Annotated in this window: 60 protein-coding genes and 1 other RNA gene (2 of these 61 cut by a window edge); 59 read left to right on the forward strand and 2 right to left on the reverse strand. The window is 31.8% G+C overall.

All coding sequences use genetic code 11. The features are described from left to right. From C8269_RS01900 to C8269_RS01970, 17 genes are all read left to right on the forward strand, one after another. Positions 1–3,804, forward strand: partial view of a phage tail tape measure protein gene (locus C8269_RS01900; RefSeq protein WP_106460164.1) — the 3' portion only. It extends 846 nt beyond the left edge of the window; 3,804 of the gene's 4,650 nt are visible here — the last part of the coding sequence; the start codon falls outside the window, past its left edge; its stop codon occupies positions 3,802–3,804. Beyond that, positions 3,801–4,472, forward strand: coding sequence for a hypothetical protein (locus C8269_RS01905; RefSeq protein WP_106460165.1), 672 nt, complete (start codon positions 3,801–3,803; stop codon positions 4,470–4,472). Before C8269_RS01900 ends, C8269_RS01905 begins: the two co-directional genes overlap by 4 nt. Beyond that, positions 4,466–6,868, forward strand: coding sequence for a phage tail protein (locus tag C8269_RS01910; RefSeq protein ID WP_106460166.1), 2,403 nt, complete (start codon positions 4,466–4,468; stop codon positions 6,866–6,868). Before C8269_RS01905 ends, C8269_RS01910 begins: the two co-directional genes overlap by 7 nt. Before the next feature lie 8 nt (positions 6,869–6,876). Continuing rightward, positions 6,877–7,053 carry a hypothetical protein gene (locus tag C8269_RS10780; RefSeq protein WP_158698371.1) on the forward strand — a complete coding sequence of 59 codons (177 nt, stop codon included), beginning with the start codon at positions 6,877–6,879 and terminating at the stop codon, positions 7,051–7,053. Then, positions 7,028–7,195 carry a hypothetical protein gene (locus C8269_RS10785; RefSeq protein ID WP_158698372.1) on the forward strand — a complete coding sequence of 56 codons (168 nt, stop codon included), beginning with the start codon at positions 7,028–7,030 and terminating at the stop codon, positions 7,193–7,195. Before C8269_RS10780 ends, C8269_RS10785 begins: the two co-directional genes overlap by 26 nt. Before the next feature lies 1 nt (position 7,196). Continuing rightward, entirely contained in the window at positions 7,197–8,444 is a 1,248-nt protein-coding gene (locus C8269_RS01915) for a collagen-like protein (protein WP_106460167.1), read from the forward strand. Next, positions 8,441–8,941 (forward strand): hypothetical protein, encoded by a 501-nt coding sequence (locus C8269_RS01920; protein WP_106460168.1) that lies wholly within the window; start codon positions 8,441–8,443, stop codon positions 8,939–8,941. The genes C8269_RS01915 and C8269_RS01920 overlap by 4 nt, the downstream gene beginning before the upstream one ends. Continuing rightward, the gene (locus tag C8269_RS01925; protein ID WP_106460169.1) at positions 8,931–9,473 is read left to right on the forward strand and encodes a hypothetical protein; all 543 of its coding nucleotides are present in this window, start codon (positions 8,931–8,933) and stop codon (positions 9,471–9,473) included. The genes C8269_RS01920 and C8269_RS01925 overlap by 11 nt, the downstream gene beginning before the upstream one ends. Then, on the forward strand, positions 9,470–9,988 hold the full coding sequence (locus tag C8269_RS01930; protein ID WP_106460170.1) for a hypothetical protein: 519 nt from the start codon (positions 9,470–9,472) through the stop codon (positions 9,986–9,988). The genes C8269_RS01925 and C8269_RS01930 overlap by 4 nt, the downstream gene beginning before the upstream one ends. Further along, on the forward strand, positions 9,978–10,481 hold the full coding sequence (locus C8269_RS01935) for a hypothetical protein (RefSeq protein ID WP_106460171.1): 504 nt from the start codon (positions 9,978–9,980) through the stop codon (positions 10,479–10,481). The genes C8269_RS01930 and C8269_RS01935 overlap by 11 nt, the downstream gene beginning before the upstream one ends. Positions 10,482–10,522: 41 nt before the next feature. Further along, positions 10,523–10,825: a hypothetical protein gene (locus tag C8269_RS01940; protein ID WP_106460172.1), complete on the forward strand. Its 303-nt coding sequence runs from the start codon at positions 10,523–10,525 to the stop codon at positions 10,823–10,825. Next, positions 10,825–11,034: a hypothetical protein gene (locus C8269_RS01945; protein ID WP_106460173.1), complete on the forward strand. Its 210-nt coding sequence runs from the start codon at positions 10,825–10,827 to the stop codon at positions 11,032–11,034. The genes C8269_RS01940 and C8269_RS01945 overlap by 1 nt, the downstream gene beginning before the upstream one ends. Before the next feature lie 10 nt (positions 11,035–11,044). After that, complete coding sequence (locus tag C8269_RS01950) at positions 11,045–11,560, forward strand: DUF4094 domain-containing protein (RefSeq protein ID WP_106460174.1); 516 nt, start codon at positions 11,045–11,047, stop codon at positions 11,558–11,560. Positions 11,561–11,602: 42 nt separating this feature from the next. Then, entirely contained in the window at positions 11,603–12,379 is a 777-nt protein-coding gene (locus C8269_RS01955; RefSeq protein ID WP_106460175.1) for a peptidoglycan amidohydrolase family protein, read from the forward strand. Between the two features lie 63 nt (positions 12,380–12,442). Continuing rightward, complete coding sequence (locus tag C8269_RS01960; protein ID WP_106460176.1) at positions 12,443–12,637, forward strand: type II toxin-antitoxin system HicA family toxin; 195 nt, start codon at positions 12,443–12,445, stop codon at positions 12,635–12,637. Positions 12,638–12,669: 32 nt separating this feature from the next. Further along, positions 12,670–13,107 carry a type II toxin-antitoxin system HicB family antitoxin gene (locus tag C8269_RS01965; RefSeq protein WP_106460177.1) on the forward strand — a complete coding sequence of 146 codons (438 nt, stop codon included), beginning with the start codon at positions 12,670–12,672 and terminating at the stop codon, positions 13,105–13,107. 96 nt (positions 13,108–13,203) lie between these two features. After that, positions 13,204–13,626 carry a hypothetical protein gene (locus tag C8269_RS01970; RefSeq protein ID WP_106460178.1) on the forward strand — a complete coding sequence of 141 codons (423 nt, stop codon included), beginning with the start codon at positions 13,204–13,206 and terminating at the stop codon, positions 13,624–13,626. 431 nt (positions 13,627–14,057) lie between these two features. On the opposite strand, the gene ssrA is transcribed toward C8269_RS01970, so the two are convergent. Beyond that, positions 14,058–14,413: a transfer-messenger RNA gene (ssrA, locus tag C8269_RS01975) on the reverse strand. A 147-nt stretch (positions 14,414–14,560) separates the two neighbouring features. On the opposite strand from ssrA, the gene C8269_RS01980 reads away from it, so the two are divergent. The 9 genes from C8269_RS01980 to C8269_RS02020 all read left to right on the forward strand — a co-directional run bounded on the left by C8269_RS01980 (position 14,561) and on the right by C8269_RS02020 (position 27,467). Beyond that, entirely contained in the window at positions 14,561–15,694 is a 1,134-nt protein-coding gene (locus tag C8269_RS01980) for a glucose-1-phosphate adenylyltransferase (RefSeq protein WP_106460179.1), read from the forward strand. A 1-nt stretch (position 15,695) separates the two neighbouring features. Next, the gene (gene glgD / locus C8269_RS01985; protein ID WP_106460180.1) at positions 15,696–16,820 is read left to right on the forward strand and encodes a glucose-1-phosphate adenylyltransferase subunit GlgD; all 1,125 of its coding nucleotides are present in this window, start codon (positions 15,696–15,698) and stop codon (positions 16,818–16,820) included. Between the two features lie 2 nt (positions 16,821–16,822). Beyond that, entirely contained in the window at positions 16,823–18,253 is a 1,431-nt protein-coding gene (gene glgA / locus C8269_RS01990; RefSeq protein WP_106460181.1) for a glycogen synthase GlgA, read from the forward strand. Positions 18,254–18,261: 8 nt separating this feature from the next. Next, complete coding sequence (locus C8269_RS01995; protein ID WP_106460182.1) at positions 18,262–20,541, forward strand: glycogen/starch/alpha-glucan phosphorylase; 2,280 nt, start codon at positions 18,262–18,264, stop codon at positions 20,539–20,541. Next, complete coding sequence (gene pulA / locus C8269_RS02000; RefSeq protein WP_106460183.1) at positions 20,504–22,411, forward strand: type I pullulanase; 1,908 nt, start codon at positions 20,504–20,506, stop codon at positions 22,409–22,411. The genes C8269_RS01995 and pulA overlap by 38 nt, the downstream gene beginning before the upstream one ends. Further along, the gene (locus C8269_RS02005; RefSeq protein WP_106460184.1) at positions 22,401–24,095 is read left to right on the forward strand and encodes a phospho-sugar mutase; all 1,695 of its coding nucleotides are present in this window, start codon (positions 22,401–22,403) and stop codon (positions 24,093–24,095) included. The genes pulA and C8269_RS02005 overlap by 11 nt, the downstream gene beginning before the upstream one ends. Before the next feature lie 94 nt (positions 24,096–24,189). Next, entirely contained in the window at positions 24,190–24,693 is a 504-nt protein-coding gene (locus tag C8269_RS02010; RefSeq protein WP_106460185.1) for an FHA domain-containing protein, read from the forward strand. Continuing rightward, positions 24,686–25,954 (forward strand): FtsW/RodA/SpoVE family cell cycle protein, encoded by a 1,269-nt coding sequence (locus C8269_RS02015; protein ID WP_106460186.1) that lies wholly within the window; start codon positions 24,686–24,688, stop codon positions 25,952–25,954. Before C8269_RS02010 ends, C8269_RS02015 begins: the two co-directional genes overlap by 8 nt. After that, the gene (locus tag C8269_RS02020) at positions 25,944–27,467 is read left to right on the forward strand and encodes a peptidoglycan D,D-transpeptidase FtsI family protein (protein WP_106460187.1); all 1,524 of its coding nucleotides are present in this window, start codon (positions 25,944–25,946) and stop codon (positions 27,465–27,467) included. The genes C8269_RS02015 and C8269_RS02020 overlap by 11 nt, the downstream gene beginning before the upstream one ends. Here C8269_RS02020 and C8269_RS02025 read toward each other — a convergent pair whose 3' ends face one another. Continuing rightward, complete coding sequence (locus C8269_RS02025) at positions 27,468–28,253, reverse strand: NAD(+)/NADH kinase (protein ID WP_106460188.1); 786 nt, start codon at positions 28,251–28,253, stop codon at positions 27,468–27,470. A gap of 40 nt (positions 28,254–28,293) precedes the next feature. On the opposite strand from C8269_RS02025, the gene C8269_RS02030 reads away from it, so the two are divergent. The 33 genes from C8269_RS02030 to C8269_RS02190 form a co-directional block, all read left to right on the forward strand. Continuing rightward, on the forward strand, positions 28,294–29,136 hold the full coding sequence (locus C8269_RS02030; RefSeq protein WP_106460189.1) for an RluA family pseudouridine synthase: 843 nt from the start codon (positions 28,294–28,296) through the stop codon (positions 29,134–29,136). Between the two features lie 274 nt (positions 29,137–29,410). After that, entirely contained in the window at positions 29,411–30,016 is a 606-nt protein-coding gene (locus tag C8269_RS02035) for a YtxH domain-containing protein (RefSeq protein WP_106460190.1), read from the forward strand. A 19-nt stretch (positions 30,017–30,035) separates the two neighbouring features. After that, on the forward strand, positions 30,036–30,479 hold the full coding sequence (locus C8269_RS02040) for a DUF948 domain-containing protein (protein WP_106460191.1): 444 nt from the start codon (positions 30,036–30,038) through the stop codon (positions 30,477–30,479). 47 nt (positions 30,480–30,526) lie between these two features. Next, on the forward strand, positions 30,527–31,531 hold the full coding sequence (locus C8269_RS02045) for a LacI family DNA-binding transcriptional regulator (protein ID WP_106460192.1): 1,005 nt from the start codon (positions 30,527–30,529) through the stop codon (positions 31,529–31,531). A 64-nt stretch (positions 31,532–31,595) separates the two neighbouring features. Beyond that, the gene (locus C8269_RS02050) at positions 31,596–31,856 is read left to right on the forward strand and encodes an HPr family phosphocarrier protein (protein ID WP_106460193.1); all 261 of its coding nucleotides are present in this window, start codon (positions 31,596–31,598) and stop codon (positions 31,854–31,856) included. 68 nt (positions 31,857–31,924) lie between these two features. Then, complete coding sequence (ptsP, locus tag C8269_RS02055; RefSeq protein ID WP_106460194.1) at positions 31,925–33,631, forward strand: phosphoenolpyruvate--protein phosphotransferase; 1,707 nt, start codon at positions 31,925–31,927, stop codon at positions 33,629–33,631. A 26-nt stretch (positions 33,632–33,657) separates the two neighbouring features. Beyond that, the gene (locus C8269_RS02060; protein ID WP_106460195.1) at positions 33,658–34,551 is read left to right on the forward strand and encodes a kanamycin kinase; all 894 of its coding nucleotides are present in this window, start codon (positions 33,658–33,660) and stop codon (positions 34,549–34,551) included. A 206-nt stretch (positions 34,552–34,757) separates the two neighbouring features. Continuing rightward, the gene (locus tag C8269_RS02065; RefSeq protein ID WP_106460196.1) at positions 34,758–35,597 is read left to right on the forward strand and encodes a YitT family protein; all 840 of its coding nucleotides are present in this window, start codon (positions 34,758–34,760) and stop codon (positions 35,595–35,597) included. A gap of 9 nt (positions 35,598–35,606) precedes the next feature. After that, positions 35,607–36,404 carry a S1-like domain-containing RNA-binding protein gene (locus C8269_RS02070; RefSeq protein WP_106460197.1) on the forward strand — a complete coding sequence of 266 codons (798 nt, stop codon included), beginning with the start codon at positions 35,607–35,609 and terminating at the stop codon, positions 36,402–36,404. 2 nt (positions 36,405–36,406) lie between these two features. After that, entirely contained in the window at positions 36,407–37,153 is a 747-nt protein-coding gene (locus C8269_RS02075; RefSeq protein WP_106460198.1) for a peptidylprolyl isomerase, read from the forward strand. Between the two features lie 9 nt (positions 37,154–37,162). Further along, a complete protein-coding gene (locus C8269_RS02080) occupies positions 37,163–38,551 on the forward strand; it encodes a hypothetical protein (protein ID WP_106460199.1) in 1,389 nt (462 codons plus the stop codon). Further along, complete coding sequence (locus C8269_RS02085; RefSeq protein WP_106460200.1) at positions 38,548–38,901, forward strand: DUF1292 domain-containing protein; 354 nt, start codon at positions 38,548–38,550, stop codon at positions 38,899–38,901. The genes C8269_RS02080 and C8269_RS02085 overlap by 4 nt, the downstream gene beginning before the upstream one ends. Beyond that, entirely contained in the window at positions 38,901–39,887 is a 987-nt protein-coding gene (locus C8269_RS02090) for a TIGR01212 family radical SAM protein (RefSeq protein ID WP_106460201.1), read from the forward strand. Before C8269_RS02085 ends, C8269_RS02090 begins: the two co-directional genes overlap by 1 nt. Continuing rightward, the gene (locus C8269_RS02095) at positions 39,850–40,278 is read left to right on the forward strand and encodes a hypothetical protein (protein WP_106460202.1); all 429 of its coding nucleotides are present in this window, start codon (positions 39,850–39,852) and stop codon (positions 40,276–40,278) included. The genes C8269_RS02090 and C8269_RS02095 overlap by 38 nt, the downstream gene beginning before the upstream one ends. 32 nt (positions 40,279–40,310) lie before the next feature. Next, positions 40,311–40,856: a DUF6648 family protein gene (locus C8269_RS02100; RefSeq protein WP_106460203.1), complete on the forward strand. Its 546-nt coding sequence runs from the start codon at positions 40,311–40,313 to the stop codon at positions 40,854–40,856. Between the two features lies 1 nt (position 40,857). After that, positions 40,858–41,814 carry an RluA family pseudouridine synthase gene (locus C8269_RS02105; protein WP_106460204.1) on the forward strand — a complete coding sequence of 319 codons (957 nt, stop codon included), beginning with the start codon at positions 40,858–40,860 and terminating at the stop codon, positions 41,812–41,814. Between the two features lie 8 nt (positions 41,815–41,822). Then, a complete protein-coding gene (locus C8269_RS02110) occupies positions 41,823–42,722 on the forward strand; it encodes an ROK family protein (RefSeq protein ID WP_106460205.1) in 900 nt (299 codons plus the stop codon). Then, positions 42,715–43,410, forward strand: coding sequence for a response regulator transcription factor (locus tag C8269_RS02115; protein WP_106460206.1), 696 nt, complete (start codon positions 42,715–42,717; stop codon positions 43,408–43,410). Before C8269_RS02110 ends, C8269_RS02115 begins: the two co-directional genes overlap by 8 nt. Continuing rightward, entirely contained in the window at positions 43,401–44,867 is a 1,467-nt protein-coding gene (locus C8269_RS02120) for a sensor histidine kinase (protein WP_106460207.1), read from the forward strand. Before C8269_RS02115 ends, C8269_RS02120 begins: the two co-directional genes overlap by 10 nt. Then, a complete protein-coding gene (locus tag C8269_RS02125; protein WP_106460208.1) occupies positions 44,851–46,335 on the forward strand; it encodes a hypothetical protein in 1,485 nt (494 codons plus the stop codon). The genes C8269_RS02120 and C8269_RS02125 overlap by 17 nt, the downstream gene beginning before the upstream one ends. A 49-nt stretch (positions 46,336–46,384) precedes the next feature. Then, the gene (gene rdgB / locus C8269_RS02130; protein WP_106460209.1) at positions 46,385–46,981 is read left to right on the forward strand and encodes an RdgB/HAM1 family non-canonical purine NTP pyrophosphatase; all 597 of its coding nucleotides are present in this window, start codon (positions 46,385–46,387) and stop codon (positions 46,979–46,981) included. Beyond that, positions 46,962–47,435 carry a YfcE family phosphodiesterase gene (locus C8269_RS02135; protein WP_106460210.1) on the forward strand — a complete coding sequence of 158 codons (474 nt, stop codon included), beginning with the start codon at positions 46,962–46,964 and terminating at the stop codon, positions 47,433–47,435. Before rdgB ends, C8269_RS02135 begins: the two co-directional genes overlap by 20 nt. Before the next feature lie 9 nt (positions 47,436–47,444). After that, a complete protein-coding gene (locus tag C8269_RS02140; RefSeq protein WP_106460211.1) occupies positions 47,445–47,846 on the forward strand; it encodes a hypothetical protein in 402 nt (133 codons plus the stop codon). After that, positions 47,839–48,582: an HAD family hydrolase gene (locus C8269_RS02145; RefSeq protein WP_106460212.1), complete on the forward strand. Its 744-nt coding sequence runs from the start codon at positions 47,839–47,841 to the stop codon at positions 48,580–48,582. The genes C8269_RS02140 and C8269_RS02145 overlap by 8 nt, the downstream gene beginning before the upstream one ends. Before the next feature lie 183 nt (positions 48,583–48,765). Then, on the forward strand, positions 48,766–49,479 hold the full coding sequence (locus C8269_RS02150) for a hypothetical protein (RefSeq protein WP_106460213.1): 714 nt from the start codon (positions 48,766–48,768) through the stop codon (positions 49,477–49,479). 28 nt (positions 49,480–49,507) lie between these two features. Further along, positions 49,508–50,002 (forward strand): crossover junction endodeoxyribonuclease RuvC, encoded by a 495-nt coding sequence (ruvC, locus tag C8269_RS02155; RefSeq protein WP_106460214.1) that lies wholly within the window; start codon positions 49,508–49,510, stop codon positions 50,000–50,002. After that, the gene (ruvA, locus tag C8269_RS02160; RefSeq protein WP_106460215.1) at positions 50,002–50,589 is read left to right on the forward strand and encodes a Holliday junction branch migration protein RuvA; all 588 of its coding nucleotides are present in this window, start codon (positions 50,002–50,004) and stop codon (positions 50,587–50,589) included. The genes ruvC and ruvA overlap by 1 nt, the downstream gene beginning before the upstream one ends. Before the next feature lie 10 nt (positions 50,590–50,599). Next, a complete protein-coding gene (ruvB, locus tag C8269_RS02165; protein WP_106460216.1) occupies positions 50,600–51,607 on the forward strand; it encodes a Holliday junction branch migration DNA helicase RuvB in 1,008 nt (335 codons plus the stop codon). Then, a complete protein-coding gene (gene queA / locus C8269_RS02170; RefSeq protein WP_106460217.1) occupies positions 51,608–52,630 on the forward strand; it encodes a tRNA preQ1(34) S-adenosylmethionine ribosyltransferase-isomerase QueA in 1,023 nt (340 codons plus the stop codon). 8 nt (positions 52,631–52,638) lie between these two features. Further along, a complete protein-coding gene (tgt, locus tag C8269_RS02175) occupies positions 52,639–53,757 on the forward strand; it encodes a tRNA guanosine(34) transglycosylase Tgt (RefSeq protein ID WP_106460218.1) in 1,119 nt (372 codons plus the stop codon). After that, complete coding sequence (gene yajC, locus C8269_RS02180; protein WP_106460219.1) at positions 53,757–54,017, forward strand: preprotein translocase subunit YajC; 261 nt, start codon at positions 53,757–53,759, stop codon at positions 54,015–54,017. Before tgt ends, yajC begins: the two co-directional genes overlap by 1 nt. A 63-nt stretch (positions 54,018–54,080) precedes the next feature. Continuing rightward, positions 54,081–55,811, forward strand: a complete 1,731-nt coding sequence (gene recJ / locus C8269_RS02185) for a single-stranded-DNA-specific exonuclease RecJ (RefSeq protein WP_106460220.1) — start codon at positions 54,081–54,083, stop codon at positions 55,809–55,811. Between the two features lie 4 nt (positions 55,812–55,815). Beyond that, a protein-coding gene (locus tag C8269_RS02190) for a RelA/SpoT family protein (protein ID WP_106460221.1) crosses the window boundary here: on the forward strand, positions 55,816–57,671 show its 5' portion. 325 nt of this gene lie beyond the right edge of the window; the window shows 1,856 of its 2,181 coding nt (coding positions 1–1,856); its start codon is at positions 55,816–55,818; its stop codon lies beyond the right edge, outside the window.

Raw genomic sequence — 57,671 nt, forward strand, 5'->3', positions numbered from 1 at the left:
CAAAAGGTTCAAGCGGCAACAACTTTGTTTGGCAAAGAGGCTATGGCTGGAATGTTGGCCATAATAAATTCTAGCGACGCGGATTTTGAAAAGCTAACTAACAGTATTAACAATTCCACTGGAGCGGCCAAAGAGATGGCAAGGGTTATGAATGATAACCTAAAGGGTGATATAACCATCCTTCAATCAGCTTTAGAAGGTTTAGGAATATCACTTTTTGAGAATGTCGACACTCCCTTTAGAGATGTTGTTCAATCGGTCACTAAACAAGTTGATAGACTTAACGCTGTAGTTACTAGAGATATAAGTTACCTTCCTCAGGCTATAGGTGATATGATAGCCGAAGGGGCAGTTGCTATTGCTGAAAAAGCTCCAAAATTTATTGAGGCTGGTAAAACCATTATTTTAAGTCTCTTAGATGGCTTACAAAATAATTCTGATAGCTTAGCTTCGAGTGCGACAGAGATAATAACAAGCTTAGTTACCGCCTTTATGGAGGTTGGAGCAAGGTTATTTGAAGTCGGCGGAGAGATATTAATAAAACTAGCCGAAGGGCTAACCGCCAAAGCGCCTATTTTAGTACCAAAGGCCATTGAAATTATAGGCAAACTTGCTGAAAGCTTTAATAAAAATGCACCTAAACTTATAAAGGTTGGTATAGACCTTATAAAAGCAATAGCAAAAGGGATTGCTGAAAATCCTGATGTGGTAGCTAAAGCGGTTCCTCAGATACTAAAGGCTTTAGCAATAGCCTTTGCAGCCTTCAAGGGAGCAAGCATAGCTAAAAGCATGATGGGTTCTCTAGCTAAGGGAATCATGGGCGAAAAAACTTTGGTCAGCGAGTCGGCAAATGGGGTTATAAATTCACTAATACAAGCTTTTAACAGTAAAGGCTTAAAACTTAATGATACAGGCGGAAAACTTGTAGACCTCTTAGCAAAAGGAGTATCAAGCAAGGCCAGTATTTTAAAATCAGCTGGATCTAAAACTATAGGACCGCTGATGACTGGAATAAAAACAGGGTCTAGCAAGCTTGCTGGAATTGGAAGCAACATTGTTGGCGTCTTATCCAGCGGAATAAGTAAAGTTGGCGGAAGCAAGCTTTTAACAGTTGGTGGTGGCTTAATAAAGGCTATAGGCGGAGGCCTTATGAAGGGCCTAACATTGATAGGCGGTATAGGGGCTAAAATAATAACGGTTCTTGGTACTGTATTGTCAAATCCTGTTGGTCTTGCAGTAGCTGGAGCTGCCCTTATAGGCTTTATAATCAAAGGTTTTAATCTTGATTTACCAAAGATAGCAAACTCTGCCGGAAAAATTGTCGGCTCAATTGCAAACAAAATAAAGCAAGGAGCTTCGAAGTTAATCGACGCTGGTAAGTCGATGGTTAATAAAATCGGCGAGGGTATCAATGCAACTAAGAAATTCTTTGCTGAAGTCCAATCCAAAGGACTTATATCTGTGCTTCAAAGTAAGCTAAAAGCTGGAGTTAACAAGCTAAAAGACATCGGCAAAGGCTTTATAGATGGAATTAAAGAAGGCTGGGACTCAAACGAGAAGAAAGTAGCTGATAAAGCTAAAAAGCTTCCCGACCAAGTGAATAAATCTGTAAATAGTTCTGATACGGAACCAACTGGCGAAAATATGGTTATGGGCGTGGTTGAGGGTCTAAAAAGCGGAAGTACAGACATAGCCACAGCCTACAAAGACCTAATTCAAGGTGGAGTTTCAGACTCAGACGCCAGGGCAATTATAAGGCAAGAAGGAAAGGCAAGCGTTGAGGAATATGCCCAAGCAGTATATGAAGGCTCAGGAAATGTAAGGAGTGCTTACACTGCCCTTAGGACATCCGGGCTAGAAACTATGGAGGCGGCCGAACAATTCTTCGAGATAGCAGGCCTTAACTTAAACGGTTTTGTGAATGGAGTTGAAGAAGGCGGTCAGACCTACCGTGAAAAACTAAAAGAGATGATGGACTCAGGAATGAGTGAAATCGAAGCGGTAGAGAAATTGACAGAAATAGCTCTTAGAAATATGCAGGGCTTCAAAGATGGTACAAGCGAAGGGGCTGAAGGAATCATAGAAGAATTTACTACTATGATGAAAATGGGCCTTGATGAAGTTGAAGCCTTTGATGAAATGTATGCAAAGGGTCAGATAAATGTTGACGCCTTTGGCCAAGGTTCGGCTGCAGGAAAAGAAGCGGCTTTAGCAATTTATAGGCAATTAAGAGATTCTGGATTATCATCTGTAGAGGCTGTTCAAGCCATGCATGAAATGGGGCTTTTAAATGTGAATGGCTTTGCTGACGGAGCTAACGCTGGCAAAATCAATGTAGAAGCCGCTTACCAAGCCTTAAAGGCACTAGGTCTAAGCGAAGCTAATATTGCTGAAATATTAAAACGAATAGGAGCTGAAAATGTCGGTGCATTTGGTGAGGGTGTAAGTTCTGGCCAAGGAAGTGTAGCGGAGGCTTACAATAATACTTTTGCTAATCCATTAGAGGCACGTTCTTCTTTAATTTTTGACACTGCTAATCAACAAGGCCATGATACTGGTTCAAAATTCGCAGGTGGTATTGAATCTTCAACAATGGAAGTTACTTCTAAGTCACAAGCTTTAGGTCAAAGCGCCATAGAGAAACTTCAAGGTGGCGAAGGTGAAGCTACTCAAAAAGGCCAAGAATTAGGGGAGCAATATGCAAGCGGTATAGACGCTTCAAAGTCCGTTGTAGACGCTAGTGCAACAAACATAGGTAAAGACGTAGCCCAATCACTAAGTAATCAAGCCAGCGACTTTAACCAGGCGGGTAAAACTGCAATGGAAGGTTATAGTTCAGCGATAAGTAGCGAATCAAGTAAGGTTGTAGCAAGCATTGATAAGATGGGTTCATCTATACAAACAAGCCTTACAAATACCTCTAATGTCGTAGCACAAAATGCAACAAAGATGATGAACACTTTAGCTAGTAACGTAACTAGTGGATCAAGTAAAGTTCAAACATCTTTTACAAACATGCAGAATAAAATCAACTCTACTATTACAAGTATGAGTTCTAAAACTATTAGTCAAACTAAATCGATGATGGATAACGTCACTAATACTATTACTACCGGCACAAATAAGATTAATACACAATTTACCCAGATGGGTAGCAAGATTAATACAACCATCAATAATACTTCTAACCAAGTGAAAAATGCTGCGGACTCCATGATGAATGGATTTGTAGCTAAGGTTACAAACGGAAGCAATAAGGCTAAATCTACTGTGAAATCAACGTGTTCTCAAATGGTAAGTACGGTTAACGGCTACAAGGGGTCCTTTGCTAATGCTGGATATAACCTTATGGCGGGTCTTGCTAATGGTATATATAACGGCAGGTCAGGAGTAATCAACGCCTCAATAAATGTTATGAGGTCCGCTGTTAATGCTGCAAAAAGAGCCGCAGGAATTCACTCCCCTTCAAGAGTATTTAGAGATGAAGTCGGTAAGATGCTTACCCGTGGTATGGGAATAGGTATCGAGGATGAAAAAGGCTTTGTAGTAGACAAGGTAAAAGCCACTATGGAGGCTATAAGAAATAAGGCTAAGAATGCAGTTCTATTTGATAATAAAAGAATGGGTGCAGATCTGGCCTATAATTTAGCTGGAGGATCTATACAAAATAAACAACAAGTCGATGTACAAGTTACAAACGGAGCTGTCACAAGCGTAATAAACCTTGATTCAAGAGAGATTGGCAAGGCTGTAACTCCTATAGTAAGCCAAGAAATAAGCAAGGAAAGGAGGCGTAGAGGATGATTAAGACTATAAATTTAGTTAAGGATATAGGCTATTATGGTGCACACCTTTTAGCCTATCCGGACATAGGAAATACCAAAATAGAAAGAGACACCTTTGTTTCAGATACTGGCATAACCTTTTATGGAAATGAGAGGCCGTCCTTTACACCTCTTAGTTTCTCTATTGAATTTAAAGGCGAGAAGGAAACCATAAGAGAAAATAGGAACAAATTATCTAGGATATTAGAAAAGGTGAAAATAACTTTTGATGATGAAATATTCTACAAGGGAAGGTTCTTAGGAGAAAAAATCGACACTAAGCACTTTTTTGAAGTAGTAGAGTTTTCTGGCCAAGCTATAGCTAGCCTTGATACCCAAAGCACCCTGATACCTATTAATGAAACTGTAACCATATATAACAGAGGTAATCTTTTAACACCTTGTAGGATTATACTAGAGGGTAAGGGAGAAAATATTAAAATTACAGGTTTTGAAAGTGATATTAAAATAAATAAATTTACTGATACACTTGTTATAGACTCTGAAATGGGATTCTATAAGTTAGGAGCAGAAACAAGCATTGATATGCTAGAGTTCCCTTATATAAAAGAAGAACTAAATATTAAGCTTACTGGTCAAGGAAATTTCACTTGCAAGTTAGAATTTGAAGGCAGGGTTATATGTTAGTAGTCAATGGAAAAACCAAAGAAAGATTTCCCTATGCTGCCTTTAGAAACACTTGCATAGAGTATGAAATAAATGTGCTTGATAGGCTAATATTTGAGATACCAAAGCAATATAGAAATGTCTTTGATGTAGAACACCTTGTCGAGTTTAAGAAAGACAATACTTGCCAAGAATTTATAGTTAAAAATATCGAGCCTTTTTACGACGGCTACAAAATAGAAGGTTTTGCCAATAATTCTGACTGGCAGGAAAAATTTAATAAAAGCCTTAATTTCTCTTATAAAGGGATTAAAGATGTGCTTGATGTAATAACACCCGCAGGCTGGAAATATGTTGTCCTAGATGATATTAAGACAAAAAGAACCATAACCGGAGACCATAAAACTAGCTGGGAAATATTTGAAGAACTTATTAAGAAGTATGAAGTCGAATACAAATTAGATGCCCATTTAAAAACAGTAGTTATAGGGAAAGAATTATCTCAAAATAAAGACATATACTTAACCGCTTCCCTTAACCTAGAAAAACAAGATATTAGTGTAGAAAACTTCGAATTTGCCACTAGGATTATTCCAGAGGGAATGAACGGCCTTAAAATCAATCAAATTAATAACGGCCTAGACTATTTGGAGGATAAGAGTTTTTCTGATAAAACAATAACTTACTATTGGAAAGATGAAAGATACACCAATATAAAAAACTTAAAAGATGAGGCAGCAAGGAAGCTTAAAATTTTATCAAAACCTAAGACGGTTATAGAATTAAAAGCGAAGGACTTAAAAGAATCTATTGATCAATACGACCAAGACTTTAAAACAAATGATTTAAGATTTGGTATTGGTGACTATGTATATTTGATAGATAAAGATAGGAAAACCAAAGAGAAGTTCAGAATTTTAAAATTATTAAATTATCCTTTTAAGACTATGGATAATGAAATCACCTTGTCGAATAAGCCTCAAACCATTATTGATGATTTAGATGAAGCAATAGACCTCACTAATCAAATGTGGGAGGAAACAAGGGTAAGGTTTGAAACTACTGAGGATTCTATTGAAGCGAGTGTAGCCACAAGTAGGAGATACACAGATGATAGTTTCAAGACTTATAAAACTGAAAGAAAACAAACTGATAGTCAAATATATGAGTCTATAACAGAAGCGACCACCTATGTAGATCCAGTAACTGGGCAGACTAAGCCTATAATTGATAAGCAACTAGAGATAGACAAAACTATTGATGGAATAAATATATCGGTTAAAAATCAAATCGAAGACGTGGAAGGCATTATTGGTAAGCTAGATGAGAAATACCCTAGCATTGCTGATTTGCACCAGGTTTCAGATGATATCAATAAGAAAATTTTATCAGTAGAAAGTGATTTCAAAATTAAAAATGATGAAATTTCAAGCACTATTACAAGCATAAGTACTAGTACAAATAATAAAATAAAAAGTCTTCAAGATGACTTAAATTCTGGCGTGCCTCTAGGAACGAAGCAGTTTATAGAAAAAAACTATGCAACTATAAGTCAAACTAATGATAGCATAGTTAGTTCGGTAGGCAAGGTTAAGGCAGAGGTAGACTCTGAATTTAAAGAAGTTAGAGGTCTAATCAGTCAGACAAATTCTACAATTGCCCAAACAAACGACATGATAAAAACAGAAGTCAGCAAGCAGATTCCTGATATAAGCGGAGTAGAAGATAAGGCAGACCGTGCTATAAGGGCTGCTGCCGTAGCTCAAGGAGAGGTTGCTGGGAAGGTTACCTATACTGACTTTAACTCATACAAAAAACAAACAGCTGAAATGATAGAAAGCAAAGTAAGTGCAGGTGAGGCCTACTCTTTGATAAGGCAAGAGGTTAAAAATATCAAGATATCAGCCGACCAAATAGACCTTACTGGTAATGTAAGTGTGGTTGGTGATTTTAAAACATCATCTTATGGGAAACGAGTTCATATAGAAGGTTCGGAAATTAAGTTTTATGATGATTACAGTAGTTTTATAGGCAAAATGGGAATTGACAGAGATGGAGCTTTAAATCTAAACGGAGCATATGATCAAGAAGGTTCCATAAGTATAAATTCACCTTGGACGATAGATTATACTAATTTTAGTAATCAAACCGTTAAGTCATACTTATATGGTGATTGGGGAGCAACTAACTTTTACTCTTTTTCTTTATCGACTAGATATATATTTGTAGATAGAGACTTAACAGTTTATAACGACCAAGAAGTGGGTGGTGATTTAACAGTAAGAAAAAAAATTAACCTTGGTTATAGCGCTTATATAAAGTTAAACCCTGCGGGAACGCAGTTGTGGATAGGAAGAACTTATGATAGCTATGATTTTGTTATAGATTTCAATGAAAAAAAGACTTTCTGGGCCTAGGAGGATTAATGGAAGAAAAAAACTTAGATTTTAAAGACAGGATAATAGTAAGGTATATGAATTTGCTAACTCAGCAAACACACAATGTTCAAACACTTCTTACAAAGATTGAATTATTAGAAGAAGAATTAGCAAGCTTAAAAGCAAAGGAGGAAGAAGATGGAAGTGAAGAAGAAAGAAATTAGCCAAGAAATCATAGATGAATTTTTAGATTTAGCAGTTAAACACGAATTAACTATGGCGGACATTGATCAAATTTCTTATAAATTAAGAGAATATTTCTTAAGGAACGCAACACTAAAACAAGAAGCACTAGAAGGAAAGTAAAATGCTACAAACAACAGATGTAAAACAACTATTAGGGGGCAAGATTGTCAAGCAAACTGATAAATCAAGCCCTTTTTCTTTCCTGCTTTTAGATAGTCAGAAAAGGAAAGTTCCTTTAACTGGAGAATCGGCGGAAATAGTCTTATATACTTCTAAAGGCAAATACTGGGAAACCATCTCCGAAGTAACTGACGGCATAGTTAATTTCCAAATGCCAGGTAATTTATCAGTAGATAATTATAAGCTTGAAATATCTGTTGCGGGTTATGTCTTTCCAAGTAAAGAAGATTTTATTATTAAGGTAGTCCAAGGTTTTAAAGAACTACCAAACAAAGAGACCGCGGAAAATATTAAGAAATCCACGGAAGAATTTGTAAGAGAAGAAGCCGAAAAAGCAGTAAAAGAGCTTGGGAAAACCGAACTAAAAGGAAACAAGGGAGACAGAGGCCCTCAAGGAATCCAAGGCCCACCAGGTAAAGACGGCCAAAAAGGAGACCAAGGAACACCAGGCAAAACAGGTCCACAGGGTCTGCCTGGCAAAGATGGAAACACAGGTCCCCAAGGTCCACCAGGTAAGGATGGAGAAATAAACCTAGCTAGTATCACAAAGTTAAATACTGAAGAAAAAAAGGGAATCAGAGACCAATTAGGATCACCAAGCAAAGATGAAGTAGTCCTAAAAGAAGTAGGAAAGGGCTTATCTGACAATAACTTTTCTAATTTATACAAGAAAAAATTAGATAACCTAGACCAATCCTTTAAAGAAGTTAATGATTCCATAGATAAGGTGAAATCTAAGCAAGACAACCACCTAAGCGACCTAGCAAGTCTAGGAGCATACGAGGTTGGAGATAAACTAATAAAACTAAAACCAAGTATCACAGGTGATGAAGTAAAAATAGGATATGTAGAAATAGGAAAAATCCTAACAAATGACTTTTACGAATTCCCATTCACAGGTGAAACCTTAAAAATTAAATTTAAATCAGAAGCCGACGGCCATATACTTTTATATGGCAAACCAGACTATGACGACCCGGCCCACCCAGAGCTTAAGTATGTAGCCAACGAGACAGAAAAGGCCACAAGGTGTGTGGTAAAAGTCGATAAGAACTTAAATTCTTATACCATAGATTTTAGAGGAAAAGAAGATGGCTTGCCAGGTAAAAAGTTTACAGGGCAGTTGGTGATAACTAATGTTACTATGCCAGAGGATAAATTAAGTGTTATTAGAGAGGAGGGGTTATGATAATAAAGGAAAATTTATTGAAAGATTCAGCTAGAGAGCGTCACAAAAGTAATGAAGCTGGTAGCGCTTGGGGGGCAATTATTTTTTATATAAATAATTTAGGATTAGAGCATGGAAAAGAATACACTATATCGTTTGAAGTTAAGAATCTAAGCAAACAATCTAATGGATTAGTAGGTGTTTTTGTTACAAGTCTCGACGGTAAAAAGGATACATTCTCAACTTCATTACTTGTAAATGGACGTATTAGTGCAACTTTCACCTATGATAAAGATATTTCAGATAAAATAGGGCTTTCTCCTGGTCCTGTTGGTGATGCAGCACGATGTGAAGCTACCTTTTTAAAAGCTAAATTAGCAAAAGGAAAAATAGCAGATGAATATATTCCAAATAAAGAAGACGTAAAACCTGAAAATCAAGCCATTTTCCCTATCGGGGGGGTATCACGAAGTCTACCCTCTATAGAGGATATAAGGGGGTTAGTTTATGTTAATTAACCCTAATTTGTCAACCAGTTCAGAGTTTAAAAGAGGTGTCCTTAATATATACCAAGACAGCCTAGATGTAGCTTATTTAGATGATAATGTTTTAAAAATAAAAAAGAAAAAAGAAGCTGAACTAGGACTTATATATATGCCGTTGTTTGATAACATTGAAAATGATAAAATAATAGCTTTTTCTGGAAAATTAAATTTAATAAATGGTAGAGAAATTGAAATTTACTTTAATGGATTTAGTGGGGGGACATTGCATATTTCTAATAACGGTATCTATAAAATAGAAGCTATAGGACAAAAAGATTCATCTTATAATCAAGTGCAGTTAAGAGTATATCATAACTATGAAGTTATTTTTAGGTTTACAGAAATTAAACTAGAGAAAGACGAAGTAACACCATATATCCCAAACATAAACACCATAGAAACGGCTAAACGTCCGTATTTTATCGGGGGGGTACGTTCAAAGAGGTTTATCCAATTTAGTATCTACCCAAGGCAATCTTCTTTTAGGAAGGAGGTTGCAGCGTGAAAATTAATCCTAATTTATATATAGGTATAAATAGAAAACAGATATATCCTCAAAAAGCAAATAAATATAATTTTTATAAAATATTTTGTAAAGATATTGGTTGCGAGCTTGGCCAAGAATATACATTAAGTTTTGATTGTGAGCAAACATCTAATGGTAGTGGCAAAATAACAATTTTATCTCTTGATAAAAATAACGATGATATAAGACAGTATTCTTATAATATTGGAAAAAGACAATCAATAACTTTTATATATGGATTAAATAGCGTGGATAGAGTGAATATATATTCGGACATTATGGGACAAACCAATAATATAGGACTTAAGGTGTTTAATTTTAAGCTCGAAAAGGGGAAAGAAGAAACTATATATAATCCTAATATTAACAATCTAGAACCTAGCAAACAAGCCATTTTCGTGGCGGGGGGGGGTATTCAAGGAACTGTATCCACTCTAAGCTTAAAACTAGTCGAAATCGACCAGTTATATTTGGGGGTGGGTTATGTTAGTTAAGCATAATTTACTAGCTATAAACGCAACAGATGTTTTATCTAGTACATCACAAGCTGAATGTTATAATGTATATCGTAAACGTGATAGTATATCGTTTAAAGGAGTAAAAAGGCCAAAATCACAATATATATTCGGATATTATTACCAACATTATAAAGATAAATATTCTAAGTTGATAATAAAGAACACCGGTGAAAGTACAATTATAATCGAAGAATCTTATAAAAACAATGTTAAACAAAGTGATATAACTTTAGAACCTGGTGAATATACTGAAATATCTAGAAAAAACTTAGCTGATGGGTACTGTACGTGGATTAAGATACCAAATATTGATGATTATAATAAATCGTACGAAATAAAAATGATTAACTTCATAGTTACAGAGGGTGGTTTTGCAGAGATATACCTACCAAACATAAACACCCTATCAAAAGAAAAACAACCCCTCCTACCACCAGAGGGACAATACAAAGAAATAACACCACTATAGAGAGCCCTGACTCTTTTTTTAGTACAAGAAAGGAAGAAAATATGTACAAAATACAAAAACAATATTTTGAGGGAAAGAATGTAACAGATGTAAGATTAACCCAAGATGAACCATATAGGGACTTTGTCGTTAGCTTTGAAGGTAAAATCAAAGACCTATCAGATGAAGAAATCACCCAGAGATCCTTGGCCAAGCTTGCAGTAGAATTTGACCCAAGTTTAGCTTTTAAAGACCTCATGGGAAAATTTGAGGCGATGGATACAAGGCTTAAGTCAGTAGAGGATTCTATCTCCATGCTTATGCTTAAAGACATGGGGCTAGAAGAGATAGGAGGAGAGATATAATGCTACCAAAATATGCACTAGAAGTATTAACAAGAAGCCTAGCAAGAAAAATTATCTATCAAGGTGAAACCATGGACTCACTTTTTAAAAAGCTATCCAAACTAGATAAGGAGGTGAAGGAACAATTAAGAGAGAGTTTAGAAGTATACCTAGAAGACAATAAATATGAAATAGAAAAGATTAAGATGAAACTAGCCCTAGGCAAGTAAGGGGGGCCATATGCATGAACCAACCATAAAAGAAGTGAACCAAGTATTTATAGACCAAGGAACAGCAGTAGCTATACTGGTATTTCTAGTATTTTTACTAGTCATATACTTTGGTCTAAAAATTTGGTCAATTAAAAAGCAGGAAGAAGCTACTCAAAGACGCACCGACGAAGACAGGGCCTTTGATAGAAAGCAAAAGGAAGAAGATAGAAGACTGAGTCAAGAGAAAGATGATAAGTTTTTAGCTAGTCAGGAAAAGAGTAATGAAGTCCTACAGCAGCTACTAAGGGAGGTGATATCGGCAGTCGAAAGTAGCAGGATATACACAGAAAAATTTGAGGATCAGCTAAAAGAACACAGCGAAGACTCACATGTAAGCCTAGAAGCTTTAAACTCTTCCATACATGAACTAAAATCCATGATGGAGATGGCCTTAAATACCCAGGATGACCTGGTCAAAAAAGAAATGCTGAAAGACTTAGAAAAGAAAATTGATGACTTATATAAGGAAGTAAAAAAAGATTAAGGGGACTGGCCTAGGCTAGTCCTTTTGTAATGGAGGTAAATTATGGCAAGTATTGATAAAATGATGAATTATGCAAAGTCTAGATGGCACGAGCCTAAGTATAAGTTAGGTGGAGGCAGGATTGGAGCGGAGGCCTCTTATAGGTCGCCTTATGAAGATTGCTCTGGCTTTGTTTATAAGTGTGCTAAGGTCGGTGGATTTATACCAGAAAGTATGTGGAACGGAAGCACTGAGGACCTCTTTAGACTAGCCCGCCAAGGCAAGTATCTTAAAGAGATATCTTATAAGGATGTAAGGCGTGGCGATATCTTTGTAAAAGGCAAGGAGGGAGCTTCAGGAGGGGCTTATGGCCATACAGGTATTTTTACCCGTAAGGGCGAGATTATCCACTGTAACGCTGGCTCTAACTGGACTGTAACCACTAACAACGAAAATGAGGGTTACTGGTACTACTTAGATGATAGGTATTATCCTGTACGCTTTTTTAGGTGGATAGGTAGTGATGATGAAAAAGAAACACCTAAGAAAAAGGCAGAACCTAAGAAAACTACTCCAAGTCCAAGTGTGATTGCTGGGGCTAGGAAGGTGAAAAATGAAAAATGGCATGGATTAACTACTGCTTACTGCAATGTAAGGAGTGGCCCATCTACTGCAAGCCCTGTAGTTGCACAATACAGACCTGGTCAAGTCATCTACTATGATGAGGTCTGGGAAGGTAACGGCTATAGGTGGTTATCTTATATCGGCGGTTCAAATCAAAGAAGATGGGTTGCTTATAGGCGTACTAGTGGCAATACCAAGGCTTGGATTAAATTTTAATTTTAAAATCCTTGAATTGATACGCATTAGTGCGTATAGTAATAATGTAAGGAGGTAATCATTATGCCAATGACGTCTAAGCAGATGATTAAGTTCCTTGAAAAAAATGGCTTTACCTATATACCATCGGGTGATGGTTCTCATAGGAAGTACAAAAATTTCAAGAACGGTAGGGTAACAACCGTTCCGTACCACGGTAACAAAGATTTGCCAAAAGGTACGGAACAGAAAATCCTAAAACAAGCGGGGCTAAAATAGCCCCCCCTTACTAAAATAAAAGGAGTGTTTTTATGTTTGTATCTTATCCAGCAGTATTTTTAAAAGACTCAGAAAGCAATAGCTACACAATCTTATTCCCAGATTTACCAGGTTGTATATCCTGCGGAGATGACATTAAAGAAGCCTTATATATGGCTAATGATGCCTTGGGAACTTATTTATTTGATGATTATTCTAGATTAGAAGATTTTCCTAAATCTTCCACATTAGAAGAAATTGATATAAAGGATAGTATAGACGAGGACGAAGTAGAATACTTTTGTTTAGAGGGAAGTTTTAAATCTTATGTTGGTCTTGATATAACAGATTATGTAAAAAAACATGAAAACAGAACAGTTAAGAAAAATGTAACTATACCGTCGTATCTTAATGAGATGGGTAAAAGTAGTAAAATTAATTTTTCCAAACTATTAACAGAAGCTTTGGAAAGAGAGTTTGAAATAGAATAACTTATTTAAGCGATTACTTATGTAGTCGCTTTTTTAGTGTCTAAAATCAAATATAAATATTTGTGTTTGATCAGAGTTTTAAGAAAGGAAATAAAAATGAAAGATGGAATAATGGTTTTAGTTAGTGTGGCAATAATGCTTGCTTTACTTACTTATGTAACTGAAGCAATAAAACAAGGTAAGGCGGCGGCTGAAAAAGAACAAGACGAAAAAAAGAGATATGTATATAACAAAGTTTTAGACCTAGCGGATAAAATAGTGAAAAGCCTTAATCAAACGGTCGTTACACCTTTGAAAGAAAGCGAAACTCTTACCTTTGATACAGAGCAGCAAAAAGAGGTATTGGAGAAAGCAAAAGCTAAAATCAAAAAAAATTTAGATGATAAAAGCAAAGAGCTATTAGGTGATTACCTAAACTCAAACTATAACTTAGACGAGGATCAACTTGATGAGGACTTAGATGAGATTATTCATTCTAAGGTTTACGAAAACAAAAAACCAAAAAATAAAAAAGTTTGATTTAAGTTTAACCTTAATACAGTGCAAAAAAATTAAAAGGAGGAATCTCCGAAATTATACAGCAAAACCCGCCTGCACTGGGGCGGGTCTTTTTTAATTTCAGTATTAATATATAAATTCTGGGAATTAATATTTGATTTTAGATGGGTAAACATATGTCTAAAAAAATAAAACCGCTCATAGCTCAAAATATTGAGCATCCTCTAAAAATAGCTGTTTACAGACATATTTTTATAGAAGAGTTAGTCACAATTTTTAAAACAGATAATAAAAAAAGTAAGATGTGAATTGAAAAATAAAAACAGGAGGCTCCAACCTCCTGTTTTGTTACGTCTAATTGTTACGCTAGTTTGATGTTTTGTGACGTCTTTTGATTTTAGAGCTACCAAGAAACGGTTAATTTTACGCCTCCTGATGTCTCTTGATTTGTATGGTGGAGATGACGAGAATCGAACTCGTGTCCGTGATAGCCTCACTTAAGACATCTACAAGCTTATTAAGTTTTAAGATTTCGCATAAAAAATAAAAAACTTACAAAAAGCTTTTATGCTAGCTTCATAGTACTAAATATAACTCAAAGCTTTGTTATATCAGTTGTCGTTTAATTATGAAACGAATATTAAACCAACGACAAGCCTAATATTCATTGCTATCCTATTGACTAGGCAGCTAGTGCGAAGTTTGCTTCGCTATTGTTATTTGCGTTTATATTTAATTATCAATTTACGTTTTGATTTACGACTTGCAATCAAAAGCTCTTCAATCACGTCGAAACCAAGGCATCCCCATGTAATACAATTATACTAATAATATAAGTCTTGTCAAAAACAGGGATTTTATGTAAAATATAAGTAGAGAAAAGGTTTTCTAGTTATAATCTTAAAAATTGGGTATAAATAGAAAAAGAACTTAAATCATAAATCTAGGAGGTCTTATGAGAAACGCAAATAATACCGCAGCAATGCTTTTAGCTGGTGGTCAAGGTTCAAGGCTTAAAGCTTTGACAAGGGAAATGGCAAAACCTGTTGTACCTTTTGGTGGTAAATACAGAATTATTGACTTTGCACTTAGTAATTCAACCAATAGTGAGATTAAGGATATCGGTGTTTTAACCCAATATAAACCTCAACTACTTAACGAGCACCTAGGAATCGGTACAGCCTGGGATTATGATAGAAATTTCGGTGGTTTAAGAATCTTAACACCGTACTATACAGAAGAAGGCGGTAGATGGTTTGAAGGAACTGCTTCAGCTATTTATGAAAATATAAATTATCTTGATCAAGTAAATCCGGAATATGTACTTATTTTATCAGGTGACCATATTTATAAGATGGACTATAGAAAACTTCTTGATGTTCACAAAAAGAAGGGTGCAGATGCAACTATAGCTGTAATGGAAGTTGATTGGGATGAGGCTAGTAGATTTGGTATTATGAATACCGATGAAAATGATAAAATTGTTGAATTTGAAGAAAAACCAGAAAATCCAAAATCTAACTTGGCTTCAATGGGTATTTATATTTTCAATTGGAAAGTGTTAAGAAAAGAATTAATTGAAGATTATGAAAATAAAGAATCTACAAATGACTTCGGCCATGATATTATACCTAAAATGTTAAACCAAGGATCTCCTCTATATGTTTATAAATTTGACGGATACTGGAAAGATGTTGGTACTGTAAGAAGTTACTGGCAAGCAAACCTAGATCTTATTGACCCAAACAATGAGCTAGATATATATGATGATAATTGGAGAATTTATACAAAATCACAAAACCTACCACCACATAGAGTTGGGTTAAAGGCAGATCTTAAGGATACACTAGTAAATGAAGCATGTATTATAGATGGAAAGGTTAATCACTCTGTATTATTCTCAGATGTTGTGATAGAAGAAGGTGCAGAAGTTTATAATTCAGTTTTACTTAACGGTGTAAAGGTAAAATCTGGAGTTAAAATATATAATTCTGTAGTAGCAGAAGATATGGAAATCTCTGAAGATATAGGTAAAGAAAATGATGATAAAGTTTACCTAGTCAGCAGCGAAGGCATAGAGGAGGAATAATATGGAAAGCGTTGTAGCATTAGTATATAGTTCAGATTTTAATGAACAAAATTATGGACAGTTGTGTAAATATAGACCTGATTATATGCTACCATTTGGTGGTAGATATAGAATAATTGACTTTGCTTTATCAAACTTAGCAAACTATGATATAAATAGGGTTGTTCTTTATGCTGGAAGTAAAATAAGAAGTCCTCTAGACCATATAGGCAATGGTAAAAGCTGGGAATTAAATAGGAGAAATGGCGGTTTGATGCTAAATCCAGTAAATCCTGATGCTAAACATCCTTGCAGTGAAGTTGAGACATATTATGACACTATTAAATATTTCCAAGACCATGAGTTTGATTATGTATACATTAAAAATCCTATGTATATATCAAAACCAGATATAAATGATGCAAAGGAAAAGATGGAAGAAGAGAATTTGGATTGTTTAATCTTTTCAAACAAGACAATAGATAAAAATGGTGAGTATTTAAATCAAGCTATTATAAATTCTGACACCGAAGGAAAACCTGAAAATGTGGGTGTGAATTTAGGAATAACCGACGAAATAGATTTATTTTTAGGCTCTATAATGATGAAAAAAGATAGCTTCTTAAGAGTATTAAGACATTCTATGCAAAATAACAGTACAAATTCAATGCTTGCAGCTATCTTTGATTATCCAGGAAAATTAAATATTGATTTCTATAGACAAGAAAAAGAATTTGAAATAATAAAAGATATAAATTCATTCTACGAAGCGAATATGAAATTGCTAAATAAAGAAATTTTTGATAAACTATTCTATGAAGACGGTCTAGTATACACCAAGTCTAAGGATGAGCCATCAACATCTTACACTAAAAATTGCGAAGTTAAAAATTCGTTAGTAGCAAATGGAGCTATAATTGAAGGTGAAGTTGAAAACTCCATCATCTTTAGAGGGGCCAAGGTTGGTAAAGGAGCGATAATTAGAAATTCTATTATTTTCCAAGATACAACTATAGAAGATGGTGCTATCCTAAACTTTGTAATAACTGATAAGGGAACAGAAATTGGACACGATGTAAGGTTATTTGGTAATAGATCAAATCCTTACCTAACAAATAAAAACGAATCACTTGAACTAAGGAGCTAAAAATGAATATACTTTTTCTTACTAGTGAATCAGTACCATTCATAAAAACAGGGGGCCTAGCAGATGTTGCTGGTGCCCTTCCTAAAGAACTTAAGAAAAAAGGCGTAGATATTAGAGTGGTTTTACCTCTCTATAAGAAAATCTCTGAAAGCTACAGAGAAAAGATGGAAAAAATAACTGAATTTTATGTGGATCTAGATTGGAAACACCAGTATGCAGGTGTTTATCAACTTGAATGGGATGGTGTAACATACTACTTTATAGATAATCTTGAATATTTTGATAGGGATGGTCTCTATGGTTTTGGAGATGATGCTGAAAGATTTATATTCTTCTCAAAAGCATGTACCCTATTGCCTAAAGAAATAAACTTCAAACCAGATATTATTCATTCAAATGATTGGCACACAGCCATGGTGAATGTATTTGTAAACGATTATAGAATTGGTGATCCTTATTACGATGATATAAGAACCCTATTTACAATCCACAACCTTAAATACCAAGGTGTATTTGATTCTGAAAACCTAAGATTAGCAGGTCTTGATGGTAGATACTTCAATGAAAATGACCTTAAATTTTATGATGCAATAAACTTTATTAAGGGAGGTATAATCCATGCCACTCATGTAAATACAGTATCTGAAAATTATGCAAGAGAAATCCAATATCCATTCTATGGTGAGGGCCTAGACGGGGTCATAAGACAATATAATTACAAACTAGATGGTATCGTAAATGGAATAGACTTTGATGTTTGGAATCCAAAAACTGACCAAAATCTTGCTAAAAATTATGATGTAGATTCAATTGATGATAAATACGCTAATAAAGCCTATCTACAAGAGCTCTATGGCCTTCCAGTAAGAGAAGACGTTCCAGTTTTAGGGATTGTATCAAGACTTAACGAAATGAAGGGTCTAGACTTAGTAAGGTATATATTAGATGAGTTATTGCAAGAAGATATTCAACTAGTAGTATTAGGTACAGGTGATTATACTTATGAAGAGATGTTTAAATACTTTGAATGGAAATATCCTGACAAGGTAGCAGCAAGAATATATTATTCTGATAAGGAATCACATGATATTTATGCAGGTTGTGACTTCTACTTGATGCCATCAGTATCTGAACCATGCGGTATTAGCCAGCTCATAGCTATGAGATACGGTACTTTACCAATTGTTAGAGAAGCAGGTGGATTAAAAGATACAGTTATACCTTATAATGAATATACTGGTGAAGGAACAGGATACTCCTTTGAAAATATAAATGCTCATGAACTATTATTTTCTATTAAAAATGCTATAAATGTTTATAATACAAATAAAGATGCACATAGAAAATTAATAACAAATGCTATGAATCAGAGAAATGATTGGGAGATGTCCTCAGAAAAATACTTAAAACTATACGAAGAGATAAAAGCTTAAGAGAAAAGATGAAAACGAATAAGGAATTAATTATAAAGAGGATACAAAGTTTTTTGTATTCTCTTTATGCGAAAAACATTGAAAATGCAAGAGTTAATGAGGTCTATGATTGCTTATGTAGGTATATGATGGAAGTAATCGGAAAAACTTGGGTTAAATCTAAAAAAATCCAAAAGGATTTAGATTATTATATCCTAAGTTTTGAATACCTACCTGGCAAATTAATCGATAGAAACATTCATAGATTAAAAATTAAAGATGAAATTGTTAAAGCCCTTGATGAAATGGGATTTGATTTTGATGAGGTTCTTGCGTGTGAAAAGGAAGCGGATTTAGGTATAGGTGATATAGGAATAGGATCCTCTGCCTTGATAAATGAATTAGCCAACCACAATAAAAGAGCTGTGGCCTATGCACTAAGATATGAAAATGGCAATTTGAAGCAAAAAATTGTAGATGGAAGACAGGTTGAGTATTCTGATTTTTGGCTTGAACAAGGGTCAAACTGGGAACATAAGAAATCTTTCTCCTACATACTAGATATAGATGGTAGAAAGAACAAAACTATTGCTTATGATATGCCAATCTTAAGTGACGATGCAAGTTTTGTAAACACTCTTAGACTTTTTAAGTCAGAGGCTCTAGAGGCAATTAACATCGAAGATTTTTCTAGAGGTGATTTTTTAAAAGCCTATGATGATTACGTAAATATTAACTCTATAAATAAATTTCTATATATAGATGATTCCACTTATGAAGGAAAACTTCTTAGATTGAAGCAAGAATATTTTTACTCTGTAAGTGCGATTAGAGATATATTTAGAAGGCAAATTAAAAAACACGGTTCTATTGAAAATATCGAAAAGAATATAAAGATATTTTCGCATGATATACACCCAACTCTTGCTTTGGTAGAATTTATAAGGCTACTTGTAAAAGAATATGACTATTCTTTGGATAAAGCTATAAATATTTCTAGAATAGTTTTTGATCATGTTGCTTTCTCAATTACAGATGATGGGGTTGAAAATTATGATGTAGAAATGCTTAGAAGGGTAAATCCTGAAATAATGGATATGATTTTTGAGATACAAAAATACCTTCAAATAAAAGATAATGAGGCTAGCATCATAAAGAATGGCAGTGTTAGTTTTAGAAATATTAATAAATATCTATCAAATAAATACAATTACCTTTCAAAAATAATATCTGATAGTAGGAAAAATGATATAAATCATTCTTACCTAAATTATGGGACGGATAGGATATTATATAGTGAGTCCGGCAATACAGACCTTTTATATACATTGAAAGAGTACGGTATTAACTCGCTTTCTTATGAAGAAATCAAGAAAATAAATAAACTTAAAAACAATGAGGACTTCATTAGGTCTTTGGATAAAGTAAAGTATAGTAATAAAGGTAAGCTTGCGAAAATTGCAAAAGAATCAACTTCTGATCTAATTAATCCATACTCTATGGTAGATGTTCAGATATCTCTAATGCATGAAAGTAAAAGACAAATACTAAATTGTTTAGCAATAGCCTACAAGTATTACATGCTAAAATATAATAGCAATTTAAGACTTACACCTACGACCTATGTGTTTTCAGGTAAGGCCAATGAAGGTTATTTCATGGCAAAAGAAACTATAAAATTCATCCTAGCCCTTAAGAAGATGATTGATAAAGATAAATTCATTAGGGAAAAGATAAAGATTGTATTTTTTGAAGATTTGGACGTTGAGAAAGTTAAATTTCTGCTAGCAAGCGCAGATATTTATACTAATCTAACATTAGCAAATCTAGACAATCAGAATTTTCATATATTAAATGCTATATTTAATATGTCAAATATCTTAACTTCAAAGGGAGGCATAGTAGATAATCTTAAACAGAAGAATTCATTTTATCAGTTTGGACCAGAATTTAAAGATTTGGAAAAAATGAATAAAGAAAATTCTTACAATGCAAATGAATTTTATTATAATAGTGAAGTTGTTAAATTTACAATAGATAATCTTCTAAATGAGGACTATTCTAATTTCCCTTATAACTTCAAATTGATCTATGATCAACTTCTTATGTATAATGATTCTTTTAAAATATTTTATGATTTGGAAGAGTTAATAAATACAAGAAAAATCATAGAAAAAGATTATTTGAATGTAAATAAGTGGGTTAATAATGAGCTGGAAAACATATTATGGGCGAATAATTTTAGATTGGATGATGTAATTAATAAAGCCTATGACTTTAACACAAGAAAAAATAAATTTAACTTATGAAGATATAAAAGATATAAAATTAGGAGCAAATTATAATAAATCATACACAGAGTTTAGGGTCTTTGCTCCAGATAGAAACAAAATCGATCTGGTATTAACTGATGATTATAAAAAAGTTAGAAGAGACATTTACCCCTTAAAAAAAGATGATATGGGTGTATTTTCTCTAAGGCTTGAAGGTGATTTTAATGGATATTTCTATAATTATATAATAGAAGATGAATTTGAAGTAACAGATCCATATTCATATTCGGCATCAATAAATTCACTTTATTCAGCTGTGGTTGATTTAAAAGAAACAGATCCCGAAGGATTTAGAAATCTTGATATACCAAATATTGAAGAAAATGATGCTATCATTTATGAGATGAGCATAAAAAACTATACAGCAGATAAGTCAAGTGGAGTTTTTAATAGGGGTAAATATTTAGGACTTACTGAGAGAAGCACTAGCTATAAAAATATTAAAACAGGTCTTGATAATATTCTTGAACTTGGTATAAGTCACGTTCAGATTTTACCTTTTTATGACTTCATAACAGTTGATGAGAGAAGCGATGCATTTTTTGATGACGGTAATTACAATTGGGGATATGATCCAGAATTGTATTTCGCGCCAGAAGGGTCTTTTGCATCTGACCCATATGATCCCAAATCAAGAATAAGGGAAGCAAAAAATATGGTTAAATCTTTCCATGAAAATGGAATAGGAGTAATCATGGATGTAGTTTTTAACCACACCTACAAAACCGTAGACTCAAACTTAAATACCCTTGCTCCTAGCTACTATCATAGGACAAATCCCGATGGATCCTTTTCAAATGGATCAGGATGTGGTAATGAAGTTGCAAGTGAGAAACCATTTGTAAGAAAGCTAATAATAGATTCTTTAGTTTATTGGGCCAAGGAATATAAGATTGATGGCTTTAGATTTGATTTGATGGCCTTAATTGATTTAGATACAATTAAACTTGCCATTAAAGAACTTAGGAAGATTAATCCAAATATACTAATATATGGTGAGCCTTGGATGGCTTTAGGAACTACTTTAAGCCCTGATTTACAAATCTGGAAGGGGGCACAAAGGTCAAATAAATTTGGTGTTTTTAACGACACTTTTAGGGATGCTATAAAGGGAGATGCAAACTCATACGGTAGAGGCTATATTCAAGGTATCTATTCACTAAAAAAGGAAATTGAATTAGGAATAGCAGGATCAATAAACTATTCAGAAGATAGGATAGGCTTTGCAGACGACGCTAGTGAGACAATTAACTACTTTAACTGTCATGATAATTTAATCCTATTTGATAAATTATCGATATCGCTAGATAGCACAGAAAATATTGATTCTTATGTCAAATTAGCAATGGCTATTGTCATGCTATCTTTTGGCAAACCATTTTTATACGAAGGTAATGAGTTTAATCACAGCAAGAAAAATGATTCAAACTCATATAATTCACCTCTATCTATAAATGCTATCAACTGGCAAGAGAAGGAAGCCAATTACGACATATTTAATTACACAAAAGAACTAATAAACTTAAGGAAGTCAATAGATGTATTCTCTCATACAAGTGAGGAATTCATAAGGAAGAAATTAAAGTTCATTGATGATTTAGACGACTCAATTGTTGGCTACCTACTAGATAGTGAGTATTTAATTTTCATTAATGCCAATTGTAATGACATGTATATAAGTGCAGAAACTTTAAAGTCATCTATAGAAGATATAAATTCTAAAAAAATTGAAAAAGTTTTTGATAAAGAGGGTAAGAATAATATAGGTATTGATATAGAAAGTGGACTAATTTTAGATTCACTATCAGTAAATGTATATAAAATAGGAGAAGCAGATGGACTATAAGAAAAATTTTGAAACTTGGTACAAGGATGATAGGTTTGATGAAGAAACTAGAAAAGAGCTAGAATCAATCAAAGATAATGATGAAGAAATCAAAGATAGGTTTTATCAATCTTTAAAATTTGGTACAGCAGGTCTTAGGGGAAAACTAGGTGCTGGCACTAACAGGATGAATAATTATATGGTAGCTCAAGCAACCCAAGCTTTTGCAGATACAATCTCAGAAGGTGGGGAAGAAGCCAAAAAACGTGGTGTAGCAATTGCTTATGACGTTAGACATATGTCAAAAGAATTTGCGAAGATTACTGCTGAAGTATTTGCTGCTAATGGAATAAAAGTTTATATCCACAAAGAAATTCAACCAACACCAGTATGCTCATTTACTATAAGAGAGCTTAATTGCGTTGCAGGTGTAATGGTAACAGCTTCACATAACCCTAGAGAATACAACGGTTATAAGGCTTATAATGAAGAAGGCAGCCAAATAATGGATGAGACTGCTAACAAGATTTTAGGCTATATCGCAGATCACCAAGACTTTTTTGAAATAAAAAGACTAGACTTTGAAAAGGGTCTTGAAGATGGAATAATTGAGTATGTAAGTGATGAATTACTAGAAAAATACGTATCACTAATCAAAGATTGTACAATCCATGATGAAGGCATAGATAAAAATATCAGTGTTGTTTATTCTCCATTAAATGGAACTGGAAATAAGCTAGTTAGAAGAATACTTAAGGAAAGAGGATTTACAAATATTCACGTAGTAAAAGAACAAGAAAATCCTGACCCTGACTTTACTACAGTTGGTTATCCAAACCCTGAAGATCCAAAAGCTTTCAAATATTCAGAAAAATTAGGAGTAGAAACTAAGGCAGAATTATTACTTGCCACAGACCCGGATGCAGATAGGTGTGCTGTAGAAGTATTAGATAAAGATGGAAGCTATAAGTTCCTAACTGGTAACCTTATAGGCTCACTACTTACAAATTATGTCTTATCAGGCCTATCTGAAAAAGGCGAACTTCCAGAAAATCCTGCAGTTGTAAAATCAATAGTTACCACGGATTTAGTAGCACCGATTGCTAATAAATATGGAGTTGCTAAATATGATGTTCTAACAGGCTTTAAAAACATTTATGATAAGGCTAACGAACTAGAAAGAGAAAATACAGGTAAATTTGTATTTGGTTTTGAAGAATCAATTGGATATAACTACAAAGATTTTGTAAGAGATAAAGATGCTGTTAACTCTGCTATGTTGATAACAGAAATGGCAGCTTACTACAAGAGCCAAGGTAAATCTTTAATTGACGTAATTAATGAAATTTACGAAGAACATGGATATTATTCAAATGAAGTTGTATCAATCACACTTGAAGGTGTAGATGGTCAAGAAAGAATAGCTAGAATAATGTCTGAAGTTAGAGAAAATCCTATCAAAGAAATTGGTGGAGATAAGATTGATAGCCTAATTGATTATCAAAACGATGATACTGGACTACCAAAATCTAACGTATTAAAATACTTCTTCGAAGATGGATCTTGGGTAACACTTAGACCATCAGGTACAGAACCAAAAATCAAAATCTATGTTAACTCTATAGCTTCAAGTATGGATAAGGCAAAAGCTAAAAAAGATACTATTATTAAATTCATGGAAGATATAATAGATTCTATCCATTAAATATAAGGCCTCAGGTTTATCCTGAGGTTTTTTTATTTTATACTTGAAATTAAGATTAAAATATCATAATATATAGCCAAGGAGTATTAAATATATGGAAAACTTTTTTAATCTTATTGATAAAATATTTTCAATAAATGTATTTGGAAATTTAACTTTATATCAATTATTATCAACAATATTAAAGTATCTCTTTGTTTTTGTTGTTTTTTATTTCATATATTCTATTATCAGAATTATATATTACGATGTAAGAACAACACTTAAGAAAGAACAGGAACATGATGCCTATTTAAACCTAATAAATAAATATGATGGCTTTAATTTTGAAGTTCAAGAATATTATTTTTTGGGAGAAAATAACACAATAGGGCGTGATAAGAAAAATACAATAGAAATAAATGATAAATATCTTTCTAAGTTTCACGCTAGAATCTTGCAAGATGAGGATATGTATTTTTTAGAAGATTTAAAATCTGCTAATGGAACATATTTAAATGATGAGAGAATTGAAGATGCCATAGAACTAAAATCGGGAGATGTAATCAGACTTGGCTCCTTAAAATTCTTATTTGAACAGGATGAAAAAGATGTTTAAGAAATTAGATAATCCAGAAAAATCAATGGTACACTCCAGAGCTAAGGCAAACATCTTATTATTTATATTTGAGTTTTTGAGTTTATCCTTGGCTATGATTTTTAATATAGAAAACTTGACAAATATTGATTTTTATACCTATATAGCCATATTGATAGTTACCTTGCTGGTATCATTTTTAGTAGATAAGTTCACCAAGTCTGATAATATTTTACTATTGATAGTAAATATGTTATTTTCTATAGGTGTTGCTATAATTTATAGGCTTGATCCAAAGCTTGGAAGAAGGCAGTTACAATTTTATTTAGCTGGAGTAGTTTTATTTTTCCTCACCTACTTTATCTTAAAATCATTTAAGTTTTGGGATAAATTGATTTTGTTTTATGCTGGCGTGTCAATAGTCTTGTTTATTCTAACTCTTGTATTTGGTACTTATTTAGGTGGGGCAAAGAACTGGATTGTTATTAAAAATATAATTACAATACAACCATCAGAGTTTATAAAAGTACCTTTGGCCTTTTTCATAGCTAGTTTTTATGCAAATTTCAATAAAATTAGCTTAAAACCATTTGGAAGATACTTTATGAATTTTATAATTTATGTTTTTATAGGATTTTTATTTCTTCAAAAAGACTTGGGAACTGCGCTTATATTTTTTGGTACACTTATAGTAAGTCAGTTTGTATATGAAAAAGATAGAAGATTAATATTTATCAATATGTTCTTTATGATAATAGGTTCAATAGTGGCTTATTTTCTATTTGGCCATGTTAGGATAAGAGTAAGCACTTGGCTTGATCCTTGGTCAGATATAAATGTTACAGGCTATCAGATTACTCAGGCCCTCTTTGCAACAGCAAGTGGTGGCTTATTTGGCACAGGTATAGGCCTAGGTCATCCTGACTATGTTCCAGTTGCTGAGTCTGATTTCATTTTCTCTGCGATTTGTGAAGAGATGGGTATTTTCATGGGGATTGGTGTTGTCTTATTATTTATGATCCTAGTATATAGGGCCTTAAAAATATCCTTAACCCAACAGGTAAAGTTCTACTCGGTCTTAGCTTTTTGCATAGGGGTTTTATTTGCCTTGCAAACCCTAATAATCCTAGGCGGAGTACTTAAGATAATTCCACTTACAGGCGTAACCCTACCGTTTATTAGTCAAGGTGGATCTTCAATGCTTGCAGGTTTTATTCTTTTAGGATGTTTGCAGTATTGTGGGGAAGAAGTAAACATTGGAGGGTCTAAGAATGTCAAATAATAAAAATAATAGGAAAAAAAGATCTTCTAATATATCATTCATTGATAAAATCAAAAAAATAGAGCAAGATCAAAGGATAAAGGATAACTCAAGGTTAAAAGTTTTGTCAAAATCAACCTTAAATAAGAGACTTATTTTTATAATGGTCGTATTTGTCCTATTGTTTATGCTACTGGCCTTATATTTGGTTTATTTTCAGCTGTTTAAGGCGAAAAAAATCGCGGATAATTCTAATAATAGAAGGTTATGGCTAAATGAAGATTTGATTCATAGGGGAAGTATATTTGATAGAAATGAAAATCTTATGGTTTATAGCCAGGATGATGGGCAAGGAAAGCAAGTAAGAATTTATAACTATCCTTTAGCAAGCGCAAGTGTCACCGGCTATTCCTCTAAAACCTATGGAAAGACTGGTATAGAAAAATCATATAATAGACAGTTACTTGCCTTATCTGATGAAAACTTCAGCCAATTTAGAAAAATGGTTGTAAAAAATGACACGGGAAACGACCTTCATTTAAGTTTAGATCAACATATTCAAAATATAGTTTATGCCTATCTTTCAAATTATAAGGCTGCATGTGTAATAATGAAACCTAATACTGGAGAAGTATTAGCAATGGTTTCAACGCCTACTTTTAATCCTAATTCTGTTGATACTGATTGGAATAATTTGATACAAACAGACGATGGTAGACTTATAAATAGGACAACACAGGGCTTATATAGGCCAGGTTCTGCTTATAAAATTATAACCGCAACCTCTATTGTAGATAATAATATAAATCAAGAATATAAAGACACTGGTAGCCAAGAGATTCAAGGCTACGAAATTAAAAACTATGGTGATCAAATATTTGGCAATCTTAATCTAAGAAGTGCTTTTATAAACTCTGCAAATACATATTTTGCTGCTAAAGCACATGATTTAGGTAAAGATAAACTTGCAAAGACGAGTGAAAAATTTATGTTTAATAAACAGTATGACTTTGATATAGACGTAAGCAAATCTATTATACCATTTGATGAACTTAATCAAGCTGACCTAGCTATGACTGGCTTTGGATATGGAAAAACGCAGATGACACCACTTCATATGGCTATGATTACATCTGCTATTGCAAACAATGGGATAATGCAAAAGCCAAGACTTGTGAACCAAATAACAAATAAAGATAAAAAAATAATATTTCAAGCGGAAAACGAAGTTTTATCTAAGGTAACTAGCAAAGATACAGCCGAAAAAATTAGAGATATGATGGTAGGAGTAGTAAACGAAGGAACAGGAACGTCAGCCTATTTAGATTCAATTCAAATCGCTGGCAAGACAGGAACTGCAGATAAGAGCGATGGCAATGTAGATGCTTGGTTTGTAGGTTTCGCTCCAGCATATGACCCAAAGCTTGCTATAGCTCTCTTAATAGAAGATAGCAAGGGCACTGGTGGGGAGACTGCAGCACCCATAGCTAGAAATATCATAAGAGATATTATAAATACAATATCATTTGATTGATCACATAAGCTTATTTTTAATATTAGTCCAATAGTGGTTTTTATTAAGAATAAGCTTGTTTATTTTTTTTGAAGAAACTTTTATCCTAATTTTGTAGTCTTTGGTATTTAATTCCCTACCATCAAAGATAAATATTGTATGGTAGTTGTCTCTTTTAGAAACCACAATATCAATGCTCGCATCATTAGGTAAGACTACTGGACATTTTAGGGAATTGTTAAGATTAGAATATACAGGCGCTACAGGTGTTAGCTGAAAACCATTTAAGGATTGGTGTAATATAGCACCGTTACTAGATAGGTTATAGGCTGTAGACCCATGAGGAGTAGAAATTATTAGACCATCCCCTGCATAAGATTCTATAAAATTACCATCTATAAAGACCTTAAGTCTTACAATCTGATTTTTATTTGATTTGACAACTACTTCATTAATTGCTTTAAATGATCTATTGTTTACCTTAGATTCTAGAACAGTAAGCTCTTCGATTAAAAAGTCATTTTTGGTATATCTCTTAACAAAATCTTCAATCATGTCTACTTCAATTTCTTGATAGAAACCTAAATGACCAGTATTAATACCAATAAAAGGTATTTCAGAAAATTCTGATTGATGTACAGCACTTAAAAATGTTCCGTCTCCACCGATAACCAAATTTAGAACAGCCCTATCATCGTATGAAGTGCTTACACTATAGCCATATTTTTGAAAAATCTTTTTAGTTTTGTGGAAAATTGCATTACTATATTTTGATTTGTTTTTAAAAATGTTTATAATATTTGTCATATGATGTCCTCTCATATATCATTATAACATAGGAGTAGCCATGATATATATAGAAATTAAGAATATTAACGAAAAAACAATAAAAACCTTATTAAAAAATAATCATTTTTCAAAAAGGGCTATTGATAAGCTGCTAAAAAACGGATTATTACTTAATAATCAAGAGATAAAATCAAATGTTAAAATAAAAAAGAATGACCTTATAAAAGTACCGGTTGATAATGAAGAACTCGACTATAAGGCAGTGACAGGAAAACTGAATATAAAATATGAAGATGACAATCTAATAATAATTTCAAAAGACTCTAACATAACGGTAAACTCAAATGGACAAGTAAGTCTTGCAAATTATATTGCTTATTATTTTAAGGAAAATAATATAAAATCAAAAGTAAGATTTATAAATAGACTTGATATGAATACATCGGGTCTAATAATGATAGCAAAAAATTCTTATGCCCAATCCTTTTACCAAAAAGAAATTGAAGATAACAATCTTATAAAAAAATATATTGCTTATGTTGAAGGAGAACTTAATATTAATAAACTCTATAAAATAAAGCTAGCTTATGATGAGAGATCAAAAAGACATGACAAAGCCAAAGATGGGAAACTTGCTATTACTCATTTTAAAACTTTAGAAACAAATGAAAAATATTCAATTATAGAATGCGATATAATGACAGGTAAGACACATCAAATTAGGTCATCTCTTAGATACTTAGGTCACCCAATAATAGGTGATAAATTATATGGTTCAAATTTTGATTATGAAAGATTTTTATTACATTCTTATTATTTAAAATTTAATGTTTTTTTAAAAAAGGAAAGTATTACCATAAAAGATTATCCTGATTTTGAGGGATTTGTTAATAAAATGTGAAAATATTTTTCTTGCAAAAAAATTAAAAATATATTATAATAGGGTTATCCTAAGGACAAGGTCCAATTTAAACCTACAGCTTTTATAAGGGATTGCGGAGTTCTAACTTCTATGACAAGCCTCCTTAGAGTGGAAGTCAGATGATTTTAGACAGCTTGCCCACCTTCACATACGGGAAGGTCTTAAAGTAAGGGCCACCTTAGGATAATTTTTTGTTTTAAAAAACTTATATTTGGGTAATAAGTAATAAGACTAAAATACAAAGGAGAATTATATGTCAATAGCAGATTATATTGAAAGCAGAGCGAAAGCTAAACAAAGAGAAATAAAATATGAAATTTGGAAAGCAAAAAACCGTGATAGCAGAATGAGAGGCCAAGGAGCCTTAGCGGGATTATTGGTAGGTGCTGCAGCTGGTTTATTACTCGCTCCAAAATCTGGTAAAGAAACTAGAGAGGATATCAAGGAAGCTTTTAATGATACAGTAGATACTGTAAAAGAAACTACCAGTGATGTTATAGATCAAGCAAAAGATGGATATGAAGATTTAAAATATAGAGCATATACTGATCTTCAACCAATCAAAGATGGTATAGAATATAGCGCAGAAGTAGCTAAAGATACTGGTAGACAAATTAAAGATGCTTCTAAGAATGTGAAAAATTCACTTGCAGAAGGCGCAAAAGATGTTAAAGAAATAGTAAAAGAAAGCGCCGGAGAAATATCAAAAGTTGCTGATGAAAAGAAAGATGAAATCTCTAAAGAAGCATCAGAAACAAAAGAAGTAGTTAAAGAAGACGCTAAAGAAGTAAAAGATGAAGCTAAAGAAACAGCACAAAAGGTAAAAGAAAACGATAAAAAAGCAAGCCAAAACAAGTAAAAAGTCAAGGAGATCATAAATGCAAGTAACGATAGATTTTAATCTTCTCGGCAATATTATCATAACAATCTTAGCTATACTAGCTCTAGTTTTCTTAGTATTAGTACTAGTTAAAGTGAATAAATTGTTAGGAAGCGCTCAAAAAGTTTTAGATAAAAACTCAAATAACATAGATCAAGTAATTGAAAAATTACCTGATTTAACTAACCAAGCACACGATTTAGTAAATAATGTAAATGGCATTGTTACAGATCCTAATCTAAAAATGGCAATAGCAAAAGTAAATGAAACTATGACAAGTGTAAATAGCATAACAGATGATATAAAAGATACCGTCAATTATGTTGGAATAACTGCTGTTGATAGTGTCGATACTTTTGGAGCAGGTGTCGCATCAATTACTGATTATTCATCATTGATAATGGATGTTATCGATATCGTAAGAAACGTAATTGCAGGTTAAGATTTAAGCCATCAAAATTGATGGCTTTTGTGCTGAATGGAGGAGTTATGGGACAACCAACAATTAAAGACGTTGCTAAGCTTGCGGGAGTGTCAATTTCGACAGTCTCAAGAGTAATGAACAATTCAAAACCAGTAAGTCCTGAGGCTAGAAGAAAAGTTGTTGACGCTATTAACAAATTAGACTTTAAACCTAATGAGTTAGCCAGATCTTTAGTAATGAGAAAATCTAATCTAATAGGCGTGATTGTAAAAGACATCGGTATCGAGTATATGGCCCAACTTATTAGAGGTATTGAAGAAATAGGTAGAGTATATAAGTATGATATTATCTTATCATCTTCATATGGAGAGGATAAACAGCTTGAAAACTCTATAGATTTTTTAGCTACTAAACAAGTTGAAGGTTTAGTTATTATAACAGAAGATATATCTACAGAAGTCTTAGTCAAACTTAGGGAAACAAAAATTCCTTTTGTACTTCTAGATAAGTATCATTCTTATAAAAACATAAAAACAGTAAAAATTGATTTTGAATCTGAAGAAAATAGACTAGTACAGTCATTGACTCAACAAGGTCATAAAAAAATATTATTTGTTGCAGATAAGGAACAAAATGTAATAAACGATTCAATGGTAAAAGGTTACGAAAGTGCAGTAGGAGCTGATAATTCTTATATTTTAAGGATTGATGGTATAACAAGCGATGATGGTTATAGAATGGCTGATCAGGCTATAGAATTAATTAAAAAGGAATCTATAACTGCTGTTGCATGCGTAAATGATGAAATAGCTATTGGATTTATGAACTACTGTGTTGATAATGGAATAAAAGTTCCAGATGACCTATCAGTAGTTGGATTTGGAGACAGTAAAATAGCAAGCGTCTATAGACCAAAGCTTACTACAGTTTCAATTCCTTATTACGATATTGGGGCTATATCTATCAGAGCTCTTATAAAAAGGATAAAGCAAGAAGGTGAGATTCTTGTTGATGATTGGGTAATAGATGCTCAAATACATCAAAGAGAATCATCTAAAGTTATAAATTAATTAATTGTTAAAGTCATAAAATAAAGTACAATATGAATATGAAAAACATTTTAGGAGGATTTTAATGGCAGAAAGAATAGTAGTAGTTACAAATGAAACAGGTTTACACGCAAGACCAGCAGCTTCATTAGTACAATTCGTAAAAAACTATCCAGGTGAAGTAACAATTATAAAAGAAGATAAAGAAGCAAACGCAAAGAGTATCTTCAACGTTATGAGCTTAGGCATTGCTAAAGGTACAGAAATTAAACTTGTAGTTGATGGCGATGATGATGAAAAATTCGCTGATGAACTTGTTGAATTTGTAGAAAACTTAGCTGAATAATATAAAATCTATAAAAGGATACTTTCGTAGTATCCTTTTTTTAGAATACGATAAAGGAGAAATAGCATATGACTAAGACATATGAAGGTCTAAAAGCCAGTACAGGCTATGCAATTGGTAATATATATTTATTTACCAGAGAAGAAATTGAAATTGACAAAAGTACTATTAGTGAAGAATTAAAAGCCTCTGAATTTGAAAAGGTTAAGGATGCTATTAATTCATATGTGGAAGAGCTAAGCAATTTAGAAAACCCGACAGAAGCACAAATAAATATAGCAAATGCCCACAAAGAATTACTTCAAGATCCATATTTTTCAGATACAATAGAATCCAAGATAAAAAATGAATTAAAAAATAAAGAACAAGCTCTTGATGAAACCATTAGAGAAATGGTTGAAATAATGAGCGCCTTAGATGATGAATATCTAAAGGAAAGAGCAAGCGATTACCAAGATATTGGATACCAAGTTATGTATAAATTAAAAGGTATAAAACCTAAAGATTTATCTAAGCTTGAAAAACAATCAATAATTATTTCTAAAGAACTAACTCCAAGTGATACAGCTAATATGGATAAAGAAGCAGTGGTAGGTTTTGCAACAGATTTAGGTGGTAAAACAAGTCATACTTCAATAATCGCCCAAACTTTAGACATGCCAGCCTTAGTAGGTATGGGAGATGTTTCTACAAAAGTTGCAGGTGGAGAAAAAGCTATATTAGATGGTAATAAGGGAATTCTTATAGTTGATCCAAGTGATGAAGAGTTGGAAAAATATGAAAGTCTAATTAAAGAACAAGTTGAAAAGAAAGAAAGACTAAAAACTATAAAAGATAAGAAAGCTATCACAAAAGATGGAAAGCATATAGAGGTTTCTGCTAATATCGGAAATATAGAAGATTTGAAACTTGCTATAGAAAATGGTTGTGATGGTGTTGGATTATTTAGAACTGAATTCTTATATATGGAAAATACTAATTTCCCAACTGAAGAAGAACAGTTTGAAGTCTATAAAGAAGCTACTGAAATGCTTGGAGAAAAACCGCTTATAATTAGGACTCTAGACATAGGTGGCGATAAGGGACTTGACTATTTTAAATTCCCTGTTGAAGAAAATCCGTTCTTGGGTTATAGAGCTATTAGACTTTGCTTAGATAAAGAAGATATTTTTAAAACCCAACTAAGGGCTCTAGTTAGAGCTTCTGCATATGGAAATCTAAAGATAATGATTCCATTTGTAGTCAATATAGATGAACTTAAGTCATCAATTGAATTAATTGAAGAAATTAAAAAAGACCTAGATAAAGAAGGTACTTCTTATAATAAAGACCTAGATGTCGGAATAATGGTAGAAACATCTGCATCTATAATCATGGCAGATAAATTTATAAAATATGCTGATTTCTTCTCAATTGGTACTAATGACTTAACCCAATATACCCTAGCAGTAGATAGAGGAAATGAAAATATTGCTCATATGTACTCAAACTATAATCCTGCAGTTTTAAGAGCTATAAAACATGTTATAGATGTATCGCATGAAGCAGGAAAATGGACAGGTATGTGTGGAGCCTTTGCTGGTGATACAGAAGCAACAAAATTACTACTAGGTCTAGGTCTAGATGAGTTTTCTGGATCTTCTGCAAAGATTGCAGAAATTAAAGATACTATATTAAAATCAAGTTTATCTGAAGAAGAAGAATTTGCTAAGAAAGCAATTGATCAAGAACTAACAAGCGATGTAGAAAAGATGGTTATTGAACATAATAAATAAATTGAATTAAATGAAGGTGATTTCTCATGCCTAATGATATAAAAAAGATATTAGGGCACACTAATATTTTTAAAGATATAAACAAAGTTGATTATATAGAACAAATAGGATCTAGTAAATATAAAATTATTATAGATGAAAAAGCATATGTATTTTCTCTATATGATTTAGCTGAGTATGACGATATAAATAACGAAACCTTTGTCAATGAAATTTTAGAAAGTGCTGGTTTAAATCCTCTTGATATCTATGAAAAAGGGATTATGCCTGATATTGAAAGATCGTATAAAATATATGAATTTAGGGATGAGGTAGCCCTTAGGGATGTTCTTCAGAATGCAAATAAAGAGTTTAAAGAAGAACTTGGAGAAAAATTTGGAAAGGCCTTAAAAAGGCTACACTCTTTAAAACCTGATCAAAAGATAGATTGGAAGAAGAAGTTTCTAATAAAATCTAACCAAATATTTTATAAGCATGGTCTTGGAGAGATAAAAGATGATGATTATATTCTAACAGATTTTATAAGTGCGAATAGGCATCTTACTGAAAATACAGCCGTTAATTTGCTTTACAAAGATATTAGTGATAAAAATATTAGAGTATACAATAAAGATAATTTAGATTTAAGAGCAATCAAATCTCTAGAATACGGGGATGGAATAGTAGATTTTATTGAAATAAATAAAATTGCAATTAGTCATCCTGAATTTGCAAAAGCTACCTTATATTCATATCACGATTCTAATAAACCACCAAGAAAATTTTTTAGGCTACTAAGTCTATATCAAGCGACTGCTCTTTTAGAAGATTTAATAAACATTAGAAATAATAAAGAATCAAAATTAAAAGATAAAGAGATAGAAGCAATATTCGCTATGTATGATAATTTTAATAATATAGTCCCAAATTGGGCTGTATAAGATAGGTGCTATTGCAAAAAAGAAATAAATAATATCTATAGCAGAAATTTCTAAAAAAGCTTGCTATAAACGATTAAAGTTTAGCAAAGTAAAATGAAAAATGCTTTTAGTCTATTTATTTATCTTGCAGTAGCGCTTTTTCTTATTATTAATTGAATAATTCTTCAATTTGTGATACGATTTTAGTATAATAAATGGAGTTAGAAATGAAAAAATACTTATTAATTTTATTGGGATCATTTTTGATTGCTAGTGGTCTTTATTTCTTTTTATTAAGTAATGATATAGCTGCAGGTGGTTTATCTGGGTTTGCTCTTGTCATATCAACTGCTTTTCCAGTTCTTAACCTTGGTCTAGTCAACTTAATTTTGAATGTCATAGTTTTGATAGCAGGAGTAATATTTATTAGTTTTGACTTTGCTAAAAGATCACTGATTTCATCGCTATCTGTTTCAGGATTCATAATAATTTTTGAAATGTTTATGCCGGATATTTCTTTGAGTGATGACATAATTATTAATATCATATTTGGATCAATAATAGTATCTTTAGGATTGGGTATAGTTTTTCATCACGAAGCATCTTCTGGTGGAACAGATTTAATAGCAGCAATCCTAAATAGAAAATTCGGGTTGGCCTTACATGCATGTTTATTTATGTCGGATTTTGTAGTTGTGTCACTTTCAGCAGTGATATTTGGCACAGAGAGGGCACTATATGCAACTTTGGCAATAATGATTCAATCTGTTGGCCTTGATTATTTTATACAAGGATTCGGAAGAAAAATTGCAATTGTCGTAATTTCTGAAAAATATGATGAAATTAATAATTGTTTAATTAACAAACATGAAAGAGGAGTAACCATATTAAAGGGAGAAGGTGGATTTTCTCATAGAAATCAGGAAGTTATAATGACTGTTACTAATGTCAGACGATTCCCTTCAATTAAAGACGATATATTAACTATTGATGATAGGGCCTTTATATTTACTTATTCAGTTTCTGAAGTACTAGGTGAGGGCTTTACATTTGATTCACTAACATAGGAGAATAATATAAAACAATTTAAAATAAAAAGATTTACAAAAAATAAAGCATATCTTCAGACCAGAAAGGGAGATGCCGTTATTGATAAAGAACAAGTGAAGGGGTTAAAACAAAACGATTCAGTAGAAGCTTTTCTTTATTACGATTTAAATAATGTACTCAGAGCAACAAGAGGTTTAGCCTACAAAATTGATCATATATATTCTTTAAAAGCAGTAGAAATTGATAAAAAAGGGGTCTACTTCGAAATAAAAGGAGGCCACATATTCTTACCATTTGAGGAAAGAACATATAAAATAATTAAGGATATGACTTATCCAGTAGCTTTTAAGGAAAAAGATGGCTATGTTTTTCTGACAAGCAAAATAAGAGACTTATTATCAACCGACCACAATTTTAAAGAAAATGACACAGTGACAGGAAGAATTTACTCAATAAATAAATCAATAGGTGCTTTTGTAGCTATAGATGAAAAATATGATAGTCTCATAAGGATTAAAGAATTATCAGGGGTCTATATAGAAGGTGAGCTTGTTAAAGCTAGGGTAAAAGAAGTAAAAAGTGATGGCAAAATTGAATTATCCTTAAGAAAACGCGCCTATCTAGAAATTGACAATGATAGCGATAAGATATTAGACTATCTGTATGAAAATAAATATGTCTCACTTTCAGATAAGTCATCACCCGAAAAGATTTACTCATATTTTGCTATGAGCAAGTCTTCATTTAAAAGAGCTATAGGTAGGCTTTATAAAAACAAAGATATAATAATATACAAGGATAGGATTGAACTAAACGAAAGGTAAATATGGATAATAATAACAAATTGTTAGCTGAAGTTAATGGCAAAAAGATATATGAGCAAGACGTTTATAACTTCATGGCTAATATCGAACAAAATCAAAGATTTCAAAATGAAGAAGGCATCAAAATTTTAACTGACGAAATGGTTAATCAGGAAATACTATTAGTCGATGCTTATGAAAACAAATTTGAAGAAGATGAAGAATTTAAAAAAGAATTGAACTTAGTAAAAGATAATATGTTAAAAAACTATGCTATGCACAAAATTTTTAGTGATATTAGTGTAGATGAAGAAGAAGTCAAAAAATACTATGAAGATAATAAAAAATTATTTTCTCCCAAAAAGCTATACCAAGCAAGTCATATTTTGATTGATTCTGAGGATAAGGCCAACGACATCTATAGTGAAATCGTAGAAGGTCTTGATTTTAAAGAAGCTGCTAAAAAGTATTCAAAAGATCCTTCAGCAGCTAGTGGTGGCTCATTAGGAAAATTTCCTGAGGGAGTTATGGTTAAGGAATTTCAAGATGGTCTTGATTCATTAGAAGTAGGTGAGATTTCTAAGCCAGTTAAATCTCAATTTGGATATCATATTATAAAACTTGAAGATTTAGAAAATGAAAAAGAAAAATCTTTTGATGAATTAAAAGACCAAGTTTATCAAACATATACTATGATGAAAAGACAAGAAAAATACCTCGAGAAAATAGCAGACCTTGCGAAAAAAGTTGAGGTAAAAAAATATTACTAGGAAGTTCTTATGGGAAACGAAAGTGGAAATTCTAATTTAAAAAATTATATAGATCAATTAAAGGTTGAGATTAAAAACAAAGAAGAACTTCCAAACGTCGTAGATGCAATAATAAAAACGGCTACTGAAAAATTTTGCTCTATTGAAAAAATTGAGGATTCTTATTATATAAAAAAAGGGAATAATCCTCTCGTATTATTGCATCTAAATATAGATAGTTTATCAAAGGTATATTTTGATATTTTTGATGTCGATGATGAGGAATCAATAGTTAGCAAGTCTAATATCAATATAATTACCTCCGCTATATTAATTAATTATTTGCTAATGTATTCAGATGAATCTTTTGATGTCTTAATTACAAAGAATAATATTCAAGATAAGACGTCAGATTATTCTTTGATTAGGAGGTACTTAAGGTGTGATAATATTATAAACCTTAATTTGAGACAGGATGATTGCTTAGCAGATGAATTTTCATCTTTAATTTTATCGGTAATTAAGGTTCCTATAAAAAGATTTAGACCAAGCTATGGATTTATAAGTTATAGATTATCTATAAGTAAGCTCATTGGCGGTAGATCGGGAGAAAACATTAATAAGCTTAGACTTAATTCTATAAAGCTCATTATGAGTATTCTTAGGAAGATGAAGGCGAAAGTTGATCTTGAGATGGTCTCTATATCGGCGGGAGATAGGTATGATAATATCCCATCATATGCAGATATAGATTTTATTATAAATTCTGACTATGAAAATGAGCTGGAAAATATCTTTGATATAATAAAAAATGAAGTTATAGAAAAAAATTTAAGATATGAACCAGATATGCATATAGAGTGTCAAAAAATTGATGATAAAAATATCGATCCTATTACAACAGAATCTTTTAATCATTTAGCTTCATTAATTGAACTATTACCATCAGGAACTTTTGCTGTAAATAGTATAGATAATCAAACTATATCATCATCAAACTTAGCTACAACTAAATCTTTGAGGCATTCAATAAATATTATTTTGGTATTGAGATCACTTACAGAAGAAAGTATGAATCAGATGCTTGAAAAAACAATTTTAGCCACTAAGATATCAGGATCGAAGTTTAATGAAAAATTGTTAATACCAAGATGGAAAAACTCTAATCACGAACTTAGAGATTGTTTTAAAGAGTCTTACAATGAGCTTTTTGATCAATCATTAGAAGTTGTTAAGACTCAGTATTCGTTAGATTCAAGCATGATATTTGACAAAGTGAATGTGAACATTGTCTCATTAGGGGTAAAATATAAACAAGATGATGAATGTTTTCATAGTCGTATTAATGATATAGAAAAAATCATAGACTTAATTGGAAAAGTGTTATCTAATATGAGAAAAAGTAAGGAGAATGTATGACTGAGGTATTGAATCTTCATGGTCATGAAGTAATCTTTAATAAGAACAAGGGTAAAGCAGTAATTGAAATCGATTTAGGCGATTCTACTGATGAGTGTCTTTTAATAGATATTTTTAGCGTAGATCAAAAAGAATATATAGCTTTATTGTCAGGAGAATCTTCAGATATCTATATATTTAATTATACTGATATATATGATAGCGAGGATATTGATTTATCAATGATTGAAGATGATGATGAAATGGATGAGGTTTATCATTTATTCTCACATTATTGGACAGATGAAATGATTGATGATTTGATTGATGAATATAATGAGGAAATTAACCAAGAAGACGAAGAAAACTAATGGCGAACATTCCTTATTATTCAGTTAGTACTTATTATAAGGATACCTATGGACAAAAAGTATATAAGCTTCCAATTAAGTTATCCTTAACTTGTCCAAATAGAGATGGTGCATGTGGTTTTGGTGGTTGTATCTATTGCTCCGAAAGTGGAGGTTCTTTTGAAAATTTACCCTCATCCATGACTGTAGATGAGCAACTTGAAAAAAACTACAAGTATATAAAAAATAAGTACAAAGCAAACAAATTTATTGCTTATTTTCAAAACTTTTCAAATACTTATATGAGTATTTTAGTGTTTAAAGATATGATTAAGGCTTGCAAAAAAGATTATATCGTAGGAATATCGATAGCTACTAGAAGTGATTGTATAAGTGAAGATAAGCTAAAATTTTTGAAAAGTTTTCACGATGAAACAGGCATTGATATAACATTTGAGTTAGGCTTACAAACAGCAAATTATAGAACTTTAAAAATATTAAATAGGGGTGAGTCCCTGGCAGATTTCATAAGTGCCTGTAAACTGATAGATAAGTACAAATTTAGGATATCAACTCATGTGATTTTGGCAATGCCTTGGGATGATATAGATGATACTATAGAAACTGCCAGAATTTTAAATGCTTTAAATGTTAAAGAAGTAAAAATTCATTCACTTTTTATTATCAAGAATACGAAATTGGCTAAGATGTATGAAAATAATGAAATAAATTTGAAAACAAAAGAAGAATATCAAAAAAACGTAGTTGAGTTTTTAAGATATATTAGCCCTGATTGTGCTATAGCAAGGCTTGTTGGTAGAGCACCTAAAGAAGACTCTATATTTTGTAACTGGGATAGGTCTCGGTGGTTAATAAGAGATGAGATCGTTACTTACATGCAAGATAACAATATTAATCAGGGCGATAAAAGCCAAAAAGAAATTTATAGAAAAATCAAGGAGGAAAATTATGATTTATTTAGTAGTAGGACAACAAGGAATAGGTAAGACAAAATATCTAGTTGAAGAAGCAAACTTAGAAAAAGAAAAAGGTAATTCAAATATAGTATTTGTTGATACTGAAGACAACCAAGTTAGAATACTTGATCATAAAATAAGACTAATTAATGCTAAATCTTACAAGATTAGATCAGTTGATTCTTTAGTTGGATTTATATCAGGTATTTTAGCAAGAGACTATGATATTGGAAAAATTTATATCGATGGTATATATGATATAGTTGATATTAATAATGATAACATTAACGATCTAATTGAAAGATTAAGTAGTCTTTCAGAATATTCTAAATCAGATATTTATCTAGGACTAGATTGGAAAAAAGAAGACGTTCCTCAAGCAGGCCAATCAGAAATCATTGAATTGAAATTAGAGGATTAATTTAGACCGTCTCTTTGAGACGGTTTTTTATTATGTTATTAGAAAAAAACAAATTAGATTTATTTGAAAATTGGAGATTAGACTCAATAGGTTTATTGACAGAAGAAAAAATTGATAAAGACGAGTTTTTAGATAGGAATTATGAATTTATAGTAAAATTAGGTTTAAAGCCTTTTTCTAATATAGTATCACTAGAAGAAGCCGTATATAATTATCAGTACTATAATATAATGGCTAAAATAGCCAACTCCAAGGCTTTTAAATGTCAAAATTCAACTAAAAAGAAAAAAGTATATTCAAAGTTAATTAATGATAGAGAAAATTATTATTATCTCAAAGATCTGGCTACATGTGCTCTACTAGAAATAGTAGGTTATGAAAATATAGATTCTTATTTTATTAATTTAAAATCCAAGAGACTAACAGGTCAAATTTTTGAGATTTCAGTTAAGTGCTGTAAGAATTTAATCCTCCATTCAAAAAGTAAAAAAATACTAGAAGAACTTAGGCGTAATAATGCCTTTGATGAAGAAATTAGGGAATCTTTAATAGATTCCTATGTAAATAAGAGTTATTAGTATGATAGAAATTATTATTAGTAAAAATCAAGGCAATCAAAGGTTTGACAGGTTTTTAAGAAAATATTTTGAAAATGCTCCTTTATCGGTTATATCTAAAAATATTAGAAAGAGAAATTTCAAAATAAATGGCAAAAGAGCGAAGAATAATGATTTTGTATATGAAGGCGATAAGGTTTTAATGTACATTAGCGATGAAAATTATAAAAAATGGCTAAGTAAAACCGATTTTATACCTCAAGATTTTAATTTAGATATAATTTATGAGGATGATAATATAGTGGTTATGGATAAAGAAGCAGGACAATTGACTCACTCTGCTTCTAAGAAAGATTATGGAAATAATCTTGTTGATAATATGCTATCATATCTTTACAAGACAAAATCATTTGATATGTCCGATAAAACATTTAAACCAGCGGTTGTTAATAGACTTGATAGAAATACTGCTGGTCTAGTAATTGGAGCGAAGAATTCAAATGCTTTGAGATTATTAAACAAAGCTATTAAAGAAAATAAATTAGATAAATACTATCTAACAATAGTGGCTGGTGAAGTTAATAAAGATTTTAAAATTGATACAAAAATTTCTAAAAATGAAGATAAAAATAAGGTTAAAAAGTCTTCAGAAGGAAAGGAAATACTTACATATTTTAAGCCGATAAAGTCTAATGGTACTTACTCTCTTCTTGAATGTAAATTAATTACAGGAAGAACTCATCAAATTAGGTTTTCACTTAAAGAAAATAATACACCTATAATTGGAGATCGTAAATATGGAAATCCATCTGTAAATAAGATTTTAAAAGAGAGGTTAAATATAAATAATCAAATTTTATTAGCTTATAAAATAGTATTTCCTAAGATAAAAGGTTTAGAATATTTAGAAGGTTTAGAAGTTGTTTCAAAAAAATATCAAGATATAAAAAAATTATCAGAAAAAATTATGACAATGTGAGGAGAATTATGACAAAAGTAATAGGAATAGATATCGGTGGAACAAAGATAAATACATGCCTTGTTAACGAAGAAGGGATTATTTTAGACATGTATACTACAGATACCCAAGCATCTGAAGGCAGAGAAGTTGTTCTAAATAATATAAAAAAATCAATTTTTGCTATAGACTATAAGCAAGCTAGTGCAATAGGAATTGGCACGCCAGGATTTATTGATTCTGAAAATGGTATCGTAACATTTGCTGGAAATATAACTGGTTGGACAGGTCTTAATCTAAAATCAGCTATAGAAGAATTTGTAGATATACCGGTATTTGTAGAAAACGATGCAAATATTGCCTTGATTGCAGAAAAATGGATTGGTTCGTGTCAATCCTATGATAATGTCGTAATGATTACCTTAGGTACTGGTTTAGGAGGAGCTATTTATACAAAAGAAGGTGGACTACTCTCAGGAGCTCATTTCCAAGGGGCAGAACTAGGCCATATTATGCTTCATCCAGGTGGAAATTACTGTACATGCGGACAATATGGATGTGCAGAAAGTTATTGTGCAGGACCTGCTATAAGTGAGGATTATTTCAGACTTACAGGAAAAAGATTAGATGGTAAAGAGATTTTTTCAAGAATTGAGACGGATGATAAAGCTATGGAAGTTCTTAAAAACTATCAATCAAATCTCGCATATCTGTTAACCTCCTTAAGAAATATTTTTGACCCTGATGCAATAGTAATTGGTGGAGGAATCATCCACTCCAAAGATATTTGGTGGGATGGTATGATAGAGAATTTCAAAAATTACTGCAATAAGCCTTACAACATTGAAATACTCCCAGCTAAGTTTTTAAATGATGCTGGTGTAATTGGTGCAGCAAAAATTGCCTTTGAAAGGATGACAAATGAATAATAAGATACTAATTCTAGATGATGAAGATCCTATTAGACAATTTATGAAAATAAACCTTGATTACCAAGGTTATCAAACTATCGAAGCTTCAAGCGGTGAAGAAGCCTTAAGGTTAGTGGACGAAGAACAACCAGCTGTAGCTATACTAGATATAATGTTACCTGGTATAAGTGGTCTTGAAGTATGTGAAAAAATCAGAGATAAATATCCAATGACTGGAATAATAATGGTATCAGCTAAAAGTCAAGATATAGATAAAATACTTGGCTTAGAAAAGGGAGCAGATGATTATATTATAAAACCTTTTAATCCTCAAGAGCTAATCCTTAGAGTGAAATCCTTAATGAGAAGGGTAAATTTAAATCCAGTTTCAACTGGAAACGAAGATGTCAAAAGTTTAAAGGATGGTCCATTTACTCTTGATATATATTCTAAAACATTTTACAAAGATGACATTGAAATAGATGTTACTCCGACAGAATTTACTATTTTAGAATATTTTATTAAAAATAAAGGAAAAGCAATGACCAGGGATGAAATAATGAAAGAAACCTGGGGGGATAATTACAGCAATGACACTAAAATTGTAGATGTTAATATTAGAAGAATAAGAGCAAAAATAGAAGAAAACCCTGCTAAGCCAGAATATATTGAGACTGTTTGGGGCACTGGATATAGATGGAAATAGGAAGAAAATTAAAATCAACTAAAGATACAACCAAAGATCTAATTGAATCAAAAAGTATTAAATATACTTTCATAAAGATAATCATGCTTTTTGTCTTAACAACTGTAATAGGATTTGAAATATTTGCCTATAATTCGGTAAAGAATTTTTACGAGTCTTCATTGATTTCATCTATGAAAAATCAAGCTAGGATAAGTCAATTGCAGTATTCATCTTATATGTCAAGATACGATCTTGAGGAAGTAATCATAGGTGATAAAAATCTATTTTATAGACAAAATGACTGCCAAGTACAAATACTAGATAATTCAGGAGTAGTACTATTTGATTCTATAGCATCGTCAATGATTGGCAAAGTTATTGAAAATGAAGACGTAATCGAGGCTAAGGAAGGGTCAACTGGTACTTTTAAAGGGGTAAATGTAGACTCAAAAGAGCAAGTTTTATCTGTTTCTTATCCGCTAAAGGCATCAGATCAGCAAGTAGGCATCCTAAGACTAACAAGTACCATGAATAAAGTAAATAGGCAAATAAATCAGGATATATTGTTTTATTTCTTATTCGGAGTATTCATCAGTGCAGCAGCTTTATTATTGTCATTTTTAGCTGCTAATAGCTTTGTTAAGCCTTTAAAGAAATTAATAGGTGTCTCAGAAGTTTTGGCTCAGGGTGATTACTCTATAAAGGCTGATGATTCTAGTAAAGATGAAATTGGTGAATTAGCCCAAACCCTAAATCTATTAAGTGAAAATATAGTAAAAAGAGAGGATATGAAAAATGAATTTATATCCTCAGTCTCTCACGAACTTAGAACACCTTTAACTTCTATCAAGGGTTGGGCAGTTACCTTACAATCTGAAACTATTCAGAAAGATGCAGACATGGTAAGTCAAGGACTTAAAATTATCGAATCAGAGGGAGATAGGCTTTCAATGATGGTTGAAGATTTATTAGATTTTTCAAGATTATCTTCAAGTAATTTTAAGTATGACAAAGAGAAGATAGACATAGTAGAATTAGTAAAACAAGTCCACACTCAACTATACCCAAGGACACAATCTGAAGGCATTAAATTTACGTTTACCAGTATATACAAGGTCTTATTTGTATACGCTGATAAGAATAGAATGAAAGAAGTTTTTATAAATATAATTGATAATGCTATTAAATTTACAGATTTAGCAGGAAATATTGATATAGTTATCGACCTTAATGGTGATGAAATTGAAATTAGCATAAAAGATGATGGTGAAGGAATCAAGGAAGATGAAATAGCCTTTGTAGCTAGTAAGTTCTTTAAGGGATCCTCATCAAAGTCCCAAACAGGTTTAGGACTTTCAATTTGTGAAGAAATTGTTAAGGCGCATGATGGTAGATTAATTATTAAGTCTAAATATGGAGTGGGTACTGTTGTAACTGTTGTACTACCGAGGGCAGAAGATGAAAAGAATATTTAAATTTTTATTATTAAGTCTAAGTATGATTTTGCTAAGTTCATGTATAAATTCCAATAAAAATGACCTTTCAGATTTGATTCAAACTCCAAAACAGGATTCACCAATTATTGAAGGAACTTGGCAGGTAGTGGAAATTGCTGGTGAAATATCTGATGATAGTTCGGGAAAAATCAATTTGGGTGATAATTTATATATCAACAAAAACTTAGTTGCTATAAATGGTTCTTATGCTTTTCCACCTAGTTTTAGTTCTAAATTCGTAAAATTATCAGATTATTTTAAAAATAGGGGGATACAAACTAGGCCAGAATTTAAAGATAGGAATGTAATAGTTATAAATGCATCCCAGGGTCAATTATTCTCAAGAGATTTAATAATTACTGATAAAAATAATTTATTTATGATAAAAGATGAAAATCTAATCTCATTAAAGAAAATATCAGATAAAGTAGACTCTAAAGTAGTCGATTCTTACGCTAAATTGGCTTCTAAAGAACGAACCACAACTGAGACAGGGGAAGATATAGCTGAAGATTTATCCTTGCTTCTAGGAGTAAGAGAAAGGATAGATCCAGAAAGTGATAAACCATTATATAAGTATTACACTTATTTAATAAGAGTAGAACCAGATGAAACAATAAAATACATGAAGTGTGAGGATATTTTTATCAAAAACCAAGATGAATATTGGACAGTAAGCTCTGATATAAATAATTTTACTGATTTATACGATGAGATAAAATCTTATCCTATTAAGTTAGAAAAAAACGAAAATGTTGATGATGTTTTAAAGAAATATACTTTTAAAGATATAAACTTTAATACACGATTAAATTTTGTATCTAAAGATTTCATATCAATTGATTATACTGATAAAAATAACGAAAACCCAATCAGAAAATACGCACTAATGGAAACTGATAACATATCGACGAAGCAGTTTATATCTCTTGAAGAATTTACTGGAGAGGAACAAAGTGATCAGATATTTAGGGAGAAAGTAAAAGAAGAGCTTAAAAAGGCAATCCCTAATGCTAATCCAGAAAAATTTGCATTTGATAATACAAACTTTGGTATAATCAGAAATCAGGGATACTGGGCTTTCCAATCATCAATATTTGCAGGCAAAGGCGATAGCTTTATTCAAAACTTTTTCAATGTGGATATTGCAATTGGAGACTCACTACTTAATCCTACAAATGCTATTATTACAAGAGATCAAGTGTATAATATAAATACACAATTTAAGGACTATGTGGTATTAGCTAATCAAAGGTATATTGCTATTCAAACACCAGATGAAATTTTAATTCACAGGATTAAAGATGGATTAATAGAAAAATCACCAGTATATGCAATTGCAACAAGGATGCCAGCCACAATCATTAGCATTGACCAATACTTAGGTTCAAATGCTCTAGATTTGGAAGAAGCTTTTACTAAATATAACTTAATTATAGAAAAATAAATTTTGACTTAAACTAATGATATTTGTTATCATGTTAATAGGAGATTATATGGAACTATTATTTGCAAGCAATAATGCTAATAAATTAGAGCAAGTTAAATTATTGCTAGATCATGAAAATGTCCTTCTACCAAAAGATATAGGAATCTTGGACTTTAATGTAGTAGAAGATGGAAACACTCTTAGAGAAAATGCTTATAAAAAAGCATACGCTCTTTTTAAGCTATCCGGAAAGAAAGTTTTTTCTGATGATACGGGTCTTTTTGTAAAAAGCTTAGATGGAAGGCCAGGTCTTTACTCTCATAGATATGCTGGAAATGATGCTAGTGATAAGGATAATAGAGATAAGCTTTTATCCGAGCTAGAAAATAACGCCGATAGACAAGCTTACTTTTTAACAGTCGTTTGTTTCATAGATGAAAATGGCAGAGACTATTATTTTGAAGGTAGGCTTGATGGAAGAATTGCCGATAAAGAATATGGGACAGGTGGTTTTGGATATGATAAAATATTTTATGTCGATGAATATTCAAAAACTCTTGGACAAATGGATATAGAATTTAAAAATACAATAAGTCATAGGGCAAAGGCAGTGCTAGCATTTAAGAAGTTCTTGGTTGATAATTATGAAAATATTAATTACTAGTGATAGTCATGGAAATTATAATAAAATTTCAGATTTTATACTAGAAAGTGGAGATATTGATCTTATGCTACATGCAGGAGATGGTGTAGAAGATTGCAAATATATTTCTTATGAAACTGGTATAAAATACTATGTAGTTAAAGGGAATAATGATTTTTTTGCAAATGAAGCTTATACAAAAATTCTAGATTTAGATGGTGTTAAAATTCTTTTAACACATGGGCATAAGTATGGAGTAGATTTCTCTCTCGATGGACTTATGAGAAAAGCTGTTGATAATTCTTGTGATGTAGTTATTTTTGGTCATACTCACACATACACACAAGCAAATAAATCGGGTATATTATTTTTAAACCCGGGTTCTGTAAGCCTACCTAGAGATGGAAAAGCAAGCATGATGCTAATGACCCTTGATAATAAAAATATTAATATCGAAAAGATATATGTACAATAAGGAGAAACAATGTCTGGTTTAATTAATTTAATAAGCGAATTTTCTTCAAGCCTATTTATCCTACCCATTTTGGTATTGATGAATGTTATTATAACTATAATTATTTACTTTATAAATGATAAGAAGGTTTTAAAATATTTGCCTTCAATTATAATAGGTGTTATATCGATTTTGATAGGGATATATTCAATAATTATCTTTACAACACCTAGAGGATTGAATACATCGTGGATTGCTATATTTTTATTGACAACGGCAATTGTTGGTATAGTGACCGGATTTATAATAGATTTATTTGTATCCTTAAGAAGGGATTTGGGTATTAATAAGGGCAATGTTAAAATAAACACAAGAAAAAATAAAACATTCAAAGCTAAGAGACGAAGAGAAAAGGAAAACTTAAATGACTAAGAATAAAGCAGCCTTTTTTGATATAGATGGAACACTTTTTAGAAATTCACTTCTAATAGAGCATTTTTTAAAGTTAGTTGAAGATGGAATTTTAGATAAAAAAATTTGGACAGATGAGATTGGACCTCTTTACAGTAAATATGAAAACAGACAGGGTGCTTATGAAGATTATTTAGACAAATCTGCTTTAGCCTACCAAAAATCCATGCGAGGTCTTGATAAAAAAATTATAGATAAATATTCTCAGATAGTAATAGAGGAAAATAAAAATAAGGTTTATAATATTACAAAAAATGCTGTAAATAAGCATTTAGAAGATGGATTTTTAATTTTCTTTATATCAGGGTCACCAGACTTTTTAGTAGGTGATTTTTCTAAGCTTTACAGTGCCACCGAGTCTATTTCTACTATTTATGAATTTGATGAAAATAATAAATTTACTGGTAAAGTATTACCTATGTGGGATGGCAAGAGTAAGTTATCAGCGGTAACAATTCTTAAGGATAAATATGACATAGATCTTAATAATTCCTATGCCTATGGTGATACAAATGGAGATATCACCATGTTCCAAATGGTAGGAAATCCACATGCTATAAATCCATCATATGAATTGATAGAAAAATTATATGAAGATGAAGATTTAAGAAAAAAGTCAGTTATTAATATCGAAAGAAAAGATGTAAATTATTCTTTTAAATTAAATGATTTAAAAGTTGACTTTACAAAATTTTAAAAAAAATCCTTTGAATTTTTTTTAATATGATATTTTTAAAAAGCTAAAACAACAAGACATATATACAATAATTAGTTAGTTATGTATATTTTTACTATATTTTTAGCTTTTTTTATTTTCGAGAAAAATATATCTAAATAAAAGACTTTTAATTTGTGGTAAAATAGTAACTGAGGTAAGACAATGAAGGCAGAATTAAGTAAATCTTTTCCAATAATTGAAAAACTTGAATATAATTATCTTGTTGATAAAGATGTATACTCACTTAATACACTTATGTCTTTATTGTATGACAGATGTCTAGCTAGTTTTTCTAAGCATTCTTATTATGCAAAAGATTATTGCTTTAAGAATCTTAAGAAATATTTTTGGAATTTAGTAGATATTGATGAGATAATCAACAGCTTAAGTAGAAATATTGGTAAGGATATAGATAGGTATGAATATTTAATATCAATTAAGGCTCAATATAGGGCGTTTAATTCCAAAAAAGATGTAGATAAATTAGAGCTACTAATGATAGAAACACTAGGGGTTGAATATCTGGTAGAAGGCAGGAATTATTTTTATAATAGAGAAGATAAAAGAATGCTTGAAATAGGAGATAATTTGAAATCTTCTATATTGGATGATAAATTATTGCTAGCTAAACTAAAAGAAGATGTTTATAATTTTTCTGATATAGTTTTAAAGAATAAGATATATGGCATCGATTTATCTACAAATAAACAGCTCACTTTTAATAGAGAAAGTATTTTTACAGAAGACATTACAATAAAACAAACCCAAAAGATATATGAAAAAACTATCAACTACCTTTCTAGGTCCATAGTTGATATTTATGCCGAGTATTATTATAGGGGTTTGATAAGAGAAGTATTTGAAAGGTATCAATAGGGCTTAATTAGCCCTTTTTATTTTGTTTATGATAGTTTTAGGAATAGATCCGGGTATAGCCATTATGGGCTATGGTGTGATTGAATTTAATGGAAATAAAGTTAAAGTATTAGAAAACGGAGTAATTACTACTTCGTCAAAGACAGAGACTCCAAAAAGATTAGAGATTCTCTATGATAATTTAGATAATATTATAAAAGAATATAAACCTGATGAGTTTGCAATTGAGGAATTGTTTTTTAATCAAAATGTTAAGACTGCTATAACAGTAGGACATGCAAGGGGAATTCAAGTACTCTGCGCTCAGCAAAACAATATTGATATCTACGAATATACTCCTCTCCAAATAAAGCAGGCGATTACTGGTTATGGTAGGGCAAGCAAAAAACAGATGCAAATGACCATAACAAGCTTACTAAATCTAAGGTCTATACCCAAACCAGATGATGCTGCTGATGCTTTATCAGTAGCTCTCTGTCATGTACTTAGTCAAAGATTTAAAGAACAGTTTAGGATGAAATAATGATTTCTTATATAAAAGGTGATGTAAGAGCGATTAGTGAAGAAGGCTTTATTTTAGAAGCAAATAACATAGGTTATTTTATAAATTCATCACTTACAACTCTTGCTAATATTAAAATAAATAATGAGTATAAAATATATACTTCAATGCAAGTAAGAGAAGATGATATATCTCTTTTTGGCTTTGAATCTGAGGAAGAATTAGAGATGTTCTTACTCTTGATATCTGTATCAAGTATTGGGCCAAAGATTGCTATTGGAATGCTTTCATCGATATCTTCAGATGAAATAAAACTTGCGATAGTAAATAATGACATTGACAAGTTAACAAAGGCTAAGGGAATTGGCAAAAAGACTGCATCAAGAATTATCTTAGAGTTAGTTGATAAGGTTAAGAAAATGGCAATTCCAGAAATACCTGATAGCAAAACTGAAGATAATTTTACTAATGATTATGAAGTAGCAAGACAAGCTCTTAAGAACTTAGGCTATCTCGATAATGAAATTGCAAGAGTTTTAAGAGAATTAAAAGATGAGAACTTAAGTCTTGAAGCATTGATAAAAGAGAGTTTAAAAAGGCTAATATAGGTGATTTTGTATGTATGATGAAAATCAAAGGATTGTAGGAAGTAACGAGCAGATTGAAGATATAGGCCTTGAAAATTCTATAAGGCCTAAATGGCTAAGTGATTATATCGGGCAAGATAAGGTAAAAGAAAAGTTAGATATTTTTATAAAATCTTCTTTATCAAGAAAAGAGCCTCTTGACCACGTACTTTTACAAGGACCTCCAGGACTTGGTAAAACTACTCTATCGACAATTATTGCCAATGAACTTGGTGTAAATCTTAGAGTGACAAGTGGTCCGGCTATAGAAAGGCCATCAGATCTAGCAAGTATACTTACAAATCTCCAACAAGGTGATGTACTATTTATAGATGAGATTCACAGGATTAATCGCTCTGTTGAAGAGATACTTTATTCTGCTATGGAAGATTTTGTTTTAGATATAATAGTAGGTAAGGGTCCTAACGCTCAATCTATAAGGATAGATTTAGAGAAATTCACCCTAATTGGAGCAACAACCAGAGCAGGTATGTTATCAGCCCCTCTTCGTGATAGGTTTGGTGTTTTACTTGCTTTAAACTTATACGATAGTAAAGATTTAACAACTATTGTAAAAAGATCAGCAAATATACTCGATATACCAATAGATGATGATGGGGCAGTAGAGATAGCTAAAAGATCTAGAGGAACTCCTAGGATTGCAAATAGGCTCTTAAAAAGAGTAAGAGATTATGCGATAGTAAAGGCAGATGAAAAGATTGACTACGAAACAAGTAAAAAGGGTCTTGAGTTACTTGAAATAGATCCGATGGGCCTTGATAATATGGACAAGAAAATTATCTACACCATGTATGATAATTTTGGAGGTGGACCAGTTGGCGTTGATACAATAGCAGCATCAACTGGTATAGAAAATGTAACGATAGAAGATGTTTATGAGCCTTATTTACTACAAATAGGTTTTATATCACGAACACCTAGAGGAAGAGTTTTAACAAGAAAAGCCTACGAGCACTATGGCTTAAAATATGAGGATTAAATGAAAACAAGCGAATTTGATTATTACTTACCAGAAGAATTAATAGCCCAACATCCTTCAACTAAAAGAGATGAAGCTAGGATGATGGTTTTAGATAGAAAAAGCGGAAAAACTTGCGATAAATATTTTTATGACATCATCGATTATCTCAAAGAAGGTGATGTCCTTGTAATGAATGATACAAGGGTAATACCAGCTAGATTATTTGGAGCAAGACCAGGAAAGTCTGAGAAAATTGAGGTATTTTTACTAAACAACACAGAAGGTGCTAAGTGGGAAGTCTTGGTTAGACCAGGCAAGAAGATGAAAATAGGAACAGAGGTAGTATTTTCCGACGAATTATCATGCAAGGTGATAGATATAAAGGACGATGGAAATAGGATTGTAGAATTTTATTTCGAAGGAATATTTAATGAAATCCTAGATAGACTTGGCAATATGCCACTTCCTCCTTATATAAAGGAAAAACTAAAAGATAATGAAGATTATCAGACAGTTTACGCTAAAAACCCTGGTTCTGTAGCAGCACCGACAGCTGGACTTCACTTTACTAAAGATCTTCTTAAAAGGATAGAAGAAAAGGGCATAAAGTTAGCCTATCTTACTCTAAATGTAGGTCTAGGAACTTTTAGACCTGTAAGTGAAGATGACCCAACAAATCATAAGATGCACTCAGAATTTTACACAATCTCACAAGATACTGCGGATATCATAAATGATGCAAAGGATAAAGGAAACAGAGTTATAGCGGTAGGAACAACATCTATTAGGACTCTAGAATCAGTTTATCAGAAGAATAATAAAGTTTGTGAGGACTCTGGTTGGACAGATATCTTTATATATCCAGGTTTTGAATTTAAGGTAGTAGATGCGATTATAACAAATTTTCACCTACCTAAATCAACTCTCATTATGTTAATAGCAGCCTTCACAAGCAGAGAAATTATACTAAACGCCTACAATGAAGCAGTTAAAAAAGAATATAGATTCTTCTCATTCGGCGATTGTATGTTCATAAAATAGGGGGAAAGATGCCTTTAAAATACGAATTAATTAAAAAAGATAAATACACAAATGCAAGGGTTGGTGTGATTCATACAGCCCATGGAGATATTCCTACTCCTATCTTTATGCCAGTAGGAACTCTAGGTACCGTAAAAACAATGACTGTAGATGACTTAAAAGAAATGAAAGCAAGGATTATCTTAGGTAATACCTATCATTTATACTTAAAGCCAGGTATGGATATAATGGAAAAAGCAGGTGGCCTTCATAAATTTATGAATTGGGATAGGCCAATTCTTACTGATTCTGGTGGATTTCAAGTTTTTTCTCTAGCTGATAATAGAAAAATAAGTGAAGAAGGAGTTATGTTTAGGTCTCATATAGATGGATCAAAACACTTCTTTACACCTGAAAAAGCAATAGAAATTCAAAATACTATACATTCTGATATTATGATGAGCTTTGATGAATGTGTAGATGCGAGGGCTGATTACGATTATGTGAAAAATTCAATGGAGAGAACTCTAAGATGGGCAAAACGAGGGCTTGATTATCATAAAGAACATTCTCATCCTGACCAATCACTATTTGGTATAGTACAAGGTGGAATGTTTAAGGACTTAAGAGAAATATCTGCAAGAGAAACAACAGCAATGGATTTTGACGGATATTCTATAGGTGGCCTATCTGTTGGTGAAACAAAAGAAGAAATGATTGATATCTTAAATTTTACAACTCCTTTATTACCAGAAGACAAACCAAGATATAATATGGGAGTAGGTACACCTGATTATTTATTTGAATCATTCCAAGCTGGTATTGATATGGCAGACTGTGTTCTTCCAACAAGAATAGCAAGAAATGGTACAGCAATCACATCTAGAGGCAGACTAGTTGTGAAAAATGCAACCTATAAGGAAGATTTTTCAAAATTAGATCCTGATTGTGATTGTTACACTTGCTCAAATCATTCAAGGGCTTATATAAGACACCTTATAAATGCCAATGAAATCTTAGGGGCAAGACTTCTATCCTACCATAACCTATATTTTTTACTAAAAATGTGCGAAAATATAAGGGAAGCTATAATGAATGATTCTTTCTTAGACTATAAAAAAGAATTTTATAGTAAATATGGTTACTAATGAAATTAGAATATATAATCTTAATTCTCTTAGCTTCAGGATTTTATTATACAAATATAAAAGAATACAGGAAAGAAAGAGAAAAAAATAGGTATATAGAAAATAATTTGAAAGAATCTAATAAAATTATCACTAAATCTGGAATAATAGGTTACGTTACAAATATTGATAAAAATGTTATTACAATAATTACTGGTGAAGGAGCAAAAACATCCTATATCACCATAGAAAAATCATATATCGAAGACATTTTAGATTAAGGGCCAGGGGCCCTTTTCTTTATATAAAGCAATTAAAGAGTATAATTTCTATGAAAGGATTTTATGGCAAACTGGTTTATATACAATAAAAAACAAAATTACATTAATAATTTAAAAATAGAAGATATTACAAAATTACAGGCATTAATATTAGGAAATAGGGATATAATCGACCCTAAAATAGTAGATATGTTTATAAGGCCAAGTCTTGACAAATTACACGACCCTTTTCTACTAAATGATATGGACAAGGCAGTCGATTTGATTATAAAGACAATGCAAGAAGGTGGAGAAATAAGAATTTTTGGAGATTATGACCAAGATGGTATAGCATCTGTTATGACCTTGATGGATGGAATGTTGTTTTATTACGATAATATATCTTATGATATTCCTCACAGGGTAGATGAAGGCTACGGCATATCTTCAAAGATGAGTGATAAGGCTATAGATGATGGGGTATCTTTGGTAATAACTTGTGATAATGGTATAACAGGTTTTGAACAAATAGATAATTTAAGGGCTAATAATATAAATGTCATAGTGACAGACCACCATCAAATTGAAAAAAAAGAAAATGATGAATGGGTAGAACAAGTTCTTCCAAAGGCCAATGCAGTCATAAATCCTAAAAGATTAGATTCTAATTATCCTTTTGATGATTTATGTGGGGCAGGAGTTAGCTTTAAGCTGATGCAAGGTCTTTACCAAAAGCTAGATGGAGATATGTACTATTTGTATTCTTTACTTGAATATGTAGCCATGGGAACAGTTTGTGATGTCGTCTCCCTAACTGATGAAAATAGGATATTTGTAATCGAAGGACTCAAAAGGCTAAATCAAACAGAAAAAATTGGTATCAAAGCCCTCTTAGATGAAGCAGGTTGGGAAAAAGAAGTAGATGAATACACTCTAGGCTTTATTTTAGGTCCTCTAATGAATACTACAGGCAGGCTTAAATCAGCCAAAATGGCCATCGACCTTTTGATAGAAGAGGATATAGATGATATTTATGATAAAGCTCGTGAATTAGTCAAGCTTAACAACGAAAGAAAGTCGCTGACTGAATCTGCTTATAAGAGAGCGTGTGAAATAATAGAAGAAAATTCCTATGACAAGGATGATGTAATAGTAGTCTATGATGAAAATTTCAATGAATCAATCTGTGGGATAGTAGCTGGTAGGATAAAGGAAAAATACTACAGACCTACAATAGTTTTAACCAAATCTAAAGATGAAAATATAGCAAAAGGTTCGGGTAGATCAATAGAAGCTTATAATATTTATGAAGAAATTTTACCCTTTAAAGACCAATTAGCTTCATTTGGAGGTCACCCTATGGCCTGTGGACTTTCAATAGAAATTACTAATATTGATGAATTTAGAAAATTTTTAAACAAAAATTCAAAGCTTACCGCTAAGGAAAAAGAAAAATCAATCAATGTAGATAGTCAAATAAATATCTCTAACCTATCATTAGAATTTGCCGAAAGCCTTTTAAAATTAAAGCCTTTTGGTAAAGAAAATGATAAGCCTTTATTTGCAAATAAGGATGTTTCGATTGCAAGCCTTTCAATGATAGGCAAGGATAAAAATACTATGAGGCTATCACTGTTTCAAAATGGCTCCTACTATAATGCTATAAAATTTGGAGCTGAGAAAGAATTTCAGTATTTAAAAGATAAGTTTAATGGCCAAATAGTTGGACAAAAAATAGATATAGTTTATTATCCAGATATAAACGAATTTAGGGGTCAAAGATCCCTACAACTTAAATTAATAGATATCAGGTGATTTTATGGCAACAGATTTTAACAAAGAATTTATAAAATTTAAAGAAATTATACTAAATAATAATCCAAAGGCTGACATTGATCTTATTAAAAAAGCCTATGATTTTGGTGTGAAAAATCATGATGGACAGAAGAGAAATTCTGGAGAAGATTATTTTATCCACCCAATAGCTGTTGCCGAGAATTTATCTAATATGAAATTAGATGATCAAACTATATGTGCAGGTTTGATGCATGATGTTTTAGAAGACACTCCTGTAACAAGAGATGAAATGAAAGATATCTTTGGCGAGGAAATAACCTTCTTAGTTGATGGTGTAACTAAGCTAAAAAACTTAAATTACAACTCTCGTGAGGAAAAACAAGCTGAAAATATTAGAAAAATGGTAATGGCTATGGCTAGCGATGTTAGGGTTGTTCTAATAAAGCTAGCAGATAGGCTTCATAATATGAGAACTCTTGAGTATATGACAAGAGAAAAACAGATCCAAATAGCTAATGAAACTATCGAAATTTACGTACCTCTAGCCCACAGACTTGGAATTTATTCATTAAAATGGGAATTAGAAGATTTGTGTTTTAGATACCAAGAGCCTGATAAGTATTATGAACTTGCTGAGATGGTAAGTGTAAAAAGACGAGAAAGAGAAGCATATATCAATGAAATAATTGATACTTTGACAAAATCACTTGCTAATACAAAAATAAACTTTGAAATTTCAGGAAGACCAAAGTCTCTATATTCTATCAACAAGAAGATGGAAAGAAATAAAATTGCCTTTGAGGAAATTTACGATTTGACAGCTATTAGGGTACTAGTGGATACAATTGCTGAATGTTACGCTGTTTTGGGAAAGGTTCACTCAATCTGGAGACCTATACCTAATAGGATTAAGGATTATATAGGTCAACCGAAACCAAATGGATATAGGTCCTTACACACAACTGTATTTGGCGATGATTCAAGACCTTTTGAGGTACAAATCAGAACAAGGCAGATGCATAGAGAATGCGAATTCGGTGTAGCTGCTCATTGGAGATATAAGGAAAATAAAAATACCAAATCAGACTTTGATGATGCAATGAGCTTTTTAAGGCAAATTGTAGAATGGCAAAAAGAAGGTGGCAGAGAGCAAAATAACCAAGAATTTATGGAAACTTTGAAAAACGACTTCTTCTCAAGAGAAATTTATGTTTATTCTCCTGCAGGTGAAGTTTATTCATTGCCAATAGAGTCTTGTACAATAGATTTTGCCTATAAAATCCATACCGAAGTTGGTAATTCTTGCGTAGGGGCCAAAGTCAATGGCAGGATGGTGCCCCTAACCCATAAGCTAAAAACAGGAGACCTTGTTGAAATAATCACAAGCAAAAATTCTCAAGGGCCAAGTAGGGATTGGCTTAATATTGTACAATCAAACCAAGCCAAATCAAAAATAAAACAATACTTTAAAAGGTATGATAAAGAAGAAAATATTGAAATAGGAAAAAGTTCTGTAATAAAGGAGCTTAAAAAATATAAGCAACATTACAAAAGCCTCTTAAAGCCAGAATGGCTAGACGAGATATCTACAGATTTAGGGTTCCCATCAGAGGATGAAATGTATGCATCTGTAGGCTATGGAAGGACTACGCCAGAGCAAATAAGCCAAAAGCTTATTAGAAGGGAAAAAGAGCTTGAAAACCAAGAAAAAATAGATAAGTCTTTTGAAATTAACAATAGGGAGATTAAAACTCAGGTTACAAACGAGATTAGAGTTTCTGATTTAACGGAAGATGTTGAGGTTAAATTTGCAAAATGTTGTACACCAGTTCCAGGGGACCCAATAGTCGGCTTTATAACTAAGGGTAATGGTATATC

It is taken from the genome of Anaerococcus sp. Marseille-P3915 (assembly GCF_900258475.1).
In the GTDB taxonomy this organism is placed as follows: Bacteria; Bacillota; Clostridia; order Tissierellales; family Peptoniphilaceae; genus Anaerococcus; species Anaerococcus kampingae.

Excerpts from the sequence above, each read along its gene's own strand:
- C8269_RS01905 (WP_106460165.1), top strand. The coding sequence starts at position 3,801 with ATGATTAAGACTATAAATTTAGTTAAGGATATAGGCTATTATGGTGCA.
- C8269_RS01910 (WP_106460166.1), top strand. The coding sequence starts at position 4,466 with ATGTTAGTAGTCAATGGAAAAACCAAAGAAAGATTTCCCTATGCTGCC.
- C8269_RS10780 (WP_158698371.1), top strand. The coding sequence starts at position 6,877 with ATGGAAGAAAAAAACTTAGATTTTAAAGACAGGATAATAGTAAGGTAT.
- C8269_RS10785 (WP_158698372.1), top strand. The coding sequence starts at position 7,028 with ATGGAAGTGAAGAAGAAAGAAATTAGCCAAGAAATCATAGATGAATTT.
- C8269_RS01915 (WP_106460167.1), top strand. The coding sequence starts at position 7,197 with ATGCTACAAACAACAGATGTAAAACAACTATTAGGGGGCAAGATTGTC.
- C8269_RS01920 (WP_106460168.1), top strand. The coding sequence starts at position 8,441 with ATGATAATAAAGGAAAATTTATTGAAAGATTCAGCTAGAGAGCGTCAC.
- C8269_RS01925 (WP_106460169.1), top strand. The coding sequence starts at position 8,931 with ATGTTAATTAACCCTAATTTGTCAACCAGTTCAGAGTTTAAAAGAGGT.
- C8269_RS01935 (WP_106460171.1), top strand. The coding sequence starts at position 9,978 with ATGTTAGTTAAGCATAATTTACTAGCTATAAACGCAACAGATGTTTTA.
- C8269_RS01940 (WP_106460172.1), top strand. The coding sequence starts at position 10,523 with ATGTACAAAATACAAAAACAATATTTTGAGGGAAAGAATGTAACAGAT.
- C8269_RS01945 (WP_106460173.1), top strand. The coding sequence starts at position 10,825 with ATGCTACCAAAATATGCACTAGAAGTATTAACAAGAAGCCTAGCAAGA.
- C8269_RS01950 (WP_106460174.1), top strand. The coding sequence starts at position 11,045 with ATGCATGAACCAACCATAAAAGAAGTGAACCAAGTATTTATAGACCAA.
- C8269_RS01955 (WP_106460175.1), top strand. The coding sequence starts at position 11,603 with ATGGCAAGTATTGATAAAATGATGAATTATGCAAAGTCTAGATGGCAC.
- C8269_RS01960 (WP_106460176.1), top strand. The coding sequence starts at position 12,443 with ATGCCAATGACGTCTAAGCAGATGATTAAGTTCCTTGAAAAAAATGGC.
- C8269_RS01965 (WP_106460177.1), top strand. The coding sequence starts at position 12,670 with ATGTTTGTATCTTATCCAGCAGTATTTTTAAAAGACTCAGAAAGCAAT.
- C8269_RS01970 (WP_106460178.1), top strand. The coding sequence starts at position 13,204 with ATGAAAGATGGAATAATGGTTTTAGTTAGTGTGGCAATAATGCTTGCT.
- C8269_RS01980 (WP_106460179.1), top strand. The coding sequence starts at position 14,561 with ATGAGAAACGCAAATAATACCGCAGCAATGCTTTTAGCTGGTGGTCAA.
- glgD (WP_106460180.1), top strand. The coding sequence starts at position 15,696 with ATGGAAAGCGTTGTAGCATTAGTATATAGTTCAGATTTTAATGAACAA.
- glgA (WP_106460181.1), top strand. The coding sequence starts at position 16,823 with ATGAATATACTTTTTCTTACTAGTGAATCAGTACCATTCATAAAAACA.
- C8269_RS01995 (WP_106460182.1), top strand. The coding sequence starts at position 18,262 with ATGAAAACGAATAAGGAATTAATTATAAAGAGGATACAAAGTTTTTTG.
- pulA (WP_106460183.1), top strand. The coding sequence starts at position 20,504 with ATGACTTTAACACAAGAAAAAATAAATTTAACTTATGAAGATATAAAA.
- C8269_RS02005 (WP_106460184.1), top strand. The coding sequence starts at position 22,401 with ATGGACTATAAGAAAAATTTTGAAACTTGGTACAAGGATGATAGGTTT.
- C8269_RS02010 (WP_106460185.1), top strand. The coding sequence starts at position 24,190 with ATGGAAAACTTTTTTAATCTTATTGATAAAATATTTTCAATAAATGTA.
- C8269_RS02015 (WP_106460186.1), top strand. The coding sequence starts at position 24,686 with ATGTTTAAGAAATTAGATAATCCAGAAAAATCAATGGTACACTCCAGA.
- C8269_RS02020 (WP_106460187.1), top strand. The coding sequence starts at position 25,944 with ATGTCAAATAATAAAAATAATAGGAAAAAAAGATCTTCTAATATATCA.
- C8269_RS02025 (WP_106460188.1), bottom strand. The coding sequence starts at position 28,253 with ATGACAAATATTATAAACATTTTTAAAAACAAATCAAAATATAGTAAT.
- C8269_RS02030 (WP_106460189.1), top strand. The coding sequence starts at position 28,294 with ATGATATATATAGAAATTAAGAATATTAACGAAAAAACAATAAAAACC.
- C8269_RS02035 (WP_106460190.1), top strand. The coding sequence starts at position 29,411 with ATGTCAATAGCAGATTATATTGAAAGCAGAGCGAAAGCTAAACAAAGA.
- C8269_RS02040 (WP_106460191.1), top strand. The coding sequence starts at position 30,036 with ATGCAAGTAACGATAGATTTTAATCTTCTCGGCAATATTATCATAACA.
- C8269_RS02045 (WP_106460192.1), top strand. The coding sequence starts at position 30,527 with ATGGGACAACCAACAATTAAAGACGTTGCTAAGCTTGCGGGAGTGTCA.
- C8269_RS02050 (WP_106460193.1), top strand. The coding sequence starts at position 31,596 with ATGGCAGAAAGAATAGTAGTAGTTACAAATGAAACAGGTTTACACGCA.
- ptsP (WP_106460194.1), top strand. The coding sequence starts at position 31,925 with ATGACTAAGACATATGAAGGTCTAAAAGCCAGTACAGGCTATGCAATT.
- C8269_RS02060 (WP_106460195.1), top strand. The coding sequence starts at position 33,658 with ATGCCTAATGATATAAAAAAGATATTAGGGCACACTAATATTTTTAAA.
- C8269_RS02065 (WP_106460196.1), top strand. The coding sequence starts at position 34,758 with ATGAAAAAATACTTATTAATTTTATTGGGATCATTTTTGATTGCTAGT.
- C8269_RS02075 (WP_106460198.1), top strand. The coding sequence starts at position 36,407 with ATGGATAATAATAACAAATTGTTAGCTGAAGTTAATGGCAAAAAGATA.
- C8269_RS02080 (WP_106460199.1), top strand. The coding sequence starts at position 37,163 with ATGGGAAACGAAAGTGGAAATTCTAATTTAAAAAATTATATAGATCAA.
- C8269_RS02085 (WP_106460200.1), top strand. The coding sequence starts at position 38,548 with ATGACTGAGGTATTGAATCTTCATGGTCATGAAGTAATCTTTAATAAG.
- C8269_RS02090 (WP_106460201.1), top strand. The coding sequence starts at position 38,901 with ATGGCGAACATTCCTTATTATTCAGTTAGTACTTATTATAAGGATACC.
- C8269_RS02095 (WP_106460202.1), top strand. The coding sequence starts at position 39,850 with ATGATTTATTTAGTAGTAGGACAACAAGGAATAGGTAAGACAAAATAT.
- C8269_RS02100 (WP_106460203.1), top strand. The coding sequence starts at position 40,311 with ATGTTATTAGAAAAAAACAAATTAGATTTATTTGAAAATTGGAGATTA.
- C8269_RS02105 (WP_106460204.1), top strand. The coding sequence starts at position 40,858 with ATGATAGAAATTATTATTAGTAAAAATCAAGGCAATCAAAGGTTTGAC.
- C8269_RS02110 (WP_106460205.1), top strand. The coding sequence starts at position 41,823 with ATGACAAAAGTAATAGGAATAGATATCGGTGGAACAAAGATAAATACA.
- C8269_RS02115 (WP_106460206.1), top strand. The coding sequence starts at position 42,715 with ATGAATAATAAGATACTAATTCTAGATGATGAAGATCCTATTAGACAA.
- C8269_RS02120 (WP_106460207.1), top strand. The coding sequence starts at position 43,401 with ATGGAAATAGGAAGAAAATTAAAATCAACTAAAGATACAACCAAAGAT.
- C8269_RS02125 (WP_106460208.1), top strand. The coding sequence starts at position 44,851 with ATGAAAAGAATATTTAAATTTTTATTATTAAGTCTAAGTATGATTTTG.
- rdgB (WP_106460209.1), top strand. The coding sequence starts at position 46,385 with ATGGAACTATTATTTGCAAGCAATAATGCTAATAAATTAGAGCAAGTT.
- C8269_RS02135 (WP_106460210.1), top strand. The coding sequence starts at position 46,962 with ATGAAAATATTAATTACTAGTGATAGTCATGGAAATTATAATAAAATT.
- C8269_RS02140 (WP_106460211.1), top strand. The coding sequence starts at position 47,445 with ATGTCTGGTTTAATTAATTTAATAAGCGAATTTTCTTCAAGCCTATTT.
- C8269_RS02145 (WP_106460212.1), top strand. The coding sequence starts at position 47,839 with ATGACTAAGAATAAAGCAGCCTTTTTTGATATAGATGGAACACTTTTT.
- C8269_RS02150 (WP_106460213.1), top strand. The coding sequence starts at position 48,766 with ATGAAGGCAGAATTAAGTAAATCTTTTCCAATAATTGAAAAACTTGAA.
- ruvC (WP_106460214.1), top strand. The coding sequence starts at position 49,508 with ATGATAGTTTTAGGAATAGATCCGGGTATAGCCATTATGGGCTATGGT.
- ruvA (WP_106460215.1), top strand. The coding sequence starts at position 50,002 with ATGATTTCTTATATAAAAGGTGATGTAAGAGCGATTAGTGAAGAAGGC.
- ruvB (WP_106460216.1), top strand. The coding sequence starts at position 50,600 with ATGTATGATGAAAATCAAAGGATTGTAGGAAGTAACGAGCAGATTGAA.
- queA (WP_106460217.1), top strand. The coding sequence starts at position 51,608 with ATGAAAACAAGCGAATTTGATTATTACTTACCAGAAGAATTAATAGCC.
- tgt (WP_106460218.1), top strand. The coding sequence starts at position 52,639 with ATGCCTTTAAAATACGAATTAATTAAAAAAGATAAATACACAAATGCA.
- yajC (WP_106460219.1), top strand. The coding sequence starts at position 53,757 with ATGAAATTAGAATATATAATCTTAATTCTCTTAGCTTCAGGATTTTAT.
- recJ (WP_106460220.1), top strand. The coding sequence starts at position 54,081 with ATGGCAAACTGGTTTATATACAATAAAAAACAAAATTACATTAATAAT.